The 57,671-nt window shown below is 61.1% G+C and carries 27 protein-coding genes (1 of these 27 running past the window's edge); 16 read left to right on the top strand and 11 right to left on the bottom strand.

Annotation, left to right across the window (positions count from 1 at the left end; all coding sequences use genetic code 11):
• Positions 1-332 carry the 3' portion of a hypothetical protein gene (locus tag QY049_RS35680; protein ID WP_194481846.1) on the top strand. It extends 142 nt beyond the left edge of the window, so only the last 332 of its 474 coding nucleotides appear in the window; the start codon falls outside the window, past its left edge; it ends in the stop codon at positions 330-332.
• Positions 333-408: 76 nt separating this feature from the next.
• On the opposite strand, the gene QY049_RS35675 is transcribed toward QY049_RS35680, so the two are convergent.
• On the bottom strand, positions 409-990 hold the full coding sequence (locus tag QY049_RS35675) for a hypothetical protein (RefSeq protein ID WP_194481847.1): 582 nt from the start codon (positions 988-990) through the stop codon (positions 409-411).
• Positions 991-1,523: 533 nt separating this feature from the next.
• Between QY049_RS35675 and QY049_RS35670 the strand changes: the two genes are divergently transcribed.
• The 11 genes from QY049_RS35670 (at position 1,524) to QY049_RS35620 (ending at position 40,971) form a co-directional block, all read left to right on the top strand.
• Entirely contained in the window at positions 1,524-1,898 is a 375-nt protein-coding gene (locus tag QY049_RS35670) for a helix-turn-helix domain-containing protein (RefSeq protein ID WP_194481848.1), read from the top strand.
• An 848-nt stretch (positions 1,899-2,746) separates the two neighbouring features.
• Positions 2,747-31,228 (top strand): LEPR-XLL domain-containing protein, encoded by a 28,482-nt coding sequence (locus QY049_RS35665; protein ID WP_301270490.1) that lies wholly within the window; start codon positions 2,747-2,749, stop codon positions 31,226-31,228.
• Between the two features lie 30 nt (positions 31,229-31,258).
• A complete protein-coding gene (locus QY049_RS35660) occupies positions 31,259-32,062 on the top strand; it encodes a SapC family protein (RefSeq protein ID WP_194481850.1) in 804 nt (267 codons plus the stop codon).
• Positions 32,063-32,185: 123 nt separating this feature from the next.
• Positions 32,186-34,048, top strand: a complete 1,863-nt coding sequence (locus tag QY049_RS35655) for an efflux RND transporter periplasmic adaptor subunit (RefSeq protein ID WP_194481851.1) — start codon at positions 32,186-32,188, stop codon at positions 34,046-34,048.
• 13 nt (positions 34,049-34,061) lie between these two features.
• Entirely contained in the window at positions 34,062-36,209 is a 2,148-nt protein-coding gene (locus QY049_RS35650; protein WP_194481852.1) for a PqqD family peptide modification chaperone, read from the top strand.
• Positions 36,202-38,217: a preprotein translocase subunit SecA gene (locus QY049_RS35645; RefSeq protein ID WP_210348724.1), complete on the top strand. Its 2,016-nt coding sequence runs from the start codon at positions 36,202-36,204 to the stop codon at positions 38,215-38,217. The genes QY049_RS35650 and QY049_RS35645 overlap by 8 nt, the downstream gene beginning before the upstream one ends.
• Before the next feature lie 122 nt (positions 38,218-38,339).
• Positions 38,340-39,143, top strand: coding sequence for an efflux RND transporter periplasmic adaptor subunit (locus QY049_RS35640; protein WP_301270489.1), 804 nt, complete (start codon positions 38,340-38,342; stop codon positions 39,141-39,143).
• A gap of 88 nt (positions 39,144-39,231) precedes the next feature.
• Complete coding sequence (locus tag QY049_RS35635) at positions 39,232-39,495, top strand: cold-shock protein (RefSeq protein ID WP_194481854.1); 264 nt, start codon at positions 39,232-39,234, stop codon at positions 39,493-39,495.
• Between the two features lie 180 nt (positions 39,496-39,675).
• Positions 39,676-39,927 carry a hypothetical protein gene (locus QY049_RS35630; protein ID WP_194481855.1) on the top strand — a complete coding sequence of 84 codons (252 nt, stop codon included), beginning with the start codon at positions 39,676-39,678 and terminating at the stop codon, positions 39,925-39,927.
• Between the two features lie 273 nt (positions 39,928-40,200).
• Positions 40,201-40,602 (top strand): hypothetical protein, encoded by a 402-nt coding sequence (locus QY049_RS35625; protein WP_301270488.1) that lies wholly within the window; start codon positions 40,201-40,203, stop codon positions 40,600-40,602.
• Positions 40,603-40,710: 108 nt separating this feature from the next.
• The gene (locus tag QY049_RS35620; RefSeq protein WP_194481856.1) at positions 40,711-40,971 is read left to right on the top strand and encodes a hypothetical protein; all 261 of its coding nucleotides are present in this window, start codon (positions 40,711-40,713) and stop codon (positions 40,969-40,971) included.
• Between the two features lie 534 nt (positions 40,972-41,505).
• Here the strand turns inward: QY049_RS35620 and QY049_RS35615 are convergent.
• Both QY049_RS35615 and QY049_RS35610 read right to left on the bottom strand, forming a co-directional pair.
• Positions 41,506-42,300 carry a hypothetical protein gene (locus QY049_RS35615; protein ID WP_301270487.1) on the bottom strand — a complete coding sequence of 265 codons (795 nt, stop codon included), beginning with the start codon at positions 42,298-42,300 and terminating at the stop codon, positions 41,506-41,508.
• Between the two features lie 314 nt (positions 42,301-42,614).
• Complete coding sequence (locus QY049_RS35610; protein ID WP_301270486.1) at positions 42,615-43,607, bottom strand: ABC transporter substrate-binding protein; 993 nt, start codon at positions 43,605-43,607, stop codon at positions 42,615-42,617.
• A 171-nt stretch (positions 43,608-43,778) separates the two neighbouring features.
• Here QY049_RS35610 and QY049_RS35605 point away from each other — a divergent pair, with 171 nt between their 5' ends.
• Positions 43,779-44,585, top strand: coding sequence for an AraC family transcriptional regulator (locus QY049_RS35605; RefSeq protein WP_301270485.1), 807 nt, complete (start codon positions 43,779-43,781; stop codon positions 44,583-44,585).
• Positions 44,586-44,657: 72 nt separating this feature from the next.
• Positions 44,658-45,065, top strand: a complete 408-nt coding sequence (locus QY049_RS35600) for an ester cyclase (RefSeq protein ID WP_301270484.1) — start codon at positions 44,658-44,660, stop codon at positions 45,063-45,065.
• 225 nt (positions 45,066-45,290) lie between these two features.
• On the opposite strand, the gene QY049_RS35595 is transcribed toward QY049_RS35600, so the two are convergent.
• A complete protein-coding gene (locus QY049_RS35595) occupies positions 45,291-46,274 on the bottom strand; it encodes an ABC transporter substrate-binding protein (protein WP_301270483.1) in 984 nt (327 codons plus the stop codon).
• A 402-nt stretch (positions 46,275-46,676) separates the two neighbouring features.
• On the opposite strand from QY049_RS35595, the gene QY049_RS35590 reads away from it, so the two are divergent.
• Positions 46,677-47,708: a methyltransferase gene (locus QY049_RS35590; RefSeq protein WP_301270482.1), complete on the top strand. Its 1,032-nt coding sequence runs from the start codon at positions 46,677-46,679 to the stop codon at positions 47,706-47,708.
• Positions 47,709-47,765: 57 nt separating this feature from the next.
• On the opposite strand, the gene QY049_RS39190 is transcribed toward QY049_RS35590, so the two are convergent.
• The 5 genes from QY049_RS39190 to QY049_RS35570 form a co-directional block, all read right to left on the bottom strand.
• Complete coding sequence (locus tag QY049_RS39190) at positions 47,766-48,173, bottom strand: lipocalin-like domain-containing protein (RefSeq protein WP_367401208.1); 408 nt, start codon at positions 48,171-48,173, stop codon at positions 47,766-47,768.
• Between the two features lie 360 nt (positions 48,174-48,533).
• Positions 48,534-49,181: an MSMEG_1061 family FMN-dependent PPOX-type flavoprotein gene (locus QY049_RS35585; protein ID WP_301270481.1), complete on the bottom strand. Its 648-nt coding sequence runs from the start codon at positions 49,179-49,181 to the stop codon at positions 48,534-48,536.
• A gap of 269 nt (positions 49,182-49,450) precedes the next feature.
• The gene (locus QY049_RS35580; protein WP_301270480.1) at positions 49,451-49,876 is read right to left on the bottom strand and encodes a lipocalin-like domain-containing protein; all 426 of its coding nucleotides are present in this window, start codon (positions 49,874-49,876) and stop codon (positions 49,451-49,453) included.
• Positions 49,877-50,172: 296 nt separating this feature from the next.
• Positions 50,173-50,448, bottom strand: coding sequence for a DUF3303 domain-containing protein (locus QY049_RS35575; RefSeq protein WP_301270479.1), 276 nt, complete (start codon positions 50,446-50,448; stop codon positions 50,173-50,175).
• 654 nt (positions 50,449-51,102) lie between these two features.
• Positions 51,103-52,095: an ABC transporter substrate-binding protein gene (locus QY049_RS35570; RefSeq protein WP_301270478.1), complete on the bottom strand. Its 993-nt coding sequence runs from the start codon at positions 52,093-52,095 to the stop codon at positions 51,103-51,105.
• Between the two features lie 294 nt (positions 52,096-52,389).
• On the opposite strand from QY049_RS35570, the gene QY049_RS39185 reads away from it, so the two are divergent.
• A complete protein-coding gene (locus tag QY049_RS39185) occupies positions 52,390-52,773 on the top strand; it encodes a nuclear transport factor 2 family protein (RefSeq protein WP_367401207.1) in 384 nt (127 codons plus the stop codon).
• A 68-nt stretch (positions 52,774-52,841) separates the two neighbouring features.
• On the opposite strand, the gene QY049_RS35565 is transcribed toward QY049_RS39185, so the two are convergent.
• Positions 52,842-53,231, bottom strand: coding sequence for a response regulator (locus tag QY049_RS35565; RefSeq protein ID WP_301270477.1), 390 nt, complete (start codon positions 53,229-53,231; stop codon positions 52,842-52,844).
• Between the two features lie 9 nt (positions 53,232-53,240).
• On the bottom strand, positions 53,241-57,167 hold the full coding sequence (locus QY049_RS35560) for a GAF domain-containing protein (RefSeq protein WP_301270476.1): 3,927 nt from the start codon (positions 57,165-57,167) through the stop codon (positions 53,241-53,243).
• Positions 57,168-57,671: the final 504 nt, after the last annotated feature.

Below are 57,671 nucleotides of genomic sequence, written 5' to 3'. Positions count from 1 at the left end.
AGATCACGCAGGCCGTGCGGCGCGCCGACTGCATCGTGAAGGCGACGGAGCTTTCGGTCAGGCCCAGCCTGCCATTTCCGGAACTGCTCGACCGCGAGAATGCGCTGCGCAAGACGCTTGCCGTCCAGGTCGAGGCGGGCAAGGTCTCGCTTCTCGAGCGAAACGACCAGATCGCGAAGGCCCACATGGCCATCGTTGCGGAAGAGGCGGAAAGACTGAAAGCCGTGCCGGCGGACGGGCAGGGCGCCAGCCCGACCTCCGTCGTTCAGTGGCGGGCCTCCAATTCGAATGCGTGTGCCGGTCTTGGGGGCAATTCTCCGAATTGCTATTGAACTGGCTTGGCGCGCCACTGCGACACGGCGCGAAACGTCGGAGCGAGAAGATTCGTCGCCCGGGCCGTCCCGATATTCACTTGAACGGGTCGTTGATCGAAGGAGCTGATTGCCTCACGCGTCGAACGCCGATGGGAGTGCCATCCGACACGAACAGAAGCTCATATCTCTGGCCGCGAGAGTCGGTCGCCGTGCAGGTGACGTTGGAAACCTTGCGCGCTGCGAAGTTGCCGAACTGGCGGCAGACACCCGTAGACGCCTCCTCCGCAGGCACCGGAAGCCCATGGACCTTCGGCCTGTGTTTGGAATTCAAGAGCATCCGGTCGACCGGAAGCTCGTAGGAATTGTCATCGAAGCGCTTGCCATTTTCTCCTGAGAAAGACACGACATGGCTATCGTCCGTCGGATCCTCGAGGGCCACAGCGAAGCTGACCCGTCCGGATTCCGTATGAGCGTAGGCAACGGCCTTGCACGCATAGTCCTGGCCGGCGATCTTGAGTGTCGTGCACTTGCCGGACATGAGCGCAAGAATGTCGGTCATCGGCTGACGATGTTCGATGTGTCTGGGCGCGTCGGAACGTTGCTCGACTGCCTGTCGTGTGTCCGCCGTTTGCGCGCCGCATGGGACTGCCAGGGTCAGAAACGCCCCGGTCAGCATGAGCGGGCGCCCCGCCCGCGGTTGAAGACGCGATAAAATGTTCAAGCCAGCCCCCATTGCAGGGCTAACGACCGCGACGGAGAAAGCCTCGTTCGATCATACCCTTACCCTGGTTGTGACATAGTGGCATTGACGTGATTGCCGATCAATCGCAACGAAGTCCGGGCGGGAAGAGCCTTGCCTTTTTAATTAATGCAGGCGAGACATTACACGCTTGGTCGAAACGACTACGGCCGTTTCGTTCGGCAAAGCAGCTTGCTTGGCCGAGGCAACTGTCGCGACGGCGTCGATTTAACGAGCTAGGAACCCGACGCGCGAAGCGACGTTGGCTTTGGGAATTGTGGCTCAGGCCTTGCATGGTCAGGGCGGCAATGCCGGCACCGGAATGGCAGTTAGCCGGACGATGTCCGCCTACGCCGGTCTCGGGAGCCGAAACCAATGAGTGATGATTGACTTCGACGCGGATAAGCCCCTAGTCTCGCCCACTTAAGGTCGTTAACGCTGATTCCCACTAATATAAATGGAATTTACAGGTGCCTAAAGTCAAGAACAAGGCCGCTGCCAACTTTGGTTCGCGCTTGAAGCAGCTGCGGGAAGAGCGGTCTATGACCATCACGGAGCTGGCGAGGCGGATTGACGTGACGCCGCCCGCAATTTGGCATTGGGAGAAGCGGGGCAGGCTGCCCAAGCCCGCCACCATAAAGGCCGTGGCAAAGGTTCTCGACGTCAGTTCCGAATTTCTCGAGAACGGTGTCCATATCGTGAGCACCCAGGATCAAGGGCCCTCGGACCAGATCTCGATGCGCCCGGACGAGATGAGCCTCGAACAGCTGATCCGTGCCATCGAGGCAAAAGGCTTTCATGTCCGGATCTCTTCGGCCGGCGATCGCGAGGCCTCCGAGGCCTAATCGGGAGAATGGGGAGTCCTCCTGCCCCTTCCTTTTGAATGTACCCTCGCCAGAACGGCGCGCGCCGGAAACAGTGCCGATCAAAGTCGTTCCGGCTTTGCGCGCGGCGATCCGGCTAGGGTCCAAGAGCGCAGTTCCGACCGGGGCGATCCTGCGCTAATTTTTATCATGCTGTAACGGTCGAACGGCGCGGGGGTGATGCCCCCTTGGCAAGCCGTGCAGTGACATTCACTGCGCACTTTCCGGTGATTAAAATAAGTCTCGCCGGAAAAAAGTCGAGCGAGTACGTGATTGAGGCTCGCCGACGTAAACGGATGCATTCTGTTCGTAGTGCTGGGCGGATTTTACAACTTCCAGCTATGTGGTGTCGTCGTGCATTTAGGCGACTGCCGCCGAGGCTTTGCGACCTCCTAAGTTGTTGAGCGAGCGCGCTTACTGAGCGGATCAAGCCGTGCCCCATGCAATCGGCTTGCAATCATGGATTGTGTATCGAGGTCGGCACCGACTCGCTGAGCTGCCGATGGCGGCCGAGAGGCCAAAGCGCTTGTAGACGGGCTGTGGCCGTGTCATAACGTCGTCGTTAAAGCCGTATTAAACTACGCATAAATCGAATTTAAGCCGCCCAATCGTCATTCGAAGGAGGCGCTGCGATGATCAAAGATTTTAGCACCTTTGAGAGTTTGCACTCAGCTCCTCCCATGCCGCGTGTCGTTGAAGGCACCGGCATTCAAATTCTCCCCGGCACACACCGCTAGACATTCTCCTCAGGCGCATACTGCTTGAGGCGCGTTCGCGTAACTTCGACTTGCTGCTCGCCGTTCGGTCCATTTTTTCGATGGAGCATTCCGATGGGTATAGCCTGGCGCTGGAACAAGGAAGCTCACAAGCGCTCCGCGTTCGAATCCCTCCTCGACAAGGTCATTCGCGAGATCCTTCCGGGACGGGACAGTAGAAAGCGGCGGATCGGCGGTGCTGCGCGCCCGGCGGCAAAGCCGCGGCGCCAGAACTTCACGCTCGAGGCGATCGAGCCGCGGCTGCTGTTGTCGGCGGATATCACCTATGGCGGGGTCCTCAATACGCATACGGACTTTACGCTCAAGGCCGAGGCGGGCTCGTTCAATCTCTACGACAACGCGACAGCATCGGTCATCGGTTCAAAATCAATCGTTGCCGGTGGTGACAACAGCGTCACGATCGACCGCGGCGGCGGAGACGATATTTACGGCGACACGATTCACCTGGATCTCAAGTCCTTTGAGACTGCAAATGCAGCGATCGGTGGCCACCTACTGAGCATCAATTTCACCGGCGGCGATCAAAGGCTGTTCCAGGACACCGTTTCGCTGGACGCCGCGTCTGCCGCGACGGTCGGTTTTGGCCTGAACGTCACGAGCGATTCCGCAATCTCGTCCGGCGCACATGCGAGCTTCGCTGGCGAACTGTCGCTGAAGTCGGAGGCCACCGCCGTTAGCGATGCGATCGTAGGCCAGGGAATACTGTCCAACGCGAATTCGGCCATCACACTGTCCGGCGCCAATCTGAGCGCATCCGGCAAGGTGAGTTTGACGGCGCACTCGGCGCTCAATGTGACTGCCGACGGTACTACTAAGGGCAATGCTGACGATCCTGACCTGAGCGGCGAGATCACCGGAAAGATCGCCGACGCGATCAACGACAATCTCGGCGACAAGATTCATCTCGTCTCACTGGTCACGAGTTTTTCCAGCGCGAAGATCGATGTCGGCGATTCCGTGCTCAGCGCGACCAATGGTGACCTGGTTCTCAATGCGACCGTCGACGGCACGCTGACCGCATCGTCGGCCAACAACAACTCGTTCAAGATCACGATCGTCGCCGGCGATGCGGATCCGGAGGTGCTGATCCACGGGGCCTCGACCAACGTCAGCGCCAGCGGCAAGATCGATGCGACCGCCAAATCCAGCGTGACGATCAATGCATCGGCCGTGCCGACCGACAACGCCGACGCATCGAAGGATGCAGCCGTGGCCGTCACGGCGTTCGAGAGCAGGGCAAAACTCGTCGTGTCGGACAGCGCGGTCGTGAATGCCATGGGCGGCGCCGCGACACTGCAGGCGAGCAGCGAGCTCGATGCCACGACCACGGCGGACGGCAGCGCGGGAACAGCCGGCGCGGGCGTTGCGGTTTCGGTGGTTTTCGGTGACACCGTAGCATCAGTTGACGGTTCCACCGTCAGCGGCCTCGGAGTCAGCCTTCAGGCCACGACGGACCGCGACATCACGACCACGGCCAATTCGTCGGTCGGCGGCAGTGCGCAGAGCGGCGGCGGCGACAACGCGAGCGAGACGACGCTCAAGAACAACAACGCGCAGACAGCGGGAGATTCAGGCAACGAAAGCATTTCATTTGCGGGCGCGATCGCGGTCGCGGTAGATACGGGCGATACCAAGGCCTATTTGCAGGACGGAACCATCAACGCCGGCATTGATGCTGCGTCGATCATAGCGGCGTCCGTCGACGTGATGACGACCAACGCGGATGGTGGGTTCACCCAGGATTCGTCCGGCGGTGGCGGCGGTGCTTCCAAGGCGGTCGGCGTCGCGGTCGCGATCAATGTCGCGACCCGGGATGATCTTGCCTACATTGGCGGAACGAGCACCGTTACTGGCGGTTCGCTCGCCATTGAGGTCCAGGCGCTGGACGACAAGCAAAGCGTATTCAGCGCAGAAGCGATCTCCGGCCTCGGGGACGCCAGCAGCGTCAGTTTTGCCGGATCACTGGCGATCAATGTCGTCCTGTTCAATCATAAAGCCTATCTCGACAACGGTGCGAACGTCACGCTGGTCGGGAGCCCGGACGTCACCATCGCGGCGCACGCGGACATCAAGAACGTCGCGAAGGCGACGCCGCACGAAGCCGACGGCGTGAATCCCGGAACCGGAATCGGCGCCTCCGTAGCTTTCAACTACGGTGAAGACACGACTGCCGCCTACGTCGACGACAATGTCTTGCTCACGGGCGCGAAGGGTCTGACGCTCGATGCCTCGTCGGCGCACGAGATGGAGACCGAGGCCAAGAACGGTTCGGCCGGCGGGACTGCGGTCACGCCCGTCATCGCGATTTCGGTCGCGAATGACGATACCCATGCAACGATCGGCAGCGGCGGCCTGCTGACGGTCGGCGCCGACGGATTCAATCTGAGTTCCACCCTGACCAATGTCGTCAGGACCTCCGCCGAGGGCGACACCGAAGCGGATAAGACCGGCGTCGGCATTTCGCTTGCCTTGTCGATCGTGAATGATGACTCGCAGGCCACCACCGGCCGCAATCTCTTCACGAGCGGCGGCGCGGCGGCCTTCATGTCGAGCGCCATCTCGATCAGTGAGAGCTCGGCGAAAGCAAGCGTGAAGGGCGGCGAAGACAGCGGCAGCGGCAAGAAAGCCGACGGCAAGAAGCAGGATCAGATGAACTTCGCCGACACCACGGCGAAGACCAAGACGGGTGGAAGTGCCAAGGGCAACAATGGCGCAACCGCTCCCGATGCCGATACCGGCAGCGGGCAGGTCGACGTCGCAGGTGCGATCGCGGTCAACATCGAGAATGGATCGTCGGTTGCGTCGATTCCGGATAGCGGCCATGTCACGGCGACCGGGCTGATTACAGTCCATTCGCAGGCCAATGTCGACGGGCATGCGCTCGCGGATGGTTCCGCGGTCACCGGAAGCGGCGGCACCGGCGTCGGCGTTGCGGTCGCTGTCAACGTCAACAACATCACCAACCAGGCCTTTGTCGGTAATGGCGCGGTGGTCAGCGGCAGTGGTCTGAACGTCGGTGCCGTCGTGGCCGATCGGCAGATCGACGCGCCGGTGATCACCGTACCGGTGGTCGACACCACGCACGATACGCTCTTCGTTGGTCTCAATGCCGGTCTCGCGAACGGCGATCAAGTCCAGTATGTCGGGCTCGGCGGCTTCGGCCTAACCCCCTTGGTCACGACCTATTACGTGCATGTCAACGGCGACGGCACCATCAAGCTTTACGACACCAACAAGGCGGATGCCGAAGACGGCGGCGCCACCGGCCTGGTGGATCTCAGTTCCGGCGCCCTGTCATCATCGGGCAACCAGCTCTGGAAATACATCGGGGGCGTCCCGACCCCGATCGGTGCGATTGATTTCGATCCGACCGGCAACATCACCGAGCTCAATCTCGGCCCCGACGAGACCCTGCGCACCGGCGACCGTGTCAAATATGATGCCAACGGCGGTTCACCACTCGGTGGTTTGAGCGACAACACCACGTACTTCATCATCGACCTGACCGGCGGTCACTACCAGCTCGCGGCGTCGCTGGGCGATGCCTACGACGGAAAGGCGATTACGCTGAGCGGCGCTGCGCCCGCCGGCCAGAAGCTGCACGATCTCACCCACTCTTCGCGTGCCGACGCAACGTCGGGCGCCAGCGGTGGTAATATCGGCGTCGGCATTTCGGCCGCAATCAACATCGTGAACAACGACACGCAGGCGGTGGTTGGCCTTACCCCGGGCGTGGATTTGTCCGGTTCGGCGACCGTGACGACGACCGGAGGCAATTCTTCGGTCTCGGCCGCCGGCGACGAGTCGAATTTGGCAACCGCCAGACCGCACGGCGACACCGAAGGCGAGAAAGCAGGCGTCGGTGCCTCGATCGGGATCAATGTGCTCACCAATACCGTCAATGCACAGATCACCGACGGGTCGTCGTGGTCCGGTTCAGTCGGGACTTTCACGGTTTCGGCCGACTCCGGAGATACGGCATTCACCCATGGCGAGAACGGTGCAGCGTCCTCTGGCGGGACCGGGGTAGGTATCGGCGTTGGCGTGCTGGTCGCCGACGAAAAGGCAACTGCGTATGTCGGCACTGGCGGACTGTTGTCTGCGAACGGTGACGTTGCGGTTACCGCATCGAACGATGCAGATTTCAACACCGAAACAGACGCCAAGGCAGCCGGCAAGAGCGTCGGCGTCGGCGCGTCGGTCTCAATTGCCTGGGTTACCGAGAAGGTCAGCGCCGAACTCGCCCGTAGCGTCAATACGACTGCGGGTGCGGCGACCGTTTCCTCCGATTCGACGGTCAAGAGCGAGGCCAAGGCCCTCGCGTCCGTCTCAGGGGCGAAGGACTCGGATGACAATGCCGATACGAAGGCCGACGGCCAGGTGAACGGCAGCAGCTCGAACACAAACAGCAAGGGCATCTCGCTGCCAACGGCCAGCGGCGGCGCTTCAGGCGGAAATTCGTCGGCTTCCTCCGAGGGCGGTACCAACAACAGCGGCGTCGGCATCGCCGCCTCTATCGCGGTCAACCGGATCCTCGCCGATAACACCGCGCAAGTCACCCACGGAGCCGACATCACGGCACAGGGCGCTGTGACGATCTCTGCTCAGGCCGAATATGACGGCAGTGCCAAGGCGATCGGCACCGGCGTCGCGTTGAACAGCGACGATCACATCGCGGCCGGCGTCAGCGTCAACTGGCTCGGGGCGACAAACAAGGCGCTGGTCGGGGGCGGCTCGGTCATCATCAGTCATGATGCGGTCGCGGGTATCACGATCCAGGCGATCACGCCGAGCGGCGAGACCGACGATTTTGTCGCATGGGGTGCGGCGGCCGCAGGCGGCAAGGGTGGCATGAGCATCGCCGGCTCGGTGGCGATCAACATCGTCGACCATTTCGACACCGAGGCATCGACGGCAAGCACCTCGCACCTCGAGTCCGACGGCGGGATCACGGTCAATGGAACTGCCGTTCTCGGGCCGCAGACGTTGGCGGCTGCAGGTGCGTTCTCCAAGGATAAGGGGGCGTTCGGTGCTGCAATCAATGTGACGCTGCTGCATGCCTCGACGACGGCAGCAATCGGTGGTGACGCGGATGCCGCCGGTGCCATTTCGGTCAAGGCCGAGAGTCACATGGTGCCAACCGAAATCGACCTGCCATTGATACAGCCGAAGCTGACTTCGGTGGCGGTCGCCGGTTCCGCCAGCCAAGCTGATTTGGCCATCGCCGGCTCGTTCATCATCAACGACCTGCACGTCGACGTGGACGCGCATATCGGCGCCTCCAGCCAGGTCAATCGGGGCGGCCTCTATACGGTCGGCAGCGCACAAACGGTCAGCGTGGCGGCGACAAACGAGACCAAGGTCGTCAGCGTCGCGGGTGCACTAGCCCTGTCTATCGATTCGTCGGGTTTCGGCGTCGGACTGGATGTCGAGATCCTGCACAAGACAACGAAAGCCTACATCGACGGGTCCGCGGTTGTCGGAAACAACGGTGGCGGAACTGTGAGCGTGACGGCGACATCCCCCGAGACGATGTTGTCGGTCGCCGCAACCTTGGGCGCCGGCTTTGGTTCCGTGGGCGCCGCAGCGTCAATCGGGATCGCCGACATTCATGTCGAGACCGACGCATACATCAACGATTCGGCGACCGTGCGCTCCGATGGCTCCGTCTCGGTGAAAGCGACCGGCACGTTCATCACGACGATGGTCGCCGGCGCGATCGGAATCGGCGACTCGGCCGGTATCGGGCTCGCGAACACGACATTGATTTATGACGGGACCGTGCAGGCCTATGTCGGAGCCTCTGCGACGGTGCGAGCGGGCGGCAACATCGATGTGATCGCCGCCGAAAGCGAGGACGTCATTGCCATCGCAGCGGGTGCGGCTGGAGCCAGTGAGGTCGGGGTCGCCGGCTCCGCTGGAGTCAACCTGCTGACCGAGCACACGACGGCGCGCATTGGTCACAACGCGGATGTCACGATCGTCGGCGCACACGATCTGACCGTCAAGGCGACCGATGATACCACGGTGACCACCGTGGCCGGTGAGATCGCGGTCGGCGGCACAGGCGGCGTCGGCGTCGGTGTCGGTGTCGGCGTGTTCAACAAGCACACCAACGCTTTCATCGACTCGGCCGTCGATGCGACCGTGGGCGGCAATATTTTCGTCACGGCGAAATCGACCGAGAGTCTGATCTCCGTTTCGGGTGGGGTCGCCGTCGGTGGAGACGTCGGGGTCGGCGTCAATGCCGATATCAACGTGTTCCAGCTGCAGACGCGCGCCTTCATAGGCGACGATCCGGACGATGCAATACTGAGTTTCGGCGATGGCAACGTGCATGCCGACGGCACCGTAGCTATTTCTGCCGACGACCAGACCGATATCAACGAGATCACCGCGGTCATCGCAGCGGCGGGTGTGGCCGGCATCGGTGCCGCGGCCGGTGTCGATGTTATGAACAAGGATACCCAGGCATTCATCGGTTCCCACGCCGTGGTCACGGGCGACGGGCTGGGTTCCGGCGCGACCGTGAATACGGGCGCAATCCACATCGACACAGCCGCTGCCGCCAGCACCTTTGATCCGCATGATCCACACGGACAGGGCATCGAGACAGGTCCTACGGGTGGTACGCGGAGTGCCGAATCCGACGATCCGGGCGCGCGCAGCACACTGCGGTCCGGCGGAATGGTTGGAACGCCCAGCCAGGATAAAGTTCTGGGCGGCACGACGAGTGGCGATACCTCGAGCCAGGATGACGATTCGCTGCACAACGTTCGTACGACGAGAGCAGAAACCGCACCTGGTTTCCAGGGCGTCGCAGTTGGTGCGACGAACAAGGAGAACATTCGGACATTCACCTTCAGCTTGGGTGTTGGCGAGGTCGGGGTGGGCGTGTCGGCGGGAGTCGATGTCGACAACGTGACGACCAAGGCCTACGTCGGTGACCATGCGACCGTGAATACGGCGCAGGGCAGCGTCATCATCGGCGCGGCAGACGATTTCTATCACCTTGCGATCGCGGGCGGGGCGGCCGGCGGTTTCGTCGGTGTCGCGCCGGCCGTGGGTGTGAACGTAGTCGGCAACACCACCCTGGCCTTCATCGGCGACCATGCGACGGTGAATGCCGGTACGCTTGCCGGTGGTGGCGACGTGACTGTAGCCGCCTCGATGCAAGAGAATGTCGTGATGATCGGCTTCGGCCTCGCCGGTGGTTTCGTCGGCGTCGGCGGCGCAGTGGACGTCCTCAGCGTCGACAACACGACCAAAGCCTATATCGACCACGATGCGGACGTGTTCGCCTATGGTGACGTGTTCGTCAACGCGACGGATACGACTCATATCTTCGAGCTTTCCGGAGCCATCGCCGGCGGTGCCGTCGGCGTCGGCGGTTCGGTCGGCGTAATGATCATCCACAAGGAAACCGACGCGACGATCGGTGCCGGCGCCACAGTCGATGCGCTGGGCAGAACCGGCGGCCATGACAACGTTCTGAACGACATCGTTGGTAGCAACTTCGCCCGAACCACGAGCCATGGCGTGATCGTTCAGGCCGAGTCCAAGGCGGACATGTTGCATATCGTCATAGCCGGTGCCGGCGGCTTCGTTGGCGTGTCCGGCGCGGTCGGCGTGACACTGATCAGCGGCGAGACCGATGCCGCGATCCTCGACAACGCTCAGATCAACACGCGTTACCAGACGGGTAACAACGCGAGCCTGCAGCAAGGCGTGCATGTCGGCGCCGCCGACGACGTCAATGTAAAGACGTTCATCGTGGCGATCGCCGGCGGGTTCGTCGGCGTCTCCGGCGCGGTGGATGTTGGTAACGTCAACAACAACGTCAAGGCGGTCGTCGGTACCGATGCGACGGTCAACGCGCTCGCGGACATCAATGTGGAAGCATTGTCGTTGAAGGACGTTGCAGGCTTCGACGCCAGCGGTGCCGGTGGTTTTGTCGGCGTCGGCGGTGCGGTCAGCGTCTGGGCGATCGGCAAGCAGATCGAGAAGAGCGGCAAGGACAAGGACGGTGCGGATACCGGTGACGCCCTCGCTGCCGGCGATCACAAGTTCGACCAGGGTAACGTCGATACAGGCGCGCACACGATTGATCTGGGCAGCGACGGCGGGTTCGGCGACGGCGCCGAGGTGGTCTATCACGGCGCCGGTCTCGGCGACGTCAGCGATGGCGACCATGTCTTCGTTCACCAGGTGAGCGGTGGCGTGATCCAGCTTTACGACAATGCCAAGGACGCACAGAAGCACGACGGAACCGGACTGAAGCAACTCTCCAGCCAGGGTAGTGATGGCCAGACGCTGACCTCGGTGAACGGCCCGGATGGTGACGCGGCGGCGGAGGCGAACTCCGGCAAGAACCTGGTGACCAACAGTTCCACCGGCAACGGCATCAACTACTTCACTGGCGACGGGAATGCGAACAGCAACCGCAGCCGGCTGAACAATGCCATTTCGGATCCGACGACGGGCGCCAGCGCTCAGGTCAATTCTGCAACCCCGAGTTCCTCGGATATCAGCGGCCGCGAAAACAATGCGCCGGCGCCGGCGAGCGACCCGACGATCCCGAACGGAACGTCGGCCGTAGTGAAGTCGGGCGCACATCTGAACGCAGGAACCGCGATAAACGTCATTGCGCACGAGATCGACACGTTCAAGGTGACGACGGGTCAGGCCGCCGGCGGCTTCGTCGGGGCCGGCGCATCGGTTTCCGTGCTGACCCTCGGTGAGAACGTCACGGCATTCGCCGACGGCACGCTGAGCGCCGGCGGCAACATCAACGTCAACGCGATCCTGAACGAAAACCTCAATCTGCTCGCCCTCGATGCCGCGGTCGGGTTTGTTGGAATTGGCGCCGCGGTCGTCGTCATCAGTGACGGCAGCTTGGCGCAGGCGAGCCTGGGCAGTGTGACGGATGCCGGCGATGTCTCTGTTGTCGCCAGCAACACTCGTGATCTGACGGAATTCACCGGTCAGGTCTCCGTGGGGGCCGTTGCGGCGGGCGTGTCCTATACCAGCCTGGAAACGACGGGTGGTGCGAGTGCGACGGTCGATGGCGGTGCGCAGATCGGCCAGGCGGCCGTCGGTACCGTGAATTCCCTCAAGGTGACGGCCACCAGCACCACCACGACTCACGTCCATACGCTTGCCATCTCGGCAGGACTGGTCGCGGTCGGCGTGAATTTTGCGCGCGACATCGACACCGCGTCGACCACCGCGGAAATCGGCGATGGTGCCGATATCAAGGTGACGAAGGACGTGACGGTCGAGGCAGCCTCCATCGACCTGGTCAATCCAATCATGGAAGGCGTCACGGTGTTGAGTGGCGTCACGGTCGGCCTGTCCTTCGACAAGGCAGACGTGGAAACCACCGTTCATGCGAGCATCGGCAACGGCACGGTGAACGCAACGAACGTGACCGTGACGGCGACGGAGAACGGCGATTCACTTCTGGTTGGCTATGGCGCCACCACGGACAACTCGTCGTCGTCGGGCCCGTCGCTCCTGAGCGTGGGTGCGAACATTTCCACCGCGATCATGACGCCGGACATGGAGAGCAAGATCACCGGCACAGTGACGGCGAGCGATACGGTCACGATCAGCGTTACGGATAATAGCTCTGCGGTCGCCAAGGCACATGGCCTCGGCCTGTCCGGTATCGGCATCGCCGCGTCGGAATCATCTGCGGAAGCCAAAGGCAAGGTCTTTGCCCATCTGGATGGCTCCGTTACTACGGCGAAGACCCTGAAGATCAGCGCCACGGGAACGGAAGCTGCGAACGCCAACTCGCAGGCCGTTGTTGGCGGCATCCTGGCTTCAGTGGATCATGATGGAGCGACCGCGACCGTTTCACCGGATGTCGAGGCGTATGTCTCGTCGAGCGGCAGCATCAACGTCACCGGGAACATCGAAATTGCGGCAGTGGCTTACCCGGAAGCCGATGCGCTGACCAAAGGCATTGGCGTCTCCGGGGGCGTGCACATCGGTGAGGTCGATTCGACGGCCACATCCAATCCGACGGTGAAGGCCTACATCGATCCGCCGACGGTAACGGCGGGCGGTACCGTCTCGGTTACGGCCACAGCCGACAGCAAGGCGACCAAGCCGCTGCCGAACTATCAGATCATCGGTGCCAACACCGATACCAGCAATGACCTGAGCGATCCCAACAACAACACGGTCAATGTCACCAACCACGGGCTCCTGACCGGCGACACGGTGCAATTGCCGACGAATGCCGGAATCGGCGGGCTGACCCCCAACGTCTTCGATGTCAACACCAACGCGCCCCTTGCGATCATCAAGACCGTCATTGCGGTCGATGGCGATCATCTCGCATTTGGCGACGTATTCGATGGCGCCAAGGTCGATCCGAGCACGGATATCATCGAACTGCCATCGGCGGTGAACCTGAACAATGGCGATCTCGTTGAATACGAGGTGCCAACCGGCAGCACGCCGATCGGCGGGCTGACGCCGGGACATGTCTACAGCATCTTCTTGCCGAATCCGGCAGATCAGACGCACATCAAACTGCGCGAGCCGTCGGGCGTAACCTACACCCAGCAGGCATTCACGCCCCCGGCGTCCGGCGACACAATCACTTTTGCCGCGAATCACGGCCTCAATGATGGCGACGCGGTGACCTACCATGCGCCGGCAGCGCACACGTTCCAGAGCGTTCAAGTCGACGTCAATTCCAGCAACCCGATCTTCGACCAGGGCAGCAAGACCTACAACAACGTCGACAACAACAATATCCAGTTCGTCAATTCCAACGGCGATGCTGCCAGCTGGGGCTTTGCTACCGGCGACATCGTCCGGTACAGCTCGTCGGGCGCACCAATCGGTGGACTGGCGAGCGGTGCCGACTACAAAGTCGTGACGGTCAATGGACCGAGCAGCAGTTCGATCCAGCTCGGCGACGATTCCTCACTGGGAATGGGGAATGTTCTTTTTGTCAGGAACGGCACTGGCGATACGATCACGCGTTCTGACGGCCACAATTGGTCCGACTTTGGCTTCGTGAACGGACAGACGATCGTCATCAGCAACGCAGTCGGCGGTGACAACGGCACCTTCCACATCGCGAGTGGGTCCGGAAGCAACACGTTGGAGCTCGTCGAGAGCAATGTCGTCTCGAACAACAGCGGCAATCCGACCTCGGCGAAGGTCGTGATTGCCCTTGATCCGGGCACCAAGGACCCGAACAATTCTGGGTTTGCAGCGCTGAAGAACGTCACGCATAGCCTGATCAAGAAGTCCGACCTCCCGATGACGGCCGGAGGCACCAATGCCGATGGCAAGCAGTTCTATGTTGAGAAGGTCAGCGACACTCAGATCAAGCTGCACCTGCTGAAGGACCTCAGTGACGCGGCGCTGACCCTGGCCGATCCTTTCGGCCCGACCGGCGATCACACGATCGGACGCGAGGCAGTGGACATCACCGGGCAGGGCGCCGGATTGCAGCAACTCCGCGTCGATCTGACCAGCGGTCCGGCCGGGACAGTCACGCTGACGGGACCGGGTGGTGTGTCCCTCGGTGTGATTTCGCCGCCGAGCTGCGACGGCGTGACGTCGGCGGTCGCGACGGGGTCCGGCGGCGGCGCGCTGCTCGGCTTAGCGGTTGCCAATGCGACGACGAACGACAATCCCAATGTTGACGCGCACATTTCGGCGGATCTGCTGTCGGCCGGTGGCGACGTCATCATCAAGGCGACGTCGACCACCAAAGCGACGTCGAGCGCCCGGGATGACGGCGGCGGATTCGTAGGCATCGGCGTGCCAACCGCAGATGCCAACCAGAACGACGCCAATCACAAGACCAAGGCCTACGTGGACGGACGCGTTGTCGCCACCGGTGACGTCAAAGTGCTTGCACTGACGAGCAATAATGCCGAGGCCGCGGCGCATACGATCACGGGCGGCCTCGTCGGAGTCGCAGTCGGGTTTACGCATTCCAATATCAGCGTCGACACCGCAGCGAACGTAAACGACAACACAGCGATTCTCGCAGGCGGCAGGATCATCATCGCTGCCGAAGACAAGGCGAACCAGGTCACGAACACCGATTGTACCGGGGTCGGCCTTGGTGGTGACGCCAACGCCTTCGCATCAAGCTCGCTCAGCGGCAAGACCGAGGTGAATGTCGGTACAGCCGCAAAGGTGGAAGGCAATATCGTGGTCCTGTCGGTCAGCACCGGGGACTCCAAGGCGACCGGCGACGACCAAGACCATCCGCAGATGACCGTCAAGGCAATCAGCGAGGGCGACGGCGGAGGCCTGGTTGCGGTCGGCACCGCGTCCTCGAACGTCAACGTAAACATTCCGTTCAATATTGAGGTCAAAGGTTTTGCCACGATCACAGGCTGGGAAGGTGTGGATTTCCGCACGTCCTATCAAGCGATCGACACTGAAGCGCATGCCGAATCGAGCGCAACCGGATTGTTCGGTGGCGTCGACTCCAGTTCAAGCAACACCACGACGCTCGACTCGCAAGTCAAGGGGGATGCGGACGCGATTGTTACCGCGACCCCGAGGGTCACGGGCGTCCTCGCGGACCCGGCCTTGCTGCCTCCTCCGGGCTCGACGCCAAGACTCGCGTTCGACATCGACATGACCAACCAGCCACGGGGCTCGCTCGATGGCTCCGACGGAACCATGAGGATCACCAGCGACAATCCCGATCATGTGCGGGCGCTGGGCTTTAGCCTCTCGGGCGATCCGGACCTAAATCCCGAGATCAAGCCGCAGATCACCTTCAATTCGGACGTGGTGATCTATTCCGGCCAGTCACCGGTGCTGATCATCGGTCCGACGGGCAACGTTGAGAAGCAGTCCAACGTCATATTCGACACCGCGACGGTTGGCTTGATCAACGTCCACGACATCATCAATCACGATCCCGGCGACGTGTATTTCGCAACTGGCGATACCGGCAGCAGCGACAGCCAGATCAACGGCTCGGGCGGCACGTGGGATTTCCGGGACAACTATCACCACGTTCAGCTGATCAACAAGTCCACGCTGGATATGAATGTACAGGACATCAAGGTCCTGGATGTCGATCCAGCTGACAAGCCGCAGGTCGACATCTCGAACACGGGCTCGCGCGGTCTGACCTTCAAGCTCAAGCGCGACGTCAGTCCGACGCTGATCGACATCGAGAATACGAATACGGCTTCGACGACCATCACGCTTAGTGGCGTCATCGACAATCCGATCGGTACCACGCGCGTCATCAACACCCATGGGGACATCCTGTCCAGCGCGAGCCGGGCAGACGGTGATGCGGATCCGGATTCGCTAATCCGAACCAATGTCCTCGACATCGAGGCGCGGCAGGGGAACATCGGCCAGAACCCCGGCATCGTGAACTTCGCCGATCCGGTCTCCCCGACGCAGCATCGGATCAACATCGATGTGGTCGACAGCGCGAAAGTTCCGGCAGAGACCGACTTCGTGAGTGGAAACGTCAGCGCCGGCGATCACTCGATAGCGCTGGGACTCAACCAGTTCTTCAATGGCGAGCTCGTGCAATATGTCGCCTCGGGCACAGCGCTCGGCGGGCTGACATCGGGCAACTATTACTACATCATTGCGGTCGACTCCCTGCGGGTCCAACTGGCCGAGGTATCGAGCCCGACGACGGCGATCCAGATCACTCCGACTGCGACGGCCACCGACCTCCATTCGCTCACGCCGGCGCAGCGCTTCACGGCCGTGGCCAAGGGCAACGGCACGACCGAAGGGTTCGCCTGGCTGGACGTCAAGGGGCGCCTGCGCGACGACAATACGCCGTACTCAGTCGTTATCGACGCGGTGAATACCGCGGGCGACGCCAACCTACGCATTTGGGGCAGCGTCCAGGACACGAGTGTCGGGACGGTCGGCGGCGTGCACGTGATCGACCGCGATGGAGCGAACACCAAGGATTATTTCAACAAGTTCCTGCCAGACACTGGTAGCGCGTTGCAGCAGGACAAGGGTGCATTCGGGACCGGCGGCGTGCATATCGACAGCACGTACGATATCCGAGCGCTGGACTCGACGGGCAATCTCTATCGCCCCGGCATCATCTCGGCCCACAACATCGTCATTACCAATGCCGAGCCGACAGCGACAAGTCCGAGGCTCATCAACGTCAAGGCGATCACGGAGATCGTCGGTGGCGGCACGCCAGGTCCGTCCGACACCCATCATGTCGACGTTTTGACGAACGGCTGGATCGACCTGGCCGAAAAGACCGACGATCTGCGCGTCGGCCGCGTCATGTCGACTGCAAATGACGTGACGTTGCATTCGCCCAGGATGATCATCGATGCTTTGAACGATGGTATCGGTTCGGAGGCAGACGTCACCGCCGTCAACATCACGATGACGGCTGGCGACAATGGCATCACCGGCACTGCCAGCGACAAGTCCGGTACCGGCGGCATCGGAGCCACCGATAATTTCCTCGAGATCAACGTTGACGAACTTTATGGAGCGGGCTCGAGCCTCGGCGTGCTGACCGCCAACGACGTCGCAGTGGCAAGCAAGGCCAACACCCAGGGCATCTTCATTACCGAGGTGGTGCGCGGCCTCGAGTCGCAGAACTGGCTGGGCGGGAAGGGTCCCGTCGATGGCTCGGGTCGCGAGATCGACGACCTCGAGGTCAATCTGGTTCAGACCAAGGGCGACGTAACGCTCGCCACGGATCCGGGTTCCATCGTCGATGCCCGCAATGGCGGCGTCGGGGCCGATACCGCCAATGTCATCGGCAATACGATCAACCTGTTTGCCGAGGGCGGCAATATCGGCAATTCGAATGGCGGCAACGATCTCGAAATCGATTCGCAGGCCTACGGCTATGGCACGATCGGAGCAAGAGCGACCGGCAGCATAGATCTCAGCGAAGCGCTGCCGACGACGGCTGTGGGCACGTTCTACGCGCGCGATGCCGAGGTTGTGCTGTTGCAGGCGCTGGGAATTGCCGGAGGCGATGGAGACATCAACGGCAACATCCGCTTCACGGTGCGCGAGAGCGCCGTGCAGGGCGAGGATCTGCATCTTCTGGACTCCGGAAGCGTGCTGTTCCTCGAGGATACGCCGGAGACGATGGTGCATGGTCTCGTCAACACGCCGAACGGGTCGATCCTGCTGCGCGTCGGCGACAATGTGACCACGGAAGCGAACTCGCAGATTCTCGCCGGCAAGAACGTCGACATCTACGGCGATTTCCGCCGAACCGGCGAGCTTTCCAGCGGCGTGGCGCAATTCGACAGCGATACGCCGAACGACACGCCGAACTTCGGCACTGTCATGCATCTGCATGGCGTCATCGCGCACGGCCCGACCGCGAGCGGATATCTCACCCGCATCTTCGGCAACGCCGACACCGACCAGATCTTCTTCGACGAGACGTGGCTCGGCGGCCAGAGCGGAACGCCGTCCTCGCCGATCCCGGGCGGACAAGACCAGAAGATTCCGACCGGCGGACTGGGACCGGTTCGCCTCATGTCGTTCTATTCCGGTGGTACCACGCGCGCCTACGGCAGCAATACGCCGACCCCGACCACTGCCGGAATCGATGCGCAGGTGACGTTTGCGCCCGATCCCAATGGCGACACCATCACGCGTACGGACGGCGGCACCTTTGCGGGCTTCGCCATCGGCGACGTCATCACGGTCGATTCCAGCGATCCCAGCAACCCGATCGCCAACAATCGCATCTATACCGTTACGGGGATTTCAGCCGCGGCAACGGTGCTGACCCTGAGCTCCGCCCGTGTCGTCACGGGGGCCTCGAACGTCAACGTCAAGATCAAAAATACCAGGCTCAATCCGTTTGCGCCGACGGGCGACAGCGAAGACTTCTTCGTGGTCAACCAGCTGCAGTCGATGGTGTACGGCCAGACCGCTCCGGCGACGGCGTCGAGCGATACACTGACCCTCGACGGCCAGGCCGGGACCGATACCTACGTCGTCAACACGACGGGTACGCAGGGAGAGCAGGGCGACACGTACAATCGCAACTACGTGATCAACGTGCTCGACACCGGCGGGCCGACGGACGGTGTCAACAACCTCTCCGTATACGGCAAGGACAATATCGATCCGAACTTCATCGGCGCCGGCAAGGCGTTCGACGATATCTTCCTGCTTCGTCGCACGACCGACATTCCGCGCGAGACCGGAGCCCGTCCTGAACTCTACGCGAACGAGTCGGCCTTCGTTGCCGTGCTCGATTTCGATCCGACCAAGCCCGGCTCGGCCCTTACGCAGACGCAGACTTCCGACGCGCCGGCCGACGGAACCGTGCGCTCGGAATCCGTCCAGCGCATCAACTACGACAGCTCCATCAATGGCCGGTTGATGGTGTTCGGGCAGGGCGGCAACGACTACTTCGCGGTCGATGACGAGGCCACCAGCACCACCCTCGATGGCGGCTCTGCCAACGACACGTTCCAGGTCGGACAGATCTACGGTTATCAGCGCGACGGCAGCACGCATCAGCCGGCGCCGCTCGGCAACACGTTGGGCGGATCCATCGTCACCGCCGCGGACCTGTTCCCGCAGCTCGCCAACTCGCTCACGCCGCAGAGCATCTACGGCACGGTGGCGACGACGCGCGGCTGGCTGTCGGCCGGCGCGACCTCTCCGCTGGTCGCCGAGGGCGGCAGCGGCGACGACACGTTCACGGTCTACAGCAACCAGGCGGTGCTGCGTCTCGAAGGCGACGACGGCAACGACCTGTTCACGGTTCGCGCGTTCGCGCTTGCCCAGACCGATCCCACGAGCGGCGACATCGTCTGGCTCGATCCGGTGCAGCAGATCGCGATGCCGAAGCTGACCAAGGGCTTCTCCACGGCGGCCGAGACGGCGATCCGCACTGGTGCCGGCAGCAACCAGGTGGAGTACAACATCAACGCGCCGGTTTCGGTCGATGGCGGCTCAGGCTTCGACAAGCTGGTGATCCTCGGCACCGAGTTCGCCGACCATATCGTCGTGACCGACAAGGGCATCTTCGGCGCCGGTCTGACCGTGACTTACAAGAACATCGAGGTGCTCGAGGTCGATGCTCTCGAAGGCGACGACACGATCGATGTGTTGAGCACGCCGCCCGGCATGGCCGTGCGCGTGATCGGCGGATTGGGCAACGATGCCATCAACGTCGCGGGCGACGTGGCTGGCGACGTGGTGTCGCGGGACATCAACGGCACGAGCTCGACGATCAATCATCGGATCTCGACCGACGACGGAGCATACAAGCCGGTCGTTCCCGACGGCATCTCGCTCAGCGTCTCGCGTCCCGACCAGGGACAGGTGATCATCGACGAGAACGTTCCGGACGATTTGAGCCCGGGCATCACCGATGTCACGGAAGGCAAGACGATCGGCGCCAATCCTGCGGACGATGTCTACGGCATTCGACTCGGGCACATCCCAGTCGTCGGAACATCCGTCTACGTCACGATCTCGGCCGCGATGAACCCGGAGGAAGAGCATGTCGCGAACGGCGCCCTCGTTCCGGCGTCTGGCGACATCATCGACACGCTGGGACTTGGCGACAGCGTCCTGCTGGCTTCCGGCAATACCCTTGCCATGGGCGACAAGGACAAGGCCGGTCTGTTGACGCCGGCAGCCTACGCGCGCGATGTGGTGCTCAACGGCACGCTGATCCACGTGCCGGCGCGAGCGATCGTGCTCGTGTTCGACAGCAGCAATTGGGACACAGAACAGTACGTTCACGTCACGGCGGTCGACGACCAACTCGCCGAAGGCGACCGCACGGTTGCGATCAGCCACACTGTGCTGAGCACCGATCCGACGTTCGACCACGCGATCGTGCGCAACGTCGAGGTGACGATCCACGACAACGACCAGCCTGCCGTCAAGGTGACGCAACTCGACGCCACGGTGACGGTGCCGGACTTCGTGAAATATCCGGGTTATGGCCGGCCGGTCGATGGCGTGACCAAGGTGCTCGAGGGCGCAAGCCCCCTGAACAATCCTGCTGATCCTCCTCCGGTCACTGCGGTGGACGACTACTTCGCGGTCGAGCTTGCAACCGCGCCGACCGGCACCGTCCAGGTGGCGATCAACCCGCAGTATCTTGATCCGACTGCGCCAAAGGATCTTCGTGTCTCGTTGAGTTCAGCCGACCCCCGCTTCAACATCGTCCAACCGACGCTGCCCGACCAGGACGGCGTGTACTACATCACTTTTGATGCATCCAACTGGAACCATCCGGTCATCGTGACGACGCATGCAGTGCAGCGCCTCACGACGGAGGATCCGCACGACACCACGATTACGGCGAGCGTCGTCGACGCGATCAACGGGGCCGTGACGACCGACACGGCCTACAAGAATGCCGCGACAGGCATCGTCTATTCCGGTCCCACGCTAACCTTTGCGCAGAGCGTCACGGGCGATACCATCACTCGCTCGTCGGGCAGCTGGATCACGGACGGGTACAAGGCGGGCCAGAACATCATCATCTCGGGCACGCAGACGATCTTGGACGGCCTCACCAACAACGCCTTGTTCGTCATCAAGAGCGTCGATGTGACCGGCACTATCCTGACGTTGACCACGCGGTTGACGGTGATTCCTGCTATCGAGAACACAGCACAGCACACCGTGAAGTTCCGTATCAACGGCTCGGACATCACCCAGACCATCGACGCGCAGGTCTTCGATGACGGCGCGGCGGGCGTCTTCACGCTCGAGAGCGGTGGCAGCACATTGGTGAGCGCCGGCACGGCCACGCAAGGCCCGGGTGACCCCGACACTTACACGATGCGCCTGACCAAGGTTCCACAGACCACGGTCAGTGTTGACGCGATCACCGACGGACAGACCGACATTCTCACGAATGGCGGCCAGATCACCCTGCAGCAAACCGGCTTTACCCAGACGCTGACCCTTTTCACCAAGGGCAACATCTCGGTCGGCCAGGATCCCGCGACGAGCGCCTGGATGATCACCCGCGCACCCGGGTCCCAGCTTGGCAGCTTCATCGCCGACGGCTTCCTGCCGGGGCAGACGATCACGATCACCGGCACCGGCCCGGGCGGCGTGGACGGCACCTACAAGATCGATTCCGCCAAGGGATCGGTGGGCGATCAATTCATCAAGCTGACCAACGCCGGTGGCGCGACCTTGCCGAGCGTGTCGGGGACGTTCAACACCACGGCGAGCCAGACCATCACCATCACCACTGTCAAGTCGAACGGCGTCTACAACAACGGTAACGTCAAGTACACCGCGGCGGACGAGGCGTTCCTGATGTTCACCGGCAACGTCCAGGTGAATGGGGCGGTGATCACGCGCTCCGGCATCGGAAGCTTCATCAACGACAACTTTGCGGCGGGCGAAATCATCCGCCTGCAGCGCAATGACGGCACGAGCGTGGGCGATTTCACCATCGCCGCAGGCGGCGTGACCGACACGCAACTGACGCTGACGGCCACGACCGGGCTGAGCGGGATGGCCGGTGACCTCAAGGGCGCCAGCATCAGCAAGATGCTCGATACGCTGGTTCGTACCGACGGCTCGAGCTGGCTCGACAGCGGCTTCTTCGAAGGCCAGCTGGTACAGATCACGCCTCTGGGCGGCGGCGGCGCGGTGCTGGTGAAGATCGACCTGATCACCGGTACCGATGCCGGCAAGCTCGACAAGATGGTGCTCACCGATCATCCGGCGAGCAACGGGCTGAATGGCACCGTCCCCTATAGCGGCCGTCCGTCTCTAGCGTCCCTGCTGACGCCAGGCATGGCGATCAACGTCAATATGGTGCAGATGGCCGCACGGGTCGAATTCGACCCGACCGGCGGAACCTATGCCTGGTACACGCAGGCGACGATCAAGGTGCAGGCGGATCCGTATTTCGACATCCAGCCCGGCCACGAGAACCTGCGAGCCTTCCCGAAATCGGCCCACACGTTGAGCGGCATCAGAGGCCCGCTCGCGGTCGAGGGCGGCACGACCAGCGCCGACCGCTCGCTGGTGCAGGCCGTATTGCTGCCCGGCGAGGCCAATGGCCCGTTCTTCAACATTCCGCCGCAGCCGCCGGAGACGCAGTCGATCGACGTGCTCAATGTCTATAGTGACGGCACCCAGGGAGCCGCCACCGGCAAGCTGACGTCGACGTCGCTCACCGGCCTCAACATGAACAAGGCGGGCCTCGACTTCACAGCCATACTCGGTGGAGCACATCCGTTCGGCGAGAGCGGCGTATATCCGGGCGGCATCAGCTACGGCTCGATCGTGCTGGCGCAGGATCCGCAGTTCCCTGGCGATCCGAGCAAGCATATATTCCTGACCGACGGCAGCCATTCGACGCTCGAGGTCGTGAACCTGTTCCTCGGCCAGGGCAACGACAAGCTCGACATCGACAGCACCCTCATTCCGGGCCCGGACCACAATGCCGACGGTACCATCGGCCTCGTCTCCGAGCATGGCGGGCTCACCACGATTCACGGCGGCGGCAACGCGCCGCTGCAGCTGATCGCCAACAACGGCGGTTCGTTCAGCACCTATGCAGGCGCGCAAGCTGGCACGTACCAGCTGGTTCGCTCGGATGGTCTGGACTGGACGATCGACGGCTTTGCGGTCGGGCAGCAAGTGCTGCTCAACGATGGCGGCGTCGTCGGCTCGTACACGATCATTGCCATCGGCAATCCGCCGGCCGCCGAGCCGGACGCCTCGCACAAGCCCGGCAGCGCCTTGACGTTGCTGCCTGCCGGCGTCGCGCCTCTGACGCTCGGCACCAAGCAACTCGGCACGATTTCGGTCATCGATCAACTTGCTGTCGTCAGCGGCCAGATGCTCGGCAATCAGACGACCGGAACCCTCGAAGTATCGGGTGCTACGGGCTTCAACCGCATCACGCGCGACGACGGTTTGACCTGGGCGAGCCTCGGCTTCGCGGTCGGACAGCAGGTGGCGTTTTCGATCGGCGGGCTCCTCGGCACACGCACGGTGCTCGGCTTCGACAACGCGACGCCGACCACGGGGTTCGGTAGCGTGCTCATCCTGGATGGTGCGGCACTTGCAGCAGTATCGCCCACGGCGGGCGTGGTGGCTGTAAACAGCCGCAACATCGTCTCCTCCAGCCCGGCAACACCGTTTGCGCTCACGAAGACCACGATCGCCCGCAGCGATGGCGGCAACTGGATCAGCGACGGCTTTGCGCCCGGACAGGCCGTGACGATTGGCGGTCAGTCGGGCTACTGGCTGGTTTCCGGCGACCCGACCGCGACGACGCTGACGCTGCAGGGTGCCGATCTCACGACGCTGCCCGCGGTGCAGAAGGTCGCGATCGTCCGCATTGGCGGCGACACCATCAATGTCAACGGCAGCACCGAGGTGGTAACCGGCAATTTCGACGTGACGGCGCCTGTGGCACCCGTCGGAGGTGTCGGGGGTGATCCGGCGGGTACGACGGATCGCCTGACCCGCAATGACGGCCATACCTGGGACGGCACCAACAGCGGCGACAGCGCCTTTGCGGTCGGCCAGCAGGTGACCATCAGCGCTACATTCAACTTCCCGCAGGTTGTTTTCGCGCGCAGCAACTCGGGCGATACGATCACCCGCAGCAGCGGAAACTGGGTGAGCGACGGGTTTGTGGCTGGTCAGACAATCGTGATCACAGACACGACCAGCAAGAACACCGACCCGAGCAATAGCGGCGACTTCCTGACCAACAACGGCAGCTTCACGATTGCCAATGTCACGGCGACCACGCTGACGCTGACCGCGGCCAACACCGTGGTGCCGACAGCGGACTTCGGCGCGAGCGAATCGGCGAAGATCTCGCTCTATGGCAACTTCATCGTCACCGGTTTCGCGGATCCGGTCGGTCCGGTCGATCCTATCACCGGCCTCCCCACCGCGCCTTACAAGACCCTGCTGGTGAGCGGCGCGGTTCTGCCGCGTCAGGCCGCCGTGCCGATGACGGTCAACGTCGATGCGCCGCTCGTTGTCTACGGCGATACGTCGCAGGATGGCGTCTGGTACAACGGCGTCGCCACGCAGCAGTCGCTCGGCAAGTTTGCCAATAAGCCGCAGCCGCACATGGACAACGTGACCTTCACATTGTCGAGCCCGTCGGTTCCATTGGTTGGATTCGACAATCTCACCGCGCCGGCCGGCACGGTACAAATCAGCGCGCCGTACACCGGCTTCAATACGGTGTCGATCTCGGATGATACGTTCGGCAACCTGACCAGGGCGGATGGCAGCTCGTGGGTCACGGCGGGCTTCAAGGTCAACGGCCTTGTCACGATCAATGGCGTTTCGGTCGGCACCGTGTACGGCTTCAAATCGTCCGACCCGCTGGCGCACCCCTTGGCGACCGATGTCCTCGTGGTCAACAACCTGCTGCCCGGCTATGCGGCGGGTTCGACCACCCAGGCGGTCCAGGAGTGGAACACCGCGTCGATCAAGCTCGCCTCCGGCCAATACGATCCGGGATTCGTGCCCGAAGGCCTCATCGCAATCGGCAAGAACTACACGTCACTGGTTTTTGCCCGCAGCGGCGGCGGCGACACGATCACCCGCAACGACGCCGGTGGAAGCTGGGTTGCCGACAAGTTTGCGATCGGGCAGAGCATCTCGATCTCCGGCACCACTTACAATGACGGCGGTGGGGGCCCGAATTACGTCATCACAGGCGTCACCGCGACGGAGCTCACTCTTGCTGCGGTCCAGCAGTTGATTCCGACCGCGCCGGGCACGTTCGAGACCGCGCGTATCAGCATCGATGTCGGCACGATCGCCGAGATCGGAACGCAGTACCAGGTATCGTTCTCCAGCTCAGGCGGGCAGAACTTCATCACGCGCTCGAGCGGCAGCTGGATCACCGACGGATTCACGAATCCGGCGAGCCCGGACAAGGCGATCTCGATCGCGCTCTACGGCGCAACGGTGGAAACCAACGACCAGGTCTACAAGGTGCTGGCCGTTTCGCTTGATGGTCTTACGCTGACCGTGGACAAGGCCGTGACGCCGGGCGGCTCTCAAACCGTCGTCATCAGCGGTGGTCCAGTGAGCCGCGACACCCTTTATCTTGCAAACCTGCGGCCCGGCGCGCTGGCCCTGCTCAATGGTGGCGCTCCGCAGACCAACACCATCGTCGAACGCAATCGCCTCGGCCAGAATGCGGACTTCTTCGTCTTCCCGTTGGCCGCCCAATACCAGTTCGACGGCAACGATACTATCGACGCGCACACTCTGTTCGCGGGGATCGCGGACGGACGTCTGCCGACCGTGGGTATCACGGCCTATGGCGGCCGCGGCGACGACACGATCCTCGGCAGTGCGGCGAGTGATTTCCTGGCCGGCGGGTCCGGCAACGACACGATCATCGGCGGACGCGGGGGTGACCAGATCTATGGCGACTCCGGCATCAACGTCGATGTGATCCGGCGCGTCATGGTGGTGGCCAATGCGGCCGGTACCTCCGGGGCAGTCAATGTCGATCCGATCCTGGCCGGCAGCGACCTGATCTATGGTGATGCGCAGGGCTCGAGTGCGACCAACGCGTTCGGCGACTACAACGACATCATCTTCGCCGATCTGGGCGACGTGCGTCAGGACGTTTCCGGCGCGCGCGATACCACCAAGCCGGTGGACCTGAAGCCGCAGCGCATCGAGACGACGCTGCGTGATATCGCGATCACGAGTGCGTCGCGGCAGAACGGCAAGAACGACATCGTTTACGGCAACGGCGGCGAAGACGTTCTGATCGGCGGCCCGGGCAGCGATGCGCTCGATGGCGGCACCGATCGCGACCTGATCTTCGGCGACAACGTCACGCTCGACCGTACCGGTCATTTCGGTAACTACGCGAATCTCCGCTTCGAGACCCTGTCCGGAACGAAGATCTACAGCACAGCCCTCAGCACGGACACGCTGGCGGCCGGATTGGACTACGCTAACGGCATTCCGCAGGCCGATCCGCGCGGGCACGGGGCGTGGGGCGACTACCTCGTCACCATGTACGACACGCTGCCCGACCAGACCAAATCGGCGACGGTCGAGAAGTCCTTTGGCGATGACTACATTGCAGGCGGCCCGCAGGACGACATGATCTTCGGCCAGGCCGGCAATGACACCGTCCAGGGCGACGGATCGATCGACTATGTGTCGCATATCCTGGTCGACAACGGCGTCGGCGCGATGATCGTGAGCTCGGGCGACAAGTACGGTGGACGCGTCGGGGTGTACCAGACCGCGACCAATATCGCCGGTAATCCGTTCCGTGCCGCAGACAACAGTCTGGTGCTGCGCCCGTCACTCGACGGTGCGGCCGATGGCCAGGATTACATCGAAGGCAACGCCGGCAACGATCTGCTGCTGGGCAACCAGAACCAGGATGACCTGATCGGCGGCAACTCCGACATGTTCAGCCTCAAGGATCCGACATTCAATATTTCCCAGAGCCTGCGTCCCGACGGCTCGGACCTGATCTTCGGCGGCTCCGGCGTTGCCGTCGCGCGCAATGCCATTGGCGATGCGGCAATCGATTCGAACGGCAACATTACGACGAGCGCAAATGGTCATGCGAACGATTCGGACGCGATCGTCGGCGACAACGGCGACATCATCCGGCTGGTAGGCGTCAAAGGAAACGTCGCCGATCCGGTCGGGCTGAGGACCGTCGCGAGCTTCACGATGAACGCCGATCTCACCACGACCGCCATCGCGACCCAGGTGCAGAGCTTCAACGGCTTCCTGCGCTTCAACTACGAGACCAGCACCGCGGAAGGGACGCTTTACGACCAAACCGTCAAGATCGTCGTGCGTGCCGTGCGGCTGCTCGACTACACTCCGGGTGGCCCGGACTTCAACGGCGCCGACCCCACCAACCCGGCAATCGCGCCGAATGACATCGGTGCCGCCGACGAGATTCATGGTGAATCCGGCGACGACTTCATCTACGGCCAACTCGGCAATGATTGGCTGTACGGCGAGGGCCAGAACGACGACATCATCGGCGGCTACGGCAACGACTGGATTTCCGGCGGCACCGGCGATGACGGCATCATCGGCGATGACGGCCGGATCTATACCAGCCGCAACAGCCTGAGCGCCGACCCGACCAGCGCCAAGTACACAGTGAGCGCCGGCGAACCGCTCAACGGCATCGCGCCGCTGCTCCCAAGCGATCCCGATCCGAAGTACAGCAACGGCAACGCGCTGAACGAGTTCATCTACACGCCGGGCAACATGCAGATCGACACGATCAATGTGAGCGGCGCTCTGAAGAAGACCGTCGACCTGACGCCGTTCAGCTCGGATCCGACCTTCAACGGAACCAAGGACGATTTCGCCGTCCTCAGCACGAAGAACAATGGCGCCGCGAGCGACGGCAAGACAAAGTCGCACAACGACGACATCATCTTCGGCGGCCTGGGCAGCGACTGGATCCATGGTGGTTCCGGCGACGATGCGATCTCGGGCGCCGAGTCGCTGAAGCTCTCCTACACCCAGGTGGAGAACGCGAAGACTCTCGACCTGACGGGCATCGCCGAGACCGACTACTACCATCCGTTCAATCCGGGCGACGCGCTTCGCTTCAATCCGACGGATCCGGACGGCAAGTTCACGCATCCGCACATCGCGAATCGTACGGGCGAGTTCGCGCTGTACGACGAGAACAATCCGATGCGGAAGATTCTCCTCAATACGGATGGAACTGCCAGCAGCACGGGGACCGGCCTCGAATGGTTCCTGAACTTCGACCAGACCGAAGGCGTTCTGAGGCCGGGTGGCACCACGCCGGGCAACCAGAACCAGTCCGTCACGTACCCGGCCGTTCATGACGACGGCAACGATGACATCTTCGGCGATAACGGCAACGACTGGATCGTCGGTGGCACGGGCCGCGATCACACCTATGGTGGCTGGGGCAACGACCTCCTCAATGCCGACGACGATCTGACGACGGCGGGCGGGCTGAACAACGTTCCGGAGACCGCGCCGACCTATGAAGATCGGGCCTACGGCGGAGCAGGGAAGGACGTTCTGATCGCCAACACGGGCGGTGACCGGCTCATCGACTGGGTCGGCGAATACAACAGCTATCTCGTGCCGTTCTCCGAATTCGGCATGGCTACGGTAAGTCGGACGATGCAGCCGTTCCTGCACCACTTCCTGTACGCGGAGTCTCTGAGCGACGGCGTCGACGCAACGCGCTATTCCGACCTGAACAACGGCGCGACGCCGCCGGTGCCGACCAAGAACAATGATCCCAATCCGGGTCGCAACGGAGAGCCGGCGGGCGAACTCGGCCTGGTGCTGCAGCAAGATACCGCCTGGCACGCTCAGACCGGTGCGCCGACCGATCCGCAGGCCGGTAACACCCCAGGCACGCAGCGCGACGTGCTGCGCAGCGCAAGCTACGCTCCCAATACGGTGACCGGTATGTTCGCAGACAGCGGCAGCTGGTCCGTAACCAATAGCACCTACCAGAACAGCACGTTGAACGTGAGCGGCGACAACATCAGCCTGTTCGATCTCGACGCGTGGTTGCCGGGCAACTTCTTCGAAATTCAGTCGACCATGAAGGTGTCGAGTGGCGGCACCTTGCAGAATGGGTTCATCATCTTCGACTATCAGGGGTCGAACAACTTCAAGTACGCGGGTCTCGACGTCACCAACAACGTGATCAAGATCGGTCAGCGTTCCGACGCCGGCTGGACGGACCTTGCAACGCTCTCCGCCGGCAAACCGGGCTTGGGTCTGAACTCGCAGAACACTCTGCTGCTCACTGTCAACGGAACCGCGGCAACCCTGACGGTGACCAGTGCAAACGGCGGCAAGGCAGCGAGCACGCTGAAGGTGTCCTATGCGTTCAACGCTCCGCTGAACACGGGAATGGTCGGCGTCGGCACCAACAACTCCCTTGCCGCCTACACCTCGTACACCGTGCAGAGGTTGCCGATAAGCTTCACCTACAATGTTCTGGAGGATTTCTCCGACGGCGTTGCAAACAACTTTGCGGCCCAGACCGGTACATGGACCACCACCAGCGGGACCAGCGGTCGTTACTTTGCGGTTCCGCCGGCTAACGACGCCGCCCTGTCAACGAGGCAACTGGCGGTGGCGCCGCTGTCCTACGTCGAATATTCGGCGACAGTGAACGCGAGCAAGGCCGGCACATCGGCAGGGCTCACCTTCGCGACCACGTCGACCAACGACTTCCTCTATGCCGGCATCATCGCCGGGACCAACCAGGTCGTCCTTGGACATCGCAGCAACGGCAATTGGTACGTCGACGCCGTTGCAAGCACGACCATCACGGCCGGGACCGACTACAACCTGCTAGTCGCCCTATCCGAGGGCGTCGTGAACAACGTCAACGTCGTGCTAAACGGCAAGAGTGTCTTGAGCTTCAACTACAATTACCTGGTGCACGACGGCAGTCTCGGGCTCTATGCCCGCAACGGCAATGCGTCCTTCGACAACGTGCTGATCCGCGGTGACGACATCGCCTATGCCGGTGGCGGCACGCCGCAGGTGGCCGCTCTGGCGGCGCCTCCGGCGACGGACGTCGCCGTCGTGACAGCCGACCAGCTGGCGGCCATCGTTGCGACTGCGAAACAGGCCTGGACCGCCGCGCTTGGGCCGTCCGATCCGCGCCTGTCGATCCTCGATCAGGTCACGGTGCTGATCGCCGACTTGCCCGACCAGATGTTGGGCGCGACGACGGGATCCACGATCGTTCTCGATGGCGAGGCTGCCGGTTGGGGATGGTTCGTCGACCCGACGCCCGGCGACAGCAGGGAGTTCTCGATCAGGCTGTCCAGCGAGGTATCCGAAGCTGCACCGTCGAGCCCGGCTGCCGGACGCATGGACCTTCTCACGACGCTCGTCCATGAGATGGGCAATGCGATGGGAATGCCGGAAGACTCCGGCGACGACGTGGCCGGCATGGTCCTGGGTGCCGGCGAGAGGCGGTTGCCGGAGCCTGCCTGGCATCCGGCGCCGGCTTCCGCGGCGGTGCTGCAGAGCGTGGTTGCCGCCCAGGCCGTGCCGCAGATGACGCTGATCCCGCTCGCGCAGGCAACGACCACGATCGCGCCGCCGCTACCCGCGGTCGCCAAGGCGGACGAGCCCAGCGGTATTACGCTGATCTCGAATATCCTCCTGAGCCCGATCGCAAGCACGTCGCAGAACGGCGTCCGCAAGGACGCCGGCATGACCGACGATCCGGGCAAGTCTTTTGTCTCGCTGTCTGCCAGCCTGACGGGTGGCGCTCCGAAGGGTTCGACAGTCCCGCAAGAGGACGTCTCTTCACCACAGCAGCACTCCTCGCGTAATATCAATGGCGCGAAGGAAACAACGAGCATAAACTGGCAGAATAATCTCGATGCCGTCGAGCATCTCGCCTCGGGACCTTCGAACGGTTCGCAGGAGTGGCTCGACGATTTCCTGAACCACGTGGGCCAGAACGAGACCCAGTGGAATCCGAACGCGAGTCTCCGCGTACGCCCATTGTCGATTAATAATGCGGGCCATGCCTGAGCCCGTAATTGCAAGGGAAGGAGCCTAGTAATGACCGCCCAATTGTTGATTTACGAAACCGTTATTCCGTTGTCCGCCGCGCGGCACCGTGGCTGCGCAGTCGAGATGGCCAGGAACTACGGCTTCAGCAGCAAGACCAATTCGGTACCTTTGATGGCGGTCGAGTTTCCTGCTGCGGCATCCGAATATGCGATCGTGTTTGCCGGCACCAAGGATAACGTCATGCCGGCCGTCATTCTCGGCGTGCGAGACAGCGAAAACCTGTTCCTGTCGGAGGATTCAAAGTGGGACGCCAAGTATGTCCCGGCCTTCCTGCGTCGCTATCCATTCGTCTTCTCGACCAGCTCGGACGGCGAGAGGTTCGTCCTGTGCATCGACGAGGCTTACTCGGGCTTTAACCGCGACGGTCGGGGACAAAAGCTGTTCGACGACGACAGCAAGCCCACCCAATATGTCCAGAACATCCTGACTTTCCTGCAGGAATATCAGGCCCAGTTCAATCGCACCCAGGCCTTCTGTCGCAAGGTCCGCGAGCTCGATCTGCTCGAGCCCATGCAGGCACAGGTGGAGCTCGCCTCGGGCGAAAAGCTGTCGCTCGCGGGGTTCATGGCGGTGAACCGGGAGAAACTGAAGGCTCTGCCCGGCGAAAAACTCGCCGAGCTTGCCAAGACGGACGAGCTCGAGCTGCTGTATCTTCACCTTCAGTCGATGCGCAACTTCCAGGCCCTTCCGTCGCGCCTCGCTGTCGTGCAGGGGACGGCTCCGCCGGCGAGCGGGCCTGGCGATACCGCGGAAGCGGGCGATCGCCTGAACGGGGCAAGAGCATCCGCCTAGAGAACGGATCACACCGTGTCCCTGAGTGAATGCGAGGCCTCAGCGCCGCCTCCGTCGCGCGCGCCGCGATGCTGTTCACTCTTGCAGCGTCGCGGGCACAGCTCCGAGAGCGATGAGTAGCCAATGAGCACTGCGTCCCCGATCTATTCCTTCACCGAGGACGCAGCGCGGGCCGAATCGATCGCCTGGGCCAAATTCTCGGCCGCCAAGGACAGCTCCGAGTTTTGCGCGAGCTGGCTCGCAATCCTTTGCCTGCAGGTCGAGCGGGTCGGCGGCGGGCTTCTGCTGCTGGGGCCCGACAAGGATGGGAGCTACGTGCCCGCGGCGGTGTGGCCCCACCCCGGTCTGGACATGCAATATCTCAGCCCGGCCGCCGAACGGGCTCTGACCGAGCGTCGCGGAATCGTGCTGCCCTCGGAGGGCCAGGGCGCTGTGCGCGAGCATCATGCGTTTATCGGCTATCCGATTGAGATGTCCGGCACCCTGCATGGGGTCGTGGTGCTCGATATCGGGCCCGGCCCGGAAGCTGCGCTGCAACGGGCTTTGCGGTTGCTGCATTGGGCGAGCGCCTGGCTGATCGACCAGTTCCGCAAAGGGGCGCTCGAGGAGCGCGACGCGCGGCTCGCGCGAATGGGGCTCGCCATGGATATCGTGGCGACTGCGATGCAGGAGCGCTACTTCTCGGCCGCTGCCCTGGCTGTCGCCAACGAACTTGCGGGGCGCCTGGCGTGTGATCGTGTGAGCGTGGGGCTCGAGCGTTCGGGCAGTATCGAGGTCAAGGCGATCTCGCATACCGCGACGTTCGACGCCAGAATGGATCTTGGCCGGCGCATCGGAAACGCCATGGACGAGGTGCTCGACCTCGACGTTGCGCTGGTGTTTCCTCCACGCGACGATGTGGAGAGCGCGGCCCTCGCGCATGCCGATCTCGCACGCGAGTATAGGGATATCGCGGTCTGCTCGGTGCCGCTCGCAGATGGCGGGCACGCAACCGGCGTGCTGACCCTGGAACGGACCGCGGGCGAGCCGTTCGACATCGAGACCATCGAGCTCTGCAAAACGGTCGGCGCACTGCTTGGTCCGATCCTGAAGCTCAAGCGCGAAAGCGAACGCAGCGTCGTGCGACACGCCGCGACCTCGCTGCACCATGGCCTGGAGCTCTTGTTCGGACCGCGCCATCCCGGCGCCAAGCTCATCGGTCTCTTGCTGGTGGGCGTCATCCTGTTCTGCAGTGTTGCGACGGGCACGTATCGTGTCGCGGCAAAGACGGTGATCGAAGGAGCGGTACAACGGATCGCCGCGGCACCGTTCGACGGGTATATCGCAGAAAGTTTCGTCCGCGCAGGCGACACCGTGCATGCGGGGCAGGTGTTGTGCAAACTCGACGACCGGGAGCTCAAGCTCGAACAAACGCGATTGTCGTCCGAGCGCGAGCAGCTCGACCGCAAATATCGGCAGGCGCTGGCCGCACAGGAACGCGCGACCATGACGATCCTGCAGGCCCAGATCGAGCAGGTCGACGCCATGCTGTCGCTCGTCACCGACAAGCTCGCCCGTGCCACGCTGGTTGCGCCTTTCGACGGCATCGTCGTCGCGGGCGACCTTCACCAGCTCCTCGGGACGCCGGTCGAACTGGGCAAGATGCTCTTTACGGTCGCGCCACTGGACAGCTATCGCGTCATCCTGCAGGTCGAGGAGCGAGACATTTCCTACATCAAGCTCGGTCAAGAGGGCGAGTTGACGCTTTCGGGAATCCCGCAGCGAGGAATGGGCTTCTCCGTCGAGCAGATGACGCCGGTCTCGACCGCCCAGGAGGGCCGCAACTACTTCCGGGTCGAGGCGCGGCTGCAGAATGCATCCGAACGCGTGCGTCCCGGCATGGAGGGCGTTGGAAAGGTCGATGTCGGCGAGCGCAAGCTGATCTGGATATGGACTCACAATTTCGTGGACTGGGTTCGCCTGTCGATTTGGAAATGGCTGTTCTGATTGCGAGGTCGAGGTGAACGCGCCGTTGCTCAGCAATTGGTGGTATCGAGTTGCAGCGCGAAAGCCGAAGTTGCGTGCGCACGCCCGATTGCATCGGCACATCTATCGCGGTGAAGTGTGGTACCTGTTGCAGGATCCCGCCTCGTCGCGGGTGCATCGCTTCAGCCCGTCGGCCCGACTGATCGTCTCGCTCATGGACGGAACGCATTCCGTCGAACAGTTGTGGGAGCTTGCGAACCGTCATCTGGGTGAAGATGCACCCAGCCAGGACGACCTCATCCAGCTGCTCGGCCAGCTGCATGCCGCGGACCTGCTGGAAAGCGACGTAACCCCTGATGTCGCCGAGCTGTTTGCTCGCAGCGAGCGCGAGCAAAGGGCGCGTCATTTGCGTTCCTATGGCAATCCCATGGCGATCCGCATCCCGCTGTTCGACCCGGATCGGATGCTTAATCGCTGGGCGGGTCTTGTACGGCTTATCTGGAGCGGATGGGGAGCCATCGCGTGGCTGGCCGTCGTGTTTCCGGCCTTCATTCTGGTCTGGCCACATTGGCCGGAGCTCAGCCACAATTTCAGTGACCGTGTGTTGGCGATCGACAATCTGTTCATCATCTATCTGGTTTTTCCTGCGATCAAGGCGTTGCACGAGCTGGGACATGCCTCCGCCACCAAGGCCGGAGGCGGAGAGGTCCACGATCTCGGCATCATCCTGTTGGTACTGCTGCCGGTTCCCTACGTCGATGCGTCGGCCGCCACCGTTTTCAGATCCAAGTATCGGCGCGCTCTCGTCGGTGCGGGCGGCATGGGTGTCGAACTCTTTGTTGCGTCGATCGCGTTCTATCTGTGGCTCCTGGTCGAGCCGGGCCTGGTGCGGGCAGTCCTTTTCAATGTCATGCTGATCGCGAGCGTCTCGACGCTTCTGTTCAACGGCAATCCGCTGCTGCGCTACGACGCCTATTACATTCTGGTGGATCTCATCGAGATTCCGAATCTGGCGGCGCGGTCGGCGCGTTACTGGGGCTATTTGTTGGAGCGGTATCTGCTCGGGGTCTCCGACCTGGAGCGTCCCGATGCTTCCGGCATGGAGCGGGCATGGTTCTTGTTCTACGGCCTCGCTTCGACCGCCTACCGCATCATGGTGACGATCTTCATTGCGCTGTTCATCGCGGGACAATTCTTCTTCATCGGCGTTATTCTTGCCGCCTGGGCGGTCGCGGCGATGGCGATTCTTCCGATCGTAAAGGCGGTGCGGCACCTGATCGAAAACCCCCGCCTGCGCAAGCATCGCGCCCGTTCTGTTGCGGTAACGGCCGGACTCGTGCTCGGCCTGGCCGTCTTTCTGTTCACCGTTCCGATGCCCTACCATTCCAACGTCGAGGGCGTGCTTTGGCTGCCGGAAGAAGCAATGGTGCGTGCAGCTTCGAATGGCTTCGTCCATGAACTCCTGGTTACGCCGGGAACGCAGGTCGCTCTGGGTGACCCGTTGGTTGAGAGTAGAGAGCCGACACTCGTTGCGCAGTTGCGCAGGAGCGAGGCCAAGGTAACGGAACTTCAGGCCGAATATGCCGCGGAGTTCGTGTCGGATCGGGCAAAGGCCCAGATTGTCCGCGACAAGCTTGAACTCGAGCGCGCAAATCTGAGCCTCGCCCGCGATCGCGCTTCGGACCTTGTGGCGCGTGCTCGCAGCGATGGCGTGTTTGTCGTACCGCAGATGGTCGATATTCCCGGCCGCTACTACCGTCGGGGTGAGCTGCTTGGCTACGTTGTCGGCAACACGACGCCGCTGGCACGCGTCGTTGTGCCTCAGGAGGCCGTCGACAGGGTACGCCTCACGACCGATCGCATTGAGGTCCGTCCGGTGGACCAGCCGCGGCTGATCCTGAAGGGGCGCGTATTGCGGGCGGTGCCGGCCGCCGGCGAATATCTCCCCAGCGCGGCGCTGAGTGTCGAGGGAGGCGGGGATATTGCGACCGATCCGCGCGATGCGAAGGGGCCAAAGACGCTGCAGCGGACCTTTCAATTCGACATCGAGCTTGAAGGCCTGGAGGCGGTGGACCACTTCGGCCAGCATGTCTTCGTTCGGTTCGAACATCGAAGGGAGCCGCTGGCAGTACAATGGTATCGCAGCGTCAGGCTGCTATTGTTGACGAACTTCCATGTCTAAGAGCGTGATGGATCTCGATCACCGCGACCTGGCGGTTGGCCGTCCCTATCCGGAGCGCGCGGACCGCGAGCCGGCGGTTCACGATCGAGTGGCCGAATATCTGGCGAAAGGACTGTTTCAACGCGCCTTCGACCGGATCCGCGATCCGGTTCGCACGTTGATGCCTATCGTCGAGCATGCCGCGGCGCATGAGAATACCCTGCGGATCATGAGCGACGAAAAATTGCGTCTCCAGGTGTCGGGTATCCGCGCGCAACTGCGGAATTCGGGGTTTACGCCGCCTCTCGTCGGCCGATGCTTTGCACTGGTGCGGGAGGCAGCGTCGCGGACCATCGGTCAGCGGCATTATGACGTCCAGCTGATTGCGGGATTCGGGCTGCTGAAGGGCAGGCTGGTGGAGATGGCGACCGGTGAAGGCAAGACCATTGCTGCCACGCTGCCTGCGGCCACGGTGGCGCTTGCCGGGTATCCCGTGCATCTCATTACAGTCAACGATTATCTTGCCCATCGCGACGCAGACGAGATGAGGCCGCTTTACGAGTTCCTCGGCCTGAGTGTCGGGGCCGTGGTACAGGGCATGCCGAAATCCGAGCGGCGTCGCGCCTATGCGAGCGCGGTGACATACTGCACCAACAAGGAGCTCGCGTTCGACTACTTGCGCGACCGTGTCGCGCTGGCGCATCGTAGCAGCAGTTTGCACCTATCGCTCGATCGTCTGCGCGGCAATTTCAGACGGAACGAGGATCTCGTGTTGCGCGGGCTCTATTTCGGCATCGTCGATGAAGCAGACAGCGTATTCATCGACGAAGCGCGCACGCCCCTCATTCTGTCGTCGTCGACGGGAGCCGCCGAGGAAAGGCTGCAATGCGAGCAAGGTCTTCAGTTCGCGCGCTCTCTCGTTGCGGGAGAGCACTACGAGATAGATCTCGCAGAGCGAAGTCTCGCGCTGACCAAGGAAGGCTGCCGAGAGATCGGCAGGCTCGCCGAGGAGCTGCATGGTGTTTGGAGTTCGGTTCGGGCTCGCGAGGAGCTTGTGACCCAGGCTCTCTCGGCAATGATGCTGTTCAACCGCGATCAGCACTATGTCGTCATGGACGGCAAGGTGCAAATCGTGGACGAGTCGACGGGACGCGTGATGCCCGACCGCTCCTGGGAACGCGGCCTTCATCAACTCATCGAGATCAAGGAAGATTGCGAACTCACGGATCGGCGCGAGACCCTCGCCCGCATCACCTATCAGCGGCTGTTTCGTCGTTACATTCGCCTGTCCGGAATGACGGGTACGGCCCGTGAGGTCGCGCGGGAGATCAAGTCCGTGTACGGCCTCGATGTCGTTCGTATCCCGCTGAACCGGCCTTCGCAGCGCCGGGTGGATCGCCCTCTGGTATGCACGACCCCGGCCGAGAAGCTGCGGATCATTGCCGACCGGGTGGAGCGGTTGGCCGTGGCCGAGGGCAGGGCGGTGTTGATCGGCACGCGCTCGGTAGGGGCGTCCGAGGAGATCAGCGCCGCCTTGAATGCGCGTGGCATTGAACATGCGCTGTTGAATGCGAAGCAGGACCAGGATGAGGCTGAAGTCGTCGCAAGGGCTGGCGAGCCCGCGCGGGTCACGGTGGCGACGAACATGGCGGGTCGCGGCACCGATATCCGGCTCGACCCGGGCGTTGCCGCGCGGGGCGGCCTGCATGTCATCCTGACCGAATACCACGATTCCCGGCGGGTCGATCGCCAACTGTTCGGCCGTTGCGCGCGGCAGGGCGATCCCGGCAGTTGTGAGGCGATAGTTTCGCTTCAGGACGACGTGTTCATGATCCATGCAGGATCGATGACGCGCCTGATTGCGCGACTTGTCAGCACGCGCATTCCTGTTCCGCTGCGGGTCTACCAGTCTTTGCGCTGGCTGGCTCAATTCCAGGCGGAACGACGACATGGCTATGTGCGCGTTCAGAACGTGAAGCTGGACCGCCGGCTCGACCGGGTGCTTGCGTTTTCGGGGAGAGGCGAATGAAACGAATTCGAGCACTTGAACGCGTGCCCGATTTGCGGACGCGGCTTTCGGATTTCAATCTCGCCGGCGACGAAGCCAAGCGTCCGGCCGTATTCGGCATCTTGTGGAGGATCTCCGCCATTTTGGTCGTCTTTTTCTCCGCGGGAGCAGGACACGTCGACGCGCAGGAGCGAAGGCCGGAGGGGCAGTTCGATTGCCTGATACAGCCGAAAATGGTCCTCAAGCTTGGAACATCCGTGCCGGGTCTCCTGAACGAGGTGCTGGTCGATCGCGGTGACGTCATCAAGAAGGGAGATGTCGTTGCTCGCCTCGAATCGGGGGTCGAACAGGCGGCGGTGTTGCTGGCGAAGGCTCGTGCCGAGAACGACGCGACGGTTCGCTCGAGTATCGCCAAGCTTGAATTCCAGCGGCGCAAGGACGAGCGATCCAAGTTATTGCGCAAGAACGATGCGGTCTCGGTCGCGGTTGCCGACGAGGCTGAGACGAGTGCGCGCGTTGCCGAACAGGATGTCGAGGAAGCAAAGGTCAACTTCGCGCTCGCCGGGCTGGAATTGGCCCGCGCCAACGAAGTCCTCAAACTGCGTACCATCCGCAGCCCCATCGACGGCGTGGTCGTCGAGCGCAAGCTGGGGCCTGGCGAATATGCGTTCGATCAGGCCCATCTCCTGACGATTTCGCAAATCGATCCGCTGTTGGTCGAAGTTTTTGTTCCGCTCAGCCAGTTCGGGAAGATCCATGTGGGAGCCTCGGCGGAGGTGCTTCCGGAGGCGCCGGTAGGAGGCCGATACACCGCACGCGTGACGGTGGTCGATCAAGTCTTCGACGCGGCGAGCGGGACGATCGGTGTTCGCCTTGAATTGCCGAACCCCAATTATGCGCTTCCTGCAGGTCTCAAATGTCGCGTTCGTTTTCCTGGTGTCGGTTGATTCGAATATCGAGCAGGTGAGGAAATCGGGTGCGTTCGACGCTTAGGAACGTCCGAACCATGCGCCCATCGAACTGAAAGGTTGCAAGATGCTGGAAGGTACAATCAAGACGTATCATGGCGACAGGGCGTTCGGTTTCATCAGGCCGGATTCCGGCGGCACTGACATCTTCTTTCATCTCAAATCGTGTTCTCCCGGCCTCACACCCGAGGCCGGTGCCCGGGTGACCTACAATCTTGCTCCTGATCAGCGGTCCGGCAAGCGGCAGGCCGTCGGCGTCCGGGTCCTCGCCAATGCGCATCCCGTGCCGGTCCTGACGCGCTATGTCAGATCACCGCGCCTGCAGCGCTGATCGGTATCTGGTCGACGGGAAGGACATCATGCTCGCTCGCCTTCGAAAGCTCGTTTTCCATATCCGACACCGTACGCCCGCCGTGCGCTTCACCGAAAGCATTCGCCGTGTGAACCGCCTCGTGCGCCTCATGTCGACGATGCAACGACGGCCTCCTCGCAAGGCTGGACAAGGTTGACGATGCCGGCCGATCCGGACGGAGGCGACAGCATCGACCGGAGGGAGACGATCGTCCGTCGACTTCTGCAACGTGCCGCCGCAGGCATCCGTCGCTCGCAAAGGCCAGCTCCGGAGGTCCCGTTCGGCCGTGAGAGCGATCCGAATCTCGAATTCGAAGAGCACCAGACGGGCAGTGGGATCGCCTGGCTTCTGGGGGCCTTGTCCTTTTTCATGATTGTCCATGCAGTTTGGACAAGGCTTGCCGCTTCATGAGCGGGCCGGCAGCGATGCCTTTACCGGCGGCATTAATCGCATTTACTGCGTTTTAACCATAAGCGCTCAGCCTTGGTCCCGGCGTCGGATGGTCCCGGCGTCAGATTGGCCGTTGGCGCGGACGAACCGGTATCGGGTCATGATCGACATCCTGCGCGGGCTCCAGCCCCCACATTGGCTCATCATCGCAGGCTGCGTCCTGGTTGTTCTCGGCTCGGCCGGCGTTGTGATCAACGGACGTAAATTCCGCTAACGAGCAGAGGACCCGCCATCATGCCCACGGGTTTTCGCAGACGGTGGACGGCGAAATGCGTCCGGCATGCCGCCGCGTTGGTGCTGTCGATCTGGGGCGCGGGCTGCGCGACGTTCGAACCGGTCCGCGCAGGCTCGACGAGGTTGGTTTCGTGGGATGGACTTGGGCGAAATCCGAACCAGGCCAGGCCTGCAGCGCGCCGTGCGATGGCTGCCTCCCCGACGCCGGTGGACCGCATCGGCGAACGGGAACGGGCGCTGACGACACTGCGCCCGTACTCCAGCGCGTGGTGGGCCGTTCACGACGAAATCGAGGGAGAGCGGGACAGGCAGTTGGCCGAAAAACTCGTCATCTGCCGCGATTGCCTGCCGGACTTCAACGCGGCCGAGGCGACCGGCTCGGTGGCCGGGAGCGGCCGCTGATCGGCCGAGACACGGCGAGCCGTACCCCTACGGGCTTCCTCGGAGCCGGCGAATCGGGCCTAGTTCCTTCCAAGACTTGTGCCCGTGGTTCAATTGACGGAGCAACGGTTGGACGATCTGGAGCGCACGGTCGAGCTGCTCAGGAAGTCGCTCGCAGCGGCATGGCGCGATCTCGCGCAGTCCTCGAGCTCTGCCGTCGATAGACGCGAGATGCGGGCGCAGGCAAAGCGCTGCAGCGAGGAACTCAGGCGCTGTCTTCTGATCATCGAAGCCAGGCAGACCCGCAAGCACGCGAAGGCGCTGTCCGATTACGACGGTCGCGCCCTGCCTAAGCCTGGTTTCCGCTTTCTCGGAATTACGGACCAGTAAACGGCAGTAATGGTGACATAAATTCATCGCCACGAAATCGTCCGGAAACCAGAATTCCGGATTGCCGACATCGCCCTGAAACCTTGCGAGACCAGCCTGTCGATGTTTCGAGCGATGGGGATTTATCATGTGGGCATTTCTGAACGACCTCTACCGCGAATACTGCCTGGCCCGGATCAACGAGATGCGGAAGTTCGAGCTGACGCATTGAGGAAGGCGACAGGTTTATAGGGAATCCCCTGCAGCCATGGCGTTGCCAGCCGGCCAATGCGGTCGATGCTGATCGGTCTCCTGGTCAATCTTTTCGATTTGCCCCCAAATTGGAGGTGAGCGGTGCGTACTCGTTTGACAGCGCGTCTACCAAGCAGATCCGCCGTCGCATTGCCTCTATGAGCAAAATGAAATCAATACGTTAGCTCGGTTCATTCTTCAGAATTACTCGTAAAACTGGTATAATAAGTTGCTACAATCAATTTGAACTATTTGAAGTAGAACTCTGCGGCGAGACGCTAGATTGGTTTTCAACCTAAGGGTTCAGTTGACCTTGGCGTCGACGATTTTCTGCTTGCTCTCGCGGTCGAGCTTTTTCTGAGTCTTCAGCCAAAAAAGGCGCCGAAGCGCGCGATCAATTTGTGCGTCCAGCCGTTCCTCAATAGCCACGTCTTCCAACATTTTGTCGGGTGCTAGCAAGTCGGCCGCAGCTGCGAGGTAACCGTCTGGGTCGGGACGACGCTCGCGAACCTTTGGTAAGAGCACTCCGTCAACTTCCTTCTTGAGTGCAACAATCCAGAGATGGGCTTCCTCGAACTTGTCCCGGACTATGTGCGTTTGAAGATGAGTTCGATACTCTTTCGGTAGACATCCAATGATAGCCGCCACGACTTTTGGGGCCGCGTCGTGCGTTAGGGAGGAACTAAAGTTGAGGAGTCGCTCATAATCGTCGCGCGGCAAGTCCGGCTCCTCAGAGCTTGCCTTCGCCAATCCGTACATCACTCTATCGAGGCTAGTCTCCAATAGCGGGCCCGGGCGCTTGTCGAACACGCGATTTTGCGGCTGCAGCAAGACGGCTCTCATCTCCGCGTTTCGTCGATCGCGCAGTCGCTGCTTGCGCCAGGTAGCCATCAAAATGTCTCGCACGCACTCGTGCTGCAAGATGCCTTCGGGTTCGAATTCTTCCAGGAACTCCTGCCGGAGTTGCTCGTATGCTGCAGGATCTTCCCAGGGTAACAGCTCGACTTTCGCGAAAGCGCCGTGCTTGAGCGCGGCCGGCAGCCGAGTGCGCCCGGATGTCACCGCCGACGAAGACTTGCGAACTCTTGGTGCGCGCACAAAAATACTCCGCCCCGGCTTCTCTGGGGAACCGGTTCTCAAACTAACCCAATCGAATAGCTGATTCGCAGAAAGCGAGGATTGGCTAGAATGTTTTCCACAGCCCCCTTGGGGTGCTGCACTAATTAACGATGGCTTTGAGAAAGGCCATGGCGCTCTCCTTGCCGTGGCCGAAGTCTCCTTACCGTTAGCTAGGGCGTGTACATAAACCGGGAAGTCGGCCCGGAACTTGATGTCTGCTTGCGACTCAGTAGCTGCCCAAAAGCAGGCAGGCCGGGAGGTCCGAGATGGGCCATTTCCGGACTAATGAGAGCTCATTCAATCACTTCGGCGGCGCTGGCGAGTAGAGTTGTAGGTATATACAAATTCAATGCTTTGACGGTCTTGTTGTTAATGACGAGGTCAAATCGGGTGGGTTGCTGAACCGGCAAATCCCCGGGCTTTGCTCCACGGAGTAGACGACTCACATAGGGGGCGGCTTGCCGAAAGAGATCGACATTGTTCACGCCGTAAGACATCAATCCTCCCTGTGTGACGTAGTATCGATAGGGGTACGATGTTGGGACTGCAAACCGTTCCGCGAGGGCGACGATTTCCCTGCTACGGTCGGCAAAAGAGGCGTGGGGCGTAATAACGACGGCTCCGGGTGATCCGGGCAGTGCCACGCTTGCGAAAACGGTTTCGATCTCCTGAGGGCCTGTGACTTCGCCTTTCACGATGCTTACACCGAGCGAGCGGGCAGCTTCCTCAAAGGGTTTTAAGAAAAAGGTCCGATCCGGTTGCTGAGACTCTGGATAAACAAGCATTGCCGCCCGACCAAGATTGGGGACCATATCCTTGAGTATCTGCAGCCATTTTCCTCCGAGCGACGGCACCGTATTCGTGACGCCGGTAATGTTTCCATCCGGCCTTGCGATGTTTGAGACGATCCGGCTGGAAACGGGATCAGCGACGTGCACGAAAACGATGGGAATAGATTGAGTACTTGCGCGCAGGGCGCTTACGACGACCGCCGACTGAGCAAGAATAACGTCGGGATTGAGAGCAACCACATCCTTTGCCACAGCCAGCGCGTGTTCATACCCTTGATCTCCTGCTGACCAAAATTGCTCTACGCGGAGGTTGTCGCCTCTCTTCCAGCCAAGCGGTGCCAGCGTTCGATCAAAGGCGGCAAGCGCATCCTGGTATTCCGCAGAAGGCTTTATTGCAAGGATAACGCAAAGTCTTCGCCCTCTCCCCTGGGCGACCGTAACTTGCGGCAAGATGGCAGCGCCACCCAGCAAAGCGATGACTTCTCGTCGCTCCATGATTGCCTCTTTACGGTGCTCATTGGGCCAGTTTGCGCCCAAATAGCCTACGCAATTAAAGGGCATGGACCGACCTCATACAAGAGCCTGACTTCCGCTCCGGGCCCGATAGGAGACATATCTTGTCGCCCAACTCGGCGCAGACTAGGGTTTTGCCGGGGAGGCCCTCCAATGGACATCAAACGGGCGTTGCCGCATCCGCTGTATCGAGGCGTCGTGCGCTCGTTAGAAGAGAGACGTGTTGAGCTGGGAAGTGCCGTTTTGAGCTGGCCAGTTGCGGCGCGTCCTCATCAAATTCTAAATATCCATCTGGCGGAGCCATATCGGGTTCGGATCGACGATGGCGGAGCGAGCAAAACTCCGGATATGAGCGTCGTAGGGCCGCAAACCTACCGTCGAGCACATGTCTCCCTTTCTGGCTCGATCCACGTTTTCAACATCTTGTTTCAACCGACCGGCCTAAATCGACTGCTCGGCATCAACATGACTTCGCTGGTCAATCAGGATCCCGCAGCGTCGGACGTTCTCGGCGCTTCCGCGGCAACCCTTGGCGATGCGGTACGCGCGGCGCCGAGCTTCGATCTACGCGTCGCAGCTGTCGAGCATTGGTTGACGATGATGCTTGAACGGCGCGGTCCGGACGACTTCATCGGGTTCGCATCACGCAAGATGATTGCCGTGCAGGGCCGTGTCCGAATTGAGAACCTTGTCGCCAAATCCGGCTTGAGCACGAGCCAGTTCCAGCGCCGCTTTGCGACACAAGTCGGATTAACGCCAAAGCTATTCGCGCGGACGATCCGCTTCGATCAGGCTCTCCTTGCCCATCGCAAAAACCCGCGCCGGTCCTGGACAGATATTATACACGAACTGGGTTATTTCGATCAGGCACAATTCATCCGCGAATGCCACGGCTTTGCGGGTCTACCGCCAGGCAGCCTTGTAGGTGACTGGGAGAACACCTTTTCTCCCGGCGAGTGACCAAAATATACAAGCGGCTTCGCTAGCACTCCGACAATCTCGAGCGCACGCAAGAGCAGCGGAGCGCGGCAGATGCTGACAAATCTGGAACAATTCAAAGCCATCATTGAGCGCGGCTTCTCGCGGGGGGACCTCAGTGTTGCGGACGACGTTTGCGCAGAGACGCTGATCGAACACCAGTACCTGACGAAAATCGATCTTCCGGGCCCACAAATCCTGAAGGGGCAGATCACCTCTGCACGCCAAAGTATTAAGGAGCTGAAACTCACGATCGAGGCAAGCGTCGAAACTAGCGATACAGTTTGGGCGCGCTGTAAGGCCACGGGCTTCGATCCGCGTTCGGGAAAACCAGTGACCCTCGATGTTATCGACATTTGCCGATTTGCGCATGGCAAGCTGGTCGAACATTGGGGCGTGCCTGATCGATTTGCGCTTCTCCACCAGACTGGAGCATTGCCGCCGCCACCGAAGTTATCCTGACATCGACAGCGCATCGGAGCGCGACGCTGCAATGATCGTTTGATGTCTGATATGGGTCAATCGCGACGGTCTGGCCTTGTTTAGGTTAGGTCCGGTCTATCCCTGACAGCCGACATATCCTCGGCCGCGGGATGCAGCAGCGATGGGCCAATTCCAGACATGGGCTCTGTGAAGCAACCCTGCAATGCGGGCTGAAAAGCCTCCGAAGCACTGGGCGGCATCATCTCACTCAATGACTTCATCGGCTTGAGCGAGCATTGCTGGCGGAACAGCGAGGCCCAGTGCCTGCGCGGTCTTGAGATTCAGCACGAACTCGAACTTGGTCGGCTGCTCGACAGGGAGGTCGGCTGGCTTCGCACCCTTCAAAATCTTGTCCACGTAGATGGCAGTACTGCGAAACCGGTCGATGCTGCTAGGCGCATACGACAAGAGTCCCCCAGCCTCGACATACTCTCTGTAGGGGTACATCCCCGGCAGCCGTCCGTTTGACGCGAAGGCGATGATCTTGTTTCTGTATGAAAGCAATAAGCGATCCGCCAGCACGATGAGCGCGTCGGGCCGCGTCCGACCAATCGTCTCAAAAGCTCGCTCGAAATCATCCAGTTGGCTAGCCTGTACCACGGGCTGTAGTGTCACGGTCAATGCGGCGGCAGCGGCCTCTGTTTGCCGATAAAATTCCACGCCCATGCTCGCAGCGTTCCAGAGGACGGCTACGCGTGAGAGCCCGGGAACTACATCCTTCAAAATCTGCAGGCGCTTCCCTTCCAAGTCCGGCCCCGTGAAAGTGAACCCCGTGACGTTCCCGCCTGGTCGAGCGTAACTGGCGACGAGCCCGGCATTAACTGGACTGCCACTCGACGAAAAGACGATAGGGATCGTGTCCGTCGCCTGCTTGGCGGCAAGAGTACCGGGCGTGCCAGTCGTTACGATGACGTCGGGTTTTAGCCGGACCAGTTCGCCCGCCAACCGCGGGAGTTCATCGTCCTGTCCTTCCGCCCACCGATAGTCAATCGCGATGTTCTCGCCCTCAACGTGGCCCAGTTCGCGAAGCTTCTGCCGGAATGCCTCTAAGACACGCCGCTCCAAGCTGGAGGAGGAAGTGCCAAGGTAACCGATCCGCGATACCTTTCGGGTATGCTGCGCACGCGCGGTGAACGGCCATGGCACCGTTGCGCCGCCAATCAACCCGATGAAGTCGCGCCGCCTCATTTAGCTATCCCAGAACATCAAGCTCCGTGCCTTGCAATGGCAAGGATAGCACTTCGCGAGCGTTAAACGGCACAAATCCAAGTTCCGAGCAGTTCAAGACCATGTCCGACTTGGGTCAAAATGCGAAGAAGTCAGGTTGAGCAAATCTCGTCCGCTCCGCCGCGATGAACGGACCTGCGCTAGACCCGACGCAACTTCGCAGAAGGGCCAACAACGGACTCACGCACTGCAGCCCAAATCGGCGACACCGATATTGACCAGGGCGCTTGGTTTAACGATCCGGAGTTGAGTGGACACACCCATTCAATCGAAGGCGCCGGATGTCCCAGCGCTTCGGGCCTGCTTGGGCGCTTGCCAGATGGTTGCCCGGTCTGCCATCGTTCGAGGCGAAGGAGACCGAATATGTCGGATAATACAGGTTCGCCGCCAAGTATATTGACGTTGATCAGCGGCTTCGTGCCGGCTCGGCTAGTCTTCCTTGCAGCCGAGCTCGGCCTTGCGGATTTGATTGCGGGCGGGACAATGACCGCCGAAGGCTTGGCACGACGCACCGGTACGCATGCCCCTTCGCTCAAACGTATGCTGCGTGCGCTGTGCGCTTACGGCGTGTTCGAGGAAACAACGCCTGGAGTGTTTGCTCTTTGCCCCATGGGCAATCAGCTGCGCAGCGACGTGCCAAGTTCGCTGCGCAACTTCGCGCGTTTCTTTCCTGATCAGCGCTCCTGGAAATGCCTCGGGGAAATCGAACACACCATAAGGACCGGCGAAACCGGGATGAGTCGAGAATTCGGGATCGACAGCTTCGAATGGCTCGACCAACACCCCAAGGAAGCCGCAATCTTCAACGCCGCCATGGCTGATAACACGAAACTGGTCGCGCGATCGGCAACCGCAGCCTACGACTTTTCGGCATCACGAGTCATCATGGATGTGGGGGGCGGCAATGGCACATTCCTGGCGGCTATTCTGCGCAGCGCACCGGCGGCGTCCGGCATGCTATTCGACCTGCCGGCGGGCGTCAGAGATGCCGATTCGATACTTCGCAACGCCGGCGTGGCGAACCGCTGCAAGGTTATTGCCGGTGATTTCTTTCAGTCCGTGCCTGCGGGCGCTGACCTCATGGTTCTGAAAAATGTGATCCACGATTGGGACGACGAGCGTGTCGCCGCAATTCTGACCCAGTGCCGAGCTGTCGCCTCGCACGAAACCCGCCTGCTTCTGATAGAGCGGGTCATGCCAGACCGAATGACTACTTTGGTTGCGCATCAGCGCGCAGCAGCACTGGACATTCGCATGCTGACCATCACGGGCGGGATTGAACGAACAGAAGAAGAATATCGACAGCTCTTGGGGCGCACGGGATTCGATTGCACGCGAATAATTCCACTGGGGCCGCCATCGGACCAAGCTATCCTCGAAGCGGTCCTGCGCTGAATGATCGACTGATTTGACCTGTGGGGCACGACAGAAGAAGTGACCCATCGTGGTCTGCTAGACTCGCTCCCAAACCAATTCGGTCGCTCGGATTTGCCCTCCGACGGAAATTGGAGGCGTCGTAAGGATGATGTTGTTGTCTCTGTACGCAAAAAGGCGAACGAGGTCAGTACCCACCCAATTCTGCACTGAGGCAATCTCAACGTGATGAATAATCCTGTCGCCGGACAGGGAGTACCAACCAGCATAAGAAAACGAAGTCGCAAATGCTTCGGCTCGCTCATCGGCGGACGCTGAAATCCGATCACCGCTTGCGAGCTGCTTGCGGTCACTGTGGCTAATTATCGCCATCACTCTTCCGTCACTTGTGTAGGTGATCAAACCCGAGGGCGTGGGCCCAAACGGAGCATCGTTTCTCTCACTTCCGCTGGTGGCTGATGCGGCAACCAATCGCCAAGTCCCCACAAGCTGATCCACAGTCTGGCCCTCCGGTTGAGCATACCGATGATGAGGCAGAACTGTAATTGCGGTCAATCGGCCGATGTCGGCTCGGGGTCTTGGTTGCGTGAAAACGCCGAGGCGCTCGGTCCACGATAGAAGAAGTTATTCGTTCAAGACCGTCCCAACCTTCAAACGCGAAAGCGCACTCAAGTTTGAGAACTTGTAGAAGAACATAATTCTCGTCGCGTTTTGATCTTTCGCGTTTTACGCGCCAGGGTCAAAGGCTGAAAAGCTCACCGCGAGCACAACACGTACGCTCTAGCCGACATCACTCCGACCATCTCCGGCTTCGCTTCCTGGCCAAAAGCAGCGCGAAGCAGGCGTTTAATAGAGGCCCTCCTTCGTGTTTTGCTCGATCATGACCTGCATCTGCTCGACACTCTTTTGGGGTTTGGCATGGGCGACCAGCATCTCCGCAAAGGTATGAACCTCCGCAGGTTGCCCCCACGTTTGGGGCTGCCATAGCCGCGATCTGACCATACATTTTGGGCAATGAGCGAAGACACGTTCCACCCCAACCACCAACACGTGGTCCGGCGTTTTGCCGCTCATCCTCATCTCTTCCCGAAGTTCATCATCTCTCACGATGATTGCTTTTCCGGCAAGTCGGAGCGTGTGTGTCACGCCTGGAATGAGAAAGATCATGCCCACGTTCGGATTGCGCAGCACGTTATGAAACGTATCGAGCCGACGATTTCCAGGGCGATCGGGGATCGCGAGGGTGATCTCATCCAGTACCTTCACAAACCCGGCAGGGTCGCCCTTCGGCGAAAGGTCGAGAAGACCGCTTGTTGACATTGAGGCGATAAAGGCGAAGGGCGAGCGCTCAATAAATTTCCGCGCAAGTGGATCAATCGTCGTGACGACCTTCGCGATGGAGTGTGACGGGGGTTCGCCGACCACGGCGCGAAGTTCTTCTTCGCTCGCCACGACCTTGCGAAAACGTTCTCGCAGCTCGCCTACTGAGACCATCGCAGCATCTCCCGCTTAGGGCCACTCACGCTTATCACGGCGGAAGGAAAGTCCCAACTTAGCTGCTGCGGAAGGTCAGCTTTGGGTCAAAAGCGTCGGTTTGGCCCGGAGCCGGTGCCTTCCGGTGTACCCCCGACTCCGGATATCTCGCTGCAATGCGCCAACTGACGCAATGGGCCAATCAGAGACTGCTGCTTAATCGGACAAGCGGGCCAACGGTGCGCCTGCCCACCGATCTTCCCACTGCCGCGCATCGATCCAAACGGAGATCAGGCCCTTGTCCAAGTGATGATGCCCCGTCCCATCCGACCTGGAAACATAGGGTGGGTCTGCTGGCCGGTCGTGATCGCAAGAGTGTCGCCATCGAGCTTGAAAAACCGACTTTGCTCAGTGCCGTTCCAAGAGGGGTGCCAGGCGAAATCGACATTACAGATGTACTTGTCTTCGCCTTCGGTCCTACAGTTGCCGGTATAGGCCATCATGCTCTTAAAAAGCGCTGCCCCGTCGGCGTCTTCCTTCGGTGGCACTCGATCTGAGCGCATCAGGATCGCTATCATCCGTCCCCCGTCGGTATGGATCAAATAACCCGACGGATTTGGGCCAAACATATCAATGCGCTCGCCGGTGTCAGCAGGTTCAAATTGTATGGCTTTTAGTTTCCAAGTGCCGACTAATGATTTGTGATTTTGCGACATTCCCTATCCCTTGCTCTTCGCCAAGTGAGGTACATTCGCTCAATTGCTTGTAAGGCAACTCACACAAAAACTAATGGACAAAGGGTTCTCTGGCCAGCGGCAATGTCCGTTCCGGGTCACGCTGAGACCTCGGCCCGGCGGCTGGTCACGCCCGGTCCGCTCTCAACTTCGGACATCCCGGCCGAGCATCGGAATAGCGGAGAAGGCCAAACGGTGACATCGCCGTTGCTCGTGGGCGGATAAAAAGCCGCCCGGAGGCGGCTCTTCAATTTGAACATGTCAGATTTGGCTAGTGCCTAGCCCTTGGCCATCGCAGCCAAAATAGGCCCTGCCTCTGCGTCTTCAACGCAGGGCGTGATGGTAAGCTCCATTACAACTGCCCATTGCGCATACCACTTGTAAATTGCCGTGGCGTCATTGCTCTCGAAGACTGCAAATCCTTCACCGTTCATACCGTGCCAACGGCCGAGCATTTTTATGCCTTCAGGAGGTACTCCACCCGTCTCCAGAAATTGCTTGATTGCAGCGTTGATCGTACTCGGCGGCAACTTCCAGTGTGAGATATACTTCATTCAAATCTCCCATTTAAACTGACGGAGCTGTCTTGCGGAAACGACCAAATGAAGCACTTTCCTGGGCCATCGAGAAGAGGATATTAAACTCAGAGCCTCAAAACCCCCGACCGCGATTACCTCTTCGGCTCGAACTCAGAAGAAGTCAGGTCGAGCAATCTGTCCGCTTGGCCATGACGAGCAGACCTCTCCCACCGAAGTGCGACTTCGCAGATGGCCAATCGGCGACATCGAGGCATCGTCCTTCTTCGTCGGGGCTTGTAGAATAGTCGGATGCGCTTCTGGCACACCACAGCGATAACGGTCGGGTTCGCGATCCTTTATGCACCCGTTTTCGTGCCTTCGCTGTCTCCGTTGGCTCTCCTGGCCCATGCCACACTCATCTGCTTGCTTTTCGCAATTCTGGACGGAATCATTTTTGCGATCGGGGCCGTCATGAAGCGTCGGCCTAGCTGGCTGACCATCACAGTCGTGAACCTCATCCTATGGCTGCTGGCTTGGGTCGTTTAGATCCTGTCGCCAGTTGCCGCGACAGGTCGTCATGGGTCAGGAACACCAGAACTCACTCTGCACAAAGGTCGCTGTCACCCCGACCGCTCACACCGAAGCGGACATGAGATTTCGTCGCTGTGGGCCAGAATCTGACATAAGAAATTATTCAACGACTTTGTCGGCGCTGGCAAGAAGCGTCGGAGGGACGGTGAGCCCGAGGGCACTTGCCGCTTTAATATTGACCGACAACTCGAATTTGGAAACCTGATAATAGGGGATTTCGGCAGGATTGGCGCCACGCAGAATAGCATCGATGTCGTTGGCCAAGCGTCTTCTGACTTCCTTGAAGTCGAACGAATATGCCATCAGCCCGCCAGCATCGACTGCCTCGACGAATGCATGAATGGCCGGTATGCGCGCCTCCGCAAGAGCCTGCGCAATGGAAACCCGGTTCGCAAGCATATCCGGATTATCCAGCATCATGATCGCATCCGCGCCCTCGCGTGAAGCCGCTTCAATGGCATTTCGATATGTTGCCGCGTTGCCGGGAATATCTACCAGTTGGGCGACCAGCGAAACTCCGGCGGTTTCGGCAGCGGCCCGCAATGTGATGCCGGCTCCCCGTTCCCATTGAATGCGCCCGGCGATGCAGCCCAACTTTGACATCGGTGGAAACATTTCACGCAAGAGTGCAATGCGCTTGCTGTGTATCGACGGACCGGCGTCAACACTCACTCCGGTAATGTTACCGCCAGGGCGCGCCAGACTCTGAGCGTAACCGGCTGCTACCGGATCGCCCGACATGGTCACAATAGGGATTTTCGATGTTGCCTTCGATACTGCGCTAAAGGGAACAAGAACCAACATCACGTCGGGGTTGCCGCGAACCACGTTCGCCGCGAGAATGCTGGCATCCAGAGCGCTTTGTTCCTTTCCGTAACGCTCGATCTTGAGATTTTGCCCTTCGATGTGGCCGAGACGTCGAATCTCAGAGAGTAATAATCCGTAAAATCCCTGGCTGTCTTCGCGCATTTGCGCTTCCGGCCTCGTCACATCGACAAGCGCAAGTGTCCGGGTATTGGAAACGGGCTGCGCAGCAATCTTCGATACGACTGCTAGCGATGCTGCGCCTGCCACGAAGTCCCGACGCCTCATGTGGGGTCCCATTTCCTCGTTGGTATCGGCATCGTAATGTCCAATCGGCTGTGCCGAAAGGGGCACACGGCAGACCGATCATCCATGCCGGATCAGATCGACTTCCGCTCACGGTCAGAACCGGACTCACGCACCGCAGCAATGATTGGCTTTATTCGATCACCTCGTCATGTCTCCGGCCCACCCGAACTTGCAGACACGTCCGGTTTGCTCCGTCAGACTGGGCCTATGCGACTGGACGGAAATAGCGCTAGGATGCTGGCCTTATTCCCTTAGTCATTTTTCCGGACTCTCATGACGAATGACACTGTTGAGACGTTCTTTCAAAAATATGAAAGCGCGGCCGAGTCAATGGATGCTGAGGCATTGGCATCAATGCACTCTGTGCCCTGTATCAAGATCCACGGTGACGGCCGGGTTGAATGCCTTCTCACTTATGAACAGGTACGCAGTTTCTTCGAGCGCTTGGGAGCCAAGTACGCGGACCGTGATCACGGTCATTCTCGCCGGAGCAACTTGGTGGAAACACCGATTGGATCAGCCGCCGTGCTCGCATCGCTAACGTGGGAGCAGTTTCGGAAGGACAGAACCCTATACCGATGCTTCCGTCGCTCCTACAACCTCATTCGCGCTGGCAATGAGTGGAAAATTGTGCTCGCGATTGCTCACCAGGATTGAGCGAGCTTCTCGGTGCTTTCGATTCGCCTGACTTGTCCGCTTCGGGGCCATGAACGGAAGTCAACAGGTCACATAGCCCGACCTAGCCGCGTATCGATCTGCTCCCGCAGCAAGGCGAAGTCGATTGGCTTGGTTAGCAAACCCTCCGCGCCACTATCGATGGCTTTCCGCTTGGTGTCATCGTCGCCATAGGCCGTGATCATGATGACGGGCATGTCAGGCCGCATTTTCTTCATCTTCGGTAGCATCTCCAGGCCCGTCATCCCGGGCATATTGATGTCGGAAAATACCAACGCTGGTTCCTGCTCGGTAGCGTTTGCAACACGCGCCAATGCGTCCTTTGCGGATCCAGCGAAATGCATCACGAAGCGTTTCGCGCGCAATTCGCGCCTGAATTGCTGACGAAATAGCGCCTCAACGTCGGGTTCGTCGTCCACTACGAGAACCAAGGCAGCCACGTTTGACCTCTAGTTTTTTCTATTGTTTGCAGGGTTGGTTGTACGCGGCAGGACAATTGTGAACTCGGTGAAATGCCCAGGCTGCGTATCGACCTCGATCCTGCCACCGTGTTGTTTCACAATGATGTCGTGGCTCATCGAAAGGCCAAGCCCGGTGCCTTCTCCCGCCGGTTTGGTGGTGAAGAACGGATTGAACATTTTCTCCTTCACCTCCGGCGGGATGCCGGTACCGTTGTCGCGGATGCGGATCTCGATGTCGTTGCCGAGATTCCTGGTGGCGGCGCTGAGCACCGGCTCGTAGTTCGCCTCGCCGTTCTCGGCGCCGCGTTTGCTCGCGGCATAGAACCCGTTCGAGATCAGGTTGAGCAAGACGCGGGTGATTTCCTGCGGGAACAGCTCGATCATGCCGGCGTCCGGATCGAGGTCGCGCTGCAACGTGATGTTGAAACCGGGTTTCTCGGCGCGGGCGCCGTGATAGGCGAGGTTGAGGCTTTCATCCAATAGCGCATTGATATCGACCGTCCGCTGCTCGCTTGAACCTTCCCGGGAATGCAGCAGCATGTTCTTGACGATGGAATCGGCGCGCTTGCCGTGCTGAACGACCTTTTCGAGGTTGCTCTTCAGCAACTCGCGGATTTCATCCAGCTCCTTTCGCCTGCCGGCTTCGTCGAGATCAGGATTTTCGAATACGTCGTTCATCTCGTCGATCAGTTCGGCCGACAGCGCCGAGAAGTTGTTGACGAAATTGAGCGGGTTCTTGATCTCGTGCGCGATGCCAGCGGTGAGTTGGCCGAGCGAGGCCAACTTCTCGGTCTGCACCAGGCGGTCCTGCGCGGCGCGCAAGTCGTCGAGGGATCGCGACAGTTCCTGTGTTTTCGCCTGAACTTCCTCGAAAAGACGGGCGTTGCCAATCGCAATCACCGCCTGATCGGCGAAGGTTTGCAGCAAGGTGACCTGCTTGTCGCTGAACGGATGCACCTCGGTACGGCGCAACAATATTGTTCCGATGCTCTCGCCCTCGCGCAACAAGGGCACACCCAACATGGTTCGAACGCCGATACGGCGAGCCGCCCGTTGTCCTTCCGGGAACTGGTCACCCTCTTCAGACAGCATATCGTGGATATGAACCGGCGCCCGGTCCAGGAACGTCCGCCCGGCGGCCGTAGCACGATCGATGGGCCATTTGTCGACCGTGAACTCAAGTGATCCGTGCTGGGCGTTGAAGCGAAGATCGTTTCCATCCCGTAAATAGACAATTGCATCGTTGGCTTCGCAAAGCGCGCAGGCACTCTCGACAATAGCCTGGAGAACGGGCGTTACATCGGTTGGCGACGATGCGATGACCCTCAGGATGTTACTGCTGCCGGTTTGATAGGTCAGCGCTTCCGTCAACTCGCGTGTTCGGGCCTGAACCTCTCTGAACAATTTCACATTGGAAATGGCGATCACCGCCTGGTCGGCGAAGGTCTTCAGCATATCGACATGATGATCGGCGAAGGCGCCCGGCGCGACCCGCGTTACGCCGATGGCGCCGATCGTCATGCCCTCGAGCAGCAGAGGGACCCACAACGCGCTGCGCCATCCCCGTTGGCGTACCATCGTCAACTGATCAGGTTCAAGACCGGGTTCCAGTTCGATGTCGACGATCCTGTGGGTCTCGCCCCTGCGGACGGCGTCGCCGTAGCTGAATCCCGACAGCGGCCGGGGATAGAAAGCCCTGAGTGCTGCATCGGCTGCAGGATTTGTCGACGTGAACGCCGACAAGTGAACGACATCATCGAGAATGCTCACGACGGTCGTTGCAAATCCGCCGACGAGTTGATTGGAGCGTTCGGCGATGGCCTGGAAGACCGGCTGCACGTCGTCGGGCGAACTGGCGATGACCTTCAGGATGTCCGCGGTCGCGGTCTGCCGCTCCAGTGCTTCCTTGGTTTCGTTGAAAAGCCGCGCGTTCTCAATCGCAATCGCAGCTTGTGCCGCAAAGCTTCGCACCAGTTCGATCTCCCGAACTGAAAACGGACGGACCTCCTGGCGGTAGATTACGATAGCGCCTACCAGTACGTCATCCTTCAGAATCGGTACTCCCAGCGCCGATCGCGCGCCGCCAAGCTTGGCTGCCAGACCAGGTGCCGGGTCGGCGGCATAATCAGCTGTGTGCTGGATCTGTCGTGTCTTCAGGATGCGATCAATCATGCCCCCCGGTAACCCCTGAAACGGTCCGGGGCGCCGCACGTACTCGGCCAATGCCGCGGGGGTTCCAACATCCGTTGCGAAATGGAAAGCGTTGCCAGCGAAGCGAAGTAGTGTGCCAAACCTGGCGTCGCAAATTCGAGTAGCATTCTCCAGGACGGCTCTGAAAACCGGGCCTAATTCGCCGGGCGAATTGGAGATGACGTTCAGGACTTCAGCAGTCGCAGTCTGCTGCTGGAGGGATTCTCTCAGGTCCTCGGTACGCTGCTCGACTTCGTTGAAAAGGCGCGTGTTCTCGATGGCGATCAGGGCCTGATCGCGGAATGACTCTGCCAGGGCAATCTCGCTGTCGCCGAAGATGTTGGTTTTCTTATCGGCCAATGCCAGGACGCCGATGCATTCGCCTTCGCGCAGCAGCGGCAGAAACAGCGAAGAGTTTACGCCGATCAAGGCCCGCATCTGACGCTCGTGCTCGGGCAGGTCGATCAAAGACCAGTCGGGCAGGTACACGTTTTCCTTGCCGACGATGGCGCGCGAGGGAAAGTTGAGGGCAGGGTCGATCGGCAGATGCGAGGGCCCGAGGTCGGGGAGCGGCCCGTCCGGGCCGGCCGCCGCAGCGGGCGAGAAGGTGGCGCCGTCGCAACGGAGCACGAATGCAACCTCGCAGCGGATCAGCCGCACGGCGGTCTCGACAATGGCGTCGAATACCGGCTGCACGTCGGTCGGCGACTGACTGATCACGCGCAGGATTTCCGATGTCGCCGTCTGCCGCTCCAGCGCTTGTTGGGTCTCTTTGAATAGCCGCGTGTTCTCGATTGCGATCAGGGCCTGGTCGCGAAAGGATTCGGCCAGGGCGACTTCTCGGTCGCCAAAGATATTGATGCGCTTGCCTGCCAGCACCAGCAGGCCGACGCACTCTCCCGCGCGCAACAGCGGCAAATACAGCGAAGATACGATGCCGAAGGTCTCATGGACCCAAAGCTCTCTCTTGGGCAGATCGATCAGCGACCAGTCCGGCAAGTGGAGCGTCTTTTTCCCGAAGATGGCGCGTGACGGGAAGTTGCCATCGGGATCGATGTGCTCGGGAGGTCTGGTGACGGTCGTCAGTCCTTCCGGCGTGGCCCTCGCCACCTGCACGTAGGTGGCGCCGTCGCAACGCAGGAAAAATGCCAGGTCACATCGCGTCAGCCGTACGGCGGTCTCGACAATAGCGTCGAACACAGGCTGCACGTCGGTCGGCGACTGGCTTATGACGCGCAGGATTTCCGATGTCGCTGTCTGCCGTTCCAGCGCTGCCTGGGTCTCGTTGAACGACTGTGCGTTCCGGATCGCAATGACCGCCTGGTCGGCGAAGCTTTGCAGCACAGCCAGTTCATCGGCGGTGAATGGCAGGAGCCGGTCGCGAAAGACGATGAGGGCGCCGATGGCCTTGTGCCCGCGCCGCAGCGGCGTGCCGCAGACGGTGCGGGCGCCGCTGGCCCGCGCATGGGGCAGGCCTGGAAAGTCGGACATCGACGGATCAAGCCGGTCGAGGTCCGGAATGTGGATCTGCCGGCTCTCCGCCACCACTGTGCCCGGCAGATTTCGGCCGCCGACCTTGATGTTGGAGCGGGGATAGGCGGAGCCAACGCGCTTCGCGATCGCGCCGACGCGATATTCCTGCGTGAACTCGCTGCCCTCGGCGATCTGGATCGACACACTTGACGCCCCAAAAAGCCGCGCGGTCGTCTCGGCGATCTGCTGCAACGGCCCTGCCACGTCTCCCGATGAGTTGGCAACAGCACGCAGGATTTCCGCGCTGGCCTCTCGTTGCAATCTGGCGACGTTCAGCTGTTGCCTCAGCTGCGCGGTCTCCGACGCCGGAGAAGCCTTCTGCTTGGCCGCTGCGGGCCCAGCTGATTCCCGCTTACGCGATTTGGACTTTAGGGCTTTTGACGCACTCGATTTACGCGCACGCGGTCGGTCTCGGCCGACCCCTTTTGCACCTTGTCCCGCTTTACCCCTAGTCTTAGCCATTCATCTCATCCCCGGGGGCAAAAATATCCGATCCGGGTGCAAGTGCAAACGTCGCCAAACGAGCGAGAAATGTCCGACATGGGTCATTTTCAGACCATGGCCGCGCGGTCAGGGTGAGTCCGATTTACTCGGGCAAAGGACATCCGCGGCCAGCCACGCCTTGTCGGCTAATGGGATGGTCCGGCCGTGCTCCCGCCCCGCCAGCAAGCGAAGCTGGCAAGGGGCTAAAGACAA

Origin of the sequence: Bradyrhizobium sp. WYCCWR 13022, assembly GCF_030435535.1 — a bacterium.
Lineage (GTDB): Bacteria > Pseudomonadota > Alphaproteobacteria > Rhizobiales > Xanthobacteraceae > Bradyrhizobium.
This window is presented reverse-complemented; position numbering and strand designations above follow the sequence as displayed.

What these genes read in the sequence shown, in the direction of transcription:
- QY049_RS35575 (WP_301270479.1), bottom strand. Translation starts at nt 50,448, where the DNA reads ATGAAGTATATCTCACACTGGAAGTTGCCGCCGAGTACGATCAACGCT.
- QY049_RS35645 (WP_210348724.1), top strand. Translation starts at nt 36,202, where the DNA reads ATGTCTAAGAGCGTGATGGATCTCGATCACCGCGACCTGGCGGTTGGC.
- QY049_RS35635 (WP_194481854.1), top strand. Translation starts at nt 39,232, where the DNA reads ATGCTGGAAGGTACAATCAAGACGTATCATGGCGACAGGGCGTTCGGT.
- QY049_RS35665 (WP_301270490.1), top strand. Translation starts at nt 2,747, where the DNA reads ATGGGTATAGCCTGGCGCTGGAACAAGGAAGCTCACAAGCGCTCCGCG.
- QY049_RS35570 (WP_301270478.1), bottom strand. Translation starts at nt 52,095, where the DNA reads ATGAGGCGTCGGGACTTCGTGGCAGGCGCAGCATCGCTAGCAGTCGTA.
- QY049_RS35625 (WP_301270488.1), top strand. Translation starts at nt 40,201, where the DNA reads ATGCCCACGGGTTTTCGCAGACGGTGGACGGCGAAATGCGTCCGGCAT.
- QY049_RS35585 (WP_301270481.1), bottom strand. Translation starts at nt 49,181, where the DNA reads ATGGTCTCAGTAGGCGAGCTGCGAGAACGTTTTCGCAAGGTCGTGGCG.
- QY049_RS35595 (WP_301270483.1), bottom strand. Translation starts at nt 46,274, where the DNA reads ATGAGGCGGCGCGACTTCATCGGGTTGATTGGCGGCGCAACGGTGCCA.
- QY049_RS39185 (WP_367401207.1), top strand. Translation starts at nt 52,390, where the DNA reads ATGACGAATGACACTGTTGAGACGTTCTTTCAAAAATATGAAAGCGCG.
- QY049_RS35590 (WP_301270482.1), top strand. Translation starts at nt 46,677, where the DNA reads ATGTCGGATAATACAGGTTCGCCGCCAAGTATATTGACGTTGATCAGC.
- QY049_RS35660 (WP_194481850.1), top strand. Translation starts at nt 31,259, where the DNA reads ATGACCGCCCAATTGTTGATTTACGAAACCGTTATTCCGTTGTCCGCC.
- QY049_RS35675 (WP_194481847.1), bottom strand. Translation starts at nt 990, where the DNA reads ATGCTGACCGGGGCGTTTCTGACCCTGGCAGTCCCATGCGGCGCGCAA.
- QY049_RS35655 (WP_194481851.1), top strand. Translation starts at nt 32,186, where the DNA reads ATGAGCACTGCGTCCCCGATCTATTCCTTCACCGAGGACGCAGCGCGG.
- QY049_RS35600 (WP_301270484.1), top strand. Translation starts at nt 44,658, where the DNA reads ATGCTGACAAATCTGGAACAATTCAAAGCCATCATTGAGCGCGGCTTC.
- QY049_RS35605 (WP_301270485.1), top strand. Translation starts at nt 43,779, where the DNA reads ATGGACATCAAACGGGCGTTGCCGCATCCGCTGTATCGAGGCGTCGTG.
- QY049_RS35630 (WP_194481855.1), top strand. Translation starts at nt 39,676, where the DNA reads ATGCCGGCCGATCCGGACGGAGGCGACAGCATCGACCGGAGGGAGACG.
- QY049_RS35610 (WP_301270486.1), bottom strand. Translation starts at nt 43,607, where the DNA reads ATGGAGCGACGAGAAGTCATCGCTTTGCTGGGTGGCGCTGCCATCTTG.
- QY049_RS35580 (WP_301270480.1), bottom strand. Translation starts at nt 49,876, where the DNA reads ATGTCGCAAAATCACAAATCATTAGTCGGCACTTGGAAACTAAAAGCC.